The sequence below is a fragment of the Streptomyces sp. MZ04 genome, from assembly GCF_004684775.1.
In the GTDB taxonomy this organism is placed as follows: domain Bacteria; phylum Actinomycetota; class Actinomycetes; order Streptomycetales; family Streptomycetaceae; genus Streptomyces.
Map to the genome: position 1 here is coordinate 1 of NZ_SRIC01000033.1, position 49,074 is coordinate 49,074.

Sequence of the window (49,074 nt, forward strand, 5' to 3'; positions counted from 1 at the left end):
GGGCGGGGGGTGGAGCCGGGGACGGCCGGGCGTGGCCCATATCTTCGCCTTCTGGGAGAGCCGGGCCTTCTACGACTCCTTCATGGCGCGCTCCCATGACCGGCTCGCGACCGCACAGGCAGGCACCTTCAAGGACATCCAGGTCAAGCTCTTCGACCACCGCTTCGACGTGAAGACGGGGTTCGAGCCGCGCTTCACGGACGCGGACGTGGTGCGGGTGGCGCACTGCAGGGTCCGTGAGGCGCGCGTGGAGCACTTCGCGCTGATGCAGGAGAAGGTCTGGAACCCGGCGATGGCGGGCTCGCCCGGGATGCTGCGCGGGCTCTTCGGAGAGGCGCCCGGACATGAGTTCCTCATTCTTTCCATGTGGCAGTCGGCCGCCGAGCACGGCAAGTACCGCAGGGAACGGGTGGAGCGCCTCTCCCTGCGCGCGCAGACGGACGCAGATGTCGCGGCGCTCGCGGGTGACATCGTGGAGCTGGAGCCGTCGTGGACGGTCTGACACCGCAGCAGCGCCGTGGAGGCTCCCCGCGGGCCGCATACGCCCGGATGGAGCCCGCCCGGCCGACCGGTTGAGCCGGCCGGGAAGGGCCGATCTAGGGTTTCCGTATGGCACGCCCGCGGCGCATCTTCCTCGTCCGGCACGGCGAGTCGGCAGGAAATGCCGACGACACCGTGTACGAGCGTGAGCCCGACCACGCCCTCGCGCTCACCGAGAAGGGGTGGCACCAGGCGGCGGAGACCGGCGAACAGCTGCGCGAAGCGGTCGGCCGCGAGCGGGTGAGCGTGTACGTCTCGCCCTACCGCCGCACCCATGAGACCTTCCGGGCGCTGCGCCTGGACCCCGATCTCGTGCGCGTGCGCGAGGAGCCGAGGCTGCGGGAGCAGGACTGGGGGAACTGGCAGGACCGGGACGACGTCCGGCTCCAGAAGGCGTACCGCGACGCGTACGGCCACTTCTTCTACCGCTTCGCGCAGGGCGAGTCGGGGGCCGATGTGTACGACCGGGTGGGCGCGTTCCTGGAGAGCCTCTACCGGAGCTTCGAGGCCCCGGACCACCCGCCGAACGTCCTGCTTGTCACGCACGGCCTGACCATGCGGCTGTTCTGCATGCGCTGGTTCCACTGGTCGGTGGCGGAATTCGAGTCACTGTCCAACCCCGGGAACGGCGAGATGCGGACGCTGCTGCTCGGAGAGGACGGCAAGTACACCCTGAACCAGCCATTCGAACGCTGGCGCGAGCCTGAGCCGTACGGCGTCACCGGTTAGAGTGGCAGGGCGATGACCGCTGACTCCTCTCCCGACCGGCGCCTGGCCCGCGCTCTGGCCAGCCTGCGTGGACTGGCGGTGGGGGACGCGCTGGGCTCTCAGTTCTTCGTGCCCGCGAACTATCCGCTGCTCAAGCGCCGGGAAGCACCCGCCAGCCCCTGGCAGTGGACCGACGACACCGAGATGGCCTGTTCCGTTCTCGCCATCCTCCTGGAGCACGACCGCATCGATCAGGACGCGCTCGCCCTTTCCTTCGCCGAGCACCACGATTTCGACCGTGGCTACGGCCCGGCCGTGAACCGGCTGCTCAGGCAGGTCCGTGAGGGCGGGGACTGGCGTGAGCTGGCCTCCGCGCTGTTCAAGGGGCAGGGCTCCTGGGGGAACGGCGCGGCCATGCGGATCGCGCCGCTCGGTGCCTGGTACGCCGACGACCCGGAGCAGGCGACGCATCAGGCGGAGATCTCCGCGTACCCCACGCATCAGCACCGCGAGGCCGTCGTGGGAGCCATGGCGGTGGCCGCCGCCGCGGCACTGATGGCCCATCCCGCGGGGCCGCCCGCGCCGAAGGCGCTGCTCGACGGCGTCATCGACCTGGTGCCGCGCAGCGCCGTGGGTGCGGGGCTGCGCCGGGCGAGGGACATGCTCGACTACGGGGACGCGGCCACGGTCGCCGCGGTCCTCGGCTGTGGCCGCCGTACGACCGCCCACGACACGGTGCCGTTCGCCCTGTGGTCGGCGGCTCGCGGCCTGGGCCGCTATGAGCAGGCCTTCTGGGCCACCGCCCAGGTGGGCGGCGACATGGATACGACGTGCGCCATCGTGGGCGGGGTCATCGCCTCCGGAGAGGGCGGGGCGCCGCCCGACGAGTGGCTGGAGCGGACCGAGGCGCTGCCCGGCTGGATGCCGGTCGGGGCGGGCTGACTTCAGGGCTTTCGAGGGCTTTGCCGTACGTAGATGGGCTCTACGTAGAGGTGGCTTTCTGGGCCAGTGTCACGGTCAGGCCACAGCGTGACCGGCCTGGGAGCGGTGATCGGCCGCGCCGCTACGCTGAAGGCAGGCCGCAAGTTGATCTTGGCTTGTGCGTCCTCAACGAGATGCCGGTCGCCGGCAGCCCCGCCACGTAGGTGTGCCGTCTGCTGCGCGTGCGGACCGGCCGGGAGGGGGTCCCGTGTCCGATGCACCGTCACCGTCCATGCCTGAATCCTCAGGTACGGAGGATCAAGAGGGAGAGCCCCAGGAAGATCCGTCCGCCAGCAGCGACAGCGGAGCGAGAGGCGACGTCCGTGAACGGGACGACGTCCCCGAAGACGCCGTGCCCGCACCGAGGACCGCGGACGCCGGCGGCACCGGGCATGCGCAGAGCCCCCAAGCCCCGCAGCCGCACCCCGACTGGGCCTATCCGGCGGCCCGGCACGAGCCGCTGCTCGCCGATCTGCGGTCCGACCCGCCCGCTCCGGTCCGCACGGCCACGCTCTGCGCGGCGCTGGCCACCGGCCTCCTGAGCATGCTGCTGCTGGGCGACGGCCTCGCGCTCAATCTGCTGATCATCGCCGTCCCGGCCGCGCTCGGCGCCTACTTCGCGGCGCAGCGAGCGGGCCGCAGCCCGCGCCCCTGGACGCTGACCTGGGCGATCGGCGGACTCGCGCTGCTGATCGTGCCCGCGCTGCGGGACGCGGGCTGGCCCTCGTTCCTCGCGATCGTCTCCGCCGTGGCGCTCGGCTCGCTCGCCCTGCACGGCAGCCGCACCTGGCCCGGCGTACTGCTCGCCCCGCTCGGCATCTTCGACGGCGTCCTCACCGGCGTGCGCTGGGGCTGGCGGGGGCTACGGGAGCGCTCGGGCGGTTCCCGGAGCGGACCCGTACTGCGTGCGGTCGCGGCGACCGCCGTACTGCTGCTGGTCTTCGGCGCCCTGTTCGCCGGGGCTGACGCGGCCTTCGCGGGGCTCCTTGGCGACCTGATCCCCGACGCGTCCCTCTCCGGAGGGCCGTGGCGTGTGCTGCTGCTCGCCATCGGTGTGGTCGGTGCGCTCGCGGTGGCGCACACCGCCGCCGCGCCGGTGCGCTGGGACCGGCTCGTCGTGGGCCCCGGCCGGGCGCGAAGCCGCGTCGAGTGGGCGCTGCCGCTGATCGTGCTCAACCTGCTGTTCGCGGTGTTCAACGTGGTGCAGCTGGCCGTGCTCTTCGGTGGGTACGACGCCGTACTGGAGAAGACCGATCTCTCCTACTCGCAGTACGCGCGCCAGGGCTTCTGGCAGCTGCTGATCGCCACGCTGCTCACCCTGGCCGTCATCGTCGTCGCCCTGCGCTGGGCGCCGCGTGACGGGGACGGTGACCGCACGCTCGTACGGGCCGTCCTCGGCACGCTCTGTGGCCTCACGCTCGTCGTGGTGGCGTCGGCGGTGCGGCGGATGGACATGTACGTGGACGCCTACGGTCTGACCAGGCTGCGGGTCTCGGTCGTGGGCATGGAGCTCTGGCTCGGTCTGGTGATCGTGCTGATCATGGCGGCCGGAGTATGGGGCACCTCTTGGCTGCCGCGGGCGGTCGCCGCCAGTGCCGCGGCCGGTGTGCTGGCGTTCGGACTGCTTTCGCCCGATGGGCTCATCGCCGAGCGCAACGTCCAGCGCTACCAGGAGACAGGGAAGTTCGACCTGGAGTACGCGCGCGGGCTGTCCGCCGACGCCGCTCCCGCCGTCGACGCGCTTCCGGAGCCGATGCGCTCTTGTGCCCTGGAGGGCATCGCAGACGGACTGGGGGCCGAGCGCGACCCCTGGTACGCCACCAGCCTGGGGGAGTCGAGGGCCCGGCAGATCCTCGAGGACAGCCCTCCAAAGGCTGCTGGGCGGGCCTGCGAGCAGGTCGGGCAGGAAACCTCGTACCGCTGACGTACGGGACGTCTGCGCCGTCCGTGAGGGGCTCGGCAGCGGCCGTTCACGAGCGGATGCCGGGCCGCCCCCTCGCGGCCCGGCACCCGTCGCGGTCAGCCGCCGGCCGGCCCAGCGGCCGAGGCCGTACCGGCCAGGGCCTCCAGGTCGCTCTTCCGTACCCGGATCACCAACACAGCCGTGACCAGGGCGAGTACGGCCATCGCGACCGCAGGAAGGAACGCCGTCGAGATCCCTTGAGACAGCACTTCGTGTCCCCAGGGCGCCGGCAGCTCACCGGACTTGGCGAAGGCGGCCTTCTCCTGGGGTGACGCGTTCGCCATGAAGTCCGCCATCTGCTCCTTGCCCTCGTCCCGGCTCGCCGTCCCGAAGACCGTCGTCAGGATGGAGAGGCCGAGCGAACCACCCACCTGCTGGGTCGCGTTGAGCAGCCCCGAAGCGGCGCCCGCCTCGTGCTGGGCCACTCCGGAGACAGCGGTCAGTGTCAGGGTCACGAAGTTCAGGCCCATGCCGAAGCCGAACACCAGCATCGGTCCGAGCACGCCGCCCAGATACGAACTGTCCGGGCTGATGAAGGTCTGCCAGCCGAGCCCCAGCGCTACGAGCGCCGAGCCGGTCACCATGAACGGCTTGGGGCCGAGGACCGGAAGCAGCCACTGGGAGATCCCCGCGCCCGCCACGATCGCGACCATGACCGGCAGGAACGCCAGGCCCGCTTCGATCGGCGTGTAGCCCAGGACGTTCTGGACGAAGAGCACGATGAAGAAGAACATCCCGAACATCGCCGCGGCCAGGCTCAGCATGATCACGTAAGTGCCCGAGCGGTTGCGGTCGGCGAACATCCTCAGCGGAGTGATCGGTTCCTTCGCCCTGCTCTCGACCAGCGCGAACGCTACAAGCAGCACTACGGCCGCGCCGAACGAACCCAGAGTGAGGCTGTCGCGCCAGCCCTCCTCGGACGCCCGGATGAATCCGTAGACCAAGGAGGCCATGCCGAGCGTCGACGTGAGCGCGCCGGCGATGTCGAAGCGGCCGGGATGGCGCTCGGACTCGCTGATGTACAGCGGGGTGAGGAAGGCGATCAGTATGCCGATGGGTACGTTCACGAACAGCACCCAGCGCCAGTCGAGCCACTCCGTGAGCATGCCGCCCGCGAGCAGACCGACGGCGCCGCCGCCCGCAGAGACGGCCGCGAAGACACCGAACGCCCGGTTCCGTTCGGGGCCCTCGGGGAACGTCGTGGTGATCAGGGCCAGCGAGGTGGGCGACGCGATCGCGCCACCCACGCCCTGCAAAGCGCGCGCGACCAGCAACTGCCATGGTTCCTGGGCGAATCCGCCGAGGAGCGAGGCGAGGGTGAAGACCAGGATGCCGGTCATGAAGACCCGGCGGCGACCGAGGATGTCACCCGCGCGGCCACCGAGAAGCAGTAGGCCACCGAAGGTGAGGGTGTAGGCGCTGACGACCCAAGTGAGGTCCGTGGTCGAGAATTTGAGCGCGTCCTGAATGTGCGGCAGCGCGATGTTCACAATCGTCGCGTCGAGTACCACCATGAGTTGGCAGGCCGCGATGACGGTGAGGGCGATGCCGGGCCGGCCTTCGCGACGGGCGGCACCAGGTTTCTGATCTTGGCTTAACTGAGAGGTTGTCACTATGGGTCCCCCACAAGTGCGTTAGTGAACGATCCCGTTCACTGTCGCGTCAAACGGTAGTGACTCCCCATCAGTGAACGCAACCGTTCACTGACACTGCCTTGAACGTTCAACGGAGAGAAATTGATGACTACTTCGCGCTGGAGGGCGGCTTCCGCTCAGACGCCCTCCCAGCGTCGTCGGGGTCCCGTGCTCGAACAGGCGATCCTCGATGCCGCGCTGGAGCAGCTCAGTACGGTCGGCTGGAACGGCCTGACGATGGAGGGCGTGGCCGCCGGTGCGCAGACCGGCAAGGCCGCGGTGTACCGCCGCTGGCCCTCCAAGGAAGACCTTGTCGTGGACGCGCTGCAGGCCGCGCTGCCGCATCTCGACTCGGCGCCGGACTGCGGGAGCGTCCGGGAGGATCTCCTGCAGCTGTGCAGGCTGATCCGGGACGCGATGTTCTCGCGTCCCGGATTCGCGCTGCGCGCGGTGCTTCACGAGTGCGACGCGGCGTCGGCCGAGCGTTTTCACGACGTGATCGTCGATGGCGTCATCGAGCCGAGTGCGGAGCTGATCAAGCAGGTCGTACGCCGAGGGGTCGAGCGCGACGAGGTGCGTGCCGAGGTCATGGACCCTTACGTGTGCGATGTCATTCCGGCGATGATGATGTATCGCTCCAAGGTGTGCGGCAGTGAATGGCACGACGACGAATTGGCCGAGCTGATCGACCGGGTCATGGTTCCGCTGTTGCGTCGGTAGGGCTGGGTGTCGCGGGCGGCGTCCGGCGGCGTAGGCTGAGGGCGCCATGCCGTACGAACCACCCACCCACACCGTCGAGCGCTCCCTTCGCGCCACGACCGGAGCGAAGATCGTTGCCGGAGTCGACGAAGTCGGGCGCGGCGCGTGGGCGGGCCCGGTGACCGTCTGTGCGGCGGTCACGGGACTGCGCAGGCCGCCCGAAGGACTCACCGATTCCAAGCTGATCAGCCCCAAGCGGCGCACCACGCTCGCCGACGAGCTGGAGGGCTGGGTCACGGCGTACGCCCTGGGGCACTCCTCGCCCGAGGAGATCGACGAACTGGGGATGACGGCCGCGCTGCGGCTCGCCGCCGTGCGCGCCCTGGAAGGGCTGCCGGTGCGGCCGGACGCGGTCATCCTCGACGGGAAGCACGACTACCTCGGGGCTCCCTGGCGGGTTCGTACGGTGATCAAGGGCGACCAGTCCTGTGTGGCCGTCGCCGCCGCGTCGGTGATCGCCAAGGTTCGGCGCGACAAAATGATGGCCGAACTGGGTATCGAACATGCAGACTTCGGTTTTGCGGCCAACGCCGGCTATCCGTCGCCGGTGCACAAGGCCGCGCTGGCGGAGCGGGGGCCCACCCCGTACCACCGGATGTCGTGGGCGTATCTTGATGCGCTGCCCCAGTGGCGGCACCTCAAGAAGGCCCGCAGCTGGGCGGATGGAAACGTTCCGGAAATCGAGGGCCAGCTCGGCTTCGAATTCTGACGTCTCCGGCAGCTTCACTCGCACTCATGTGCCACCCGCCGACGCGACTCGCATCGGCGTTTGATAGACAACATCGCATGCCTCTCATTCCCGAGGAGCCTCAGATTCACGAGAGTGCCCAGGGTCCCCGCGTGACCCCGGCCAGTGGCCGCACCACGCCGACCCCCCGCCCCGTACCCGGCCCGCGTCCCGCGGCTCCGCCGCGTCCAGGCCGACCGGGTCCCGCCCGGCCGACGCCGCCGGCGCAGCGCACGCCGCGCGAGCCGGCCGTCAAGCCCGGGCCGTCCGCCCCGGCTGCTTCCGGACCGTCCGCCGCTGCCTCCGCCCAGGCGGGTGCCGCTGCTTCGGTTCCGCAGATCCAGCTCATCCCCGCTTCGGCCGAGGGGGCGCTCGACGCCGCCGAGGAAGCCGTCGACCTGCTGCTCGACTCGGGGCGCGCTCCGGGTGAGGTCCTGGTGATCACCACCGGCGACCCGCACCCGTGGGCCACCCACGAGCTGTCGTTCGGCGAGGCCTCCTACTGGGCCCAGCACGACGCGGGCGACGACGTCTTCTACGCCGACGCCGCCGCCCTGGGGCGTGCCGCGTCCCGTCCCGTGGTCGTCGTCGCCATCAACGGCGGCAGCGAGGAGACCGCGGTCGGCGCGCTGCCGACGGCCCTCACCCGGGCCGGTGCCCTGCTGATCGTGTGCGGCGACCCGCAGCGGATCAACGCCATGCTGGGCGCGGGCGTCTGACGACCGACCCCTGTGGTCGGGCGTCCGCCGTCCGCGACGCGGCCGGATGAACCGGACGCCGTGTGCGTCGCGCCCCGCGCGATGCATACGGCGATGCGCGTCGGTCGGTCGTGCCGCGACCGGCCCGGTGACGGTGGTGCGGAGGGCGTCTCAGCGCGCCGCCGCACGGCGCAGTACGTCCGATGCCGCGCCGCCGGTGCGCGGCGGTGGCGGTTCGGTCTCTGCGGTCTCGAGGAAGGCCTCAGGGCGTGAACCGGAACTCGGCCGACGGCCGCCGCGGCCCTCGCCGAGCACCTGCCAGCCGTCACGGGTCAGGGTGATGTAGGCGCCGCACCGCAGCCCGTGCAGCGTGCAGGCGTCCCGCAGCCCCCACATCCACGCACCGTCCTCCTGCGTCCAACGCGCTTCACCGTCACGGCAGTAGAGCAGGACGGCGGTGCGCACGGGGGTACGGCGCCGCAGGTCGTGCGGGATGACCCGCCGCAACTGCGCGAGCAGCGAGTTACGGAACACCCAGCCGTCCGCCGCGCTCGCCCGCCGGGTGAACGAGGCGCTCGCCCGGAGCCGTTCCTCCGGATCGAGGACGGCGACGACGGCTGTCGTGGGCGTCGGACGGTGCCGGGCGTGCAGGCCGCTCACGACCTCACGCGGATTGCGCAGCAGGGGGATTCCCGCGGCTGACCACTCCGCGGGCTCGAGCATCCGTGCCAGTCGGTTGGCGGAATCGGCGGACATCTCAGCCGACGTCGAGGATTCCGACATCGATGCCGCAGCGGACGGAGCGAATCCGAAGGTCACGGTCCTCCCTTCGGCTACGCGCCCAGAGGGCGGGATCGGACTGGGAGAGCGCACCGCGGCACAGCCCTACCGGGGGCACGGGGAGCCGCGCGGGGAGCGGTGCCAATTCTTCCCGTCGTACTGGCTTGCGGCAACGAGCAATTGGGCCCGGCGGCCGGTATCTGACGATGCGCCGTGTATATCCCTGCCCAGGGTGCCCGCGTTGACGCGTACGTCAGCCCTGCACGGCTAGGACCAGCGGCAACATCCCCTTGGCTTCGGCTTGCCGGAGGATCCGGGCGGCTGCGGCCAGGGGCGTGTACTTGATGGAGCCGAGGGGCTTAAGGCGGCCGATCTCCGCGATCGTCTTCGGGCACGGGTCCGTCGGGGCCCGGTGCGCGCATCGGCCGCAGCCGGTTGCCTCAGCCGATGTCCGAAAGCCGCCGTGGGAACTCCATCCGGCGGCCGGGAGCCGTGGCGTACTGCTGCTCGGTCTGCCGCTGCCTGGCGACCCAGGCGTACCGCTCGGTGTCGTACGCCCACGGCATCCCGGTGGAGATCCAGCCGCCGTCGAGACATGACCGGCGCAGCTCGACCAGGGTTCCAGCGCGGGCCGGGTCGCCGGGGCGCGGGTCCCCGAGCGGCGAATGGCGTTCGGCGGGGGTGCCTCACGTCCCGCCAATGGGGCCCGCGCCTGTCCAGGAGGGTCAGCCTTGTACGGCGAGGACCAGCGGCAGCACTCCTTCGGCGCCGTCTCGGCGCAGCAGCCGGGCGGCGACCGCGAGCGTCCAGCCCGTCTCCGTCGCGTCGTCGACGAGCAGGACAGGGCCGCCTGCGGTGCGCAGCGCGTCGCTGAGGGCCGGGGGCACGACGAGCAGCCCGTCCAGGGCGTGCAGGCGCTGTGCGCTGTTGCTCCTGGGCATCCGCGCGGTGGTGGCCCCGGCGGCGTACTCGATGGATCCGAGGAGCGGCATGCGGCCGATCTCGGCGATGCGGGCCCCCAGGGACTGGACGAGCTGCGGTCGGGTGTGCGAGGCCATGGTGACGACCCCGGCCGGCCGCGCGGCCGCGTCCGGGCCGCCGGACGCCCAGCCACCGGGTCCCTTGGCCCAGTCGGCGAGCACGTCCACCACGGCCTTCACGATGTCGTCGGGCGCGGGCCCGTCGGGGGCTTGGGGGGCGAGCATGGGGCGGAGCCGATTGCCCCAGCCGATGTCGGAGAGCCGTCCCAGGGCCCGCCCAGGTGCTGCCTGTTCGCCTGCGGGAATGCGGCCCTTGAGGCTCATGCCGACCGCGGCGAGGCCGGTGGGCCACATACGACGTGGCTCCACTTCGACTCCTGCTCGGCCAAGCTCGCCGCGCGCCGCGACAAGGGCTGTCTCCGAGGCGGCGTCGGTGAAACGCGGGCCCGCGCAGTTGTCGCAGCGGCCGCAGGGCGCCGCTCCCTCGTCGTCGAGCTGCCGCTGCAGGAATTCCATCCGGCAGCCGGTCGTGCTGCCGTACTCGCGCATGGCCTGCTGCTCGGCCTCCCGCTGCCGGGCGACCCAGGCGTACCGGTCGGCGTCGTATGCCCAAGGCTGGCCGGTCGAGGTCCAACCGCCCTTGACTCGCCGGACGGCGCCATCCACATCGAGCACCTTGAGCATGGACTCCAGGCGAGAACGTCGCAGCTCGACAAGGGGTTCGAGTGCGGGAAGCGAGAGTGGTCTGTCCGCCTGAGCCAGTACGTCGAGGGTGCGCCGTACCAGCTCTTCCGAGGGGAAGGCGAGAGAGGCGAAGTACGCCCAGATCGCTTCGTCCTCCTTGCCCGGAAGCAGCAGCACCTCCGCGTGTTCGACGCCGCGGCCCGCTCGGCCCACCTGCTGGTAGTAGGCGATGGGGGAGGAGGGGGAGCCGAGGTGGACGACGAAGCCGAGGTCGGGCTTGTCGAAGCCCATGCCGAGGGCGGAGGTGGCGACGAGTGCCTTGACGCGATTGGCGAGCAGGTCTTCCTCGGCCTGCTGCCGGTCGGCGTTCTCGGTCTTGCCCGTGTACGAGGAGACGGTGTGCCCGCGCGTGCGCAGGAACGCGGTGACCTCCTCGGCGGCGGCCACGGTGAGGGTGTAGATGATTCCGGAGCCCGGCAGCTCACTCAGGTGGTCGGCGAGCCAGGCCAGTCGGTGGGCGGCGTTGGGCAGGTGCAGGACGCTGAGACTGAGGCTCTCTCGGTCCAAGGGCCCGCGGAGGACGAGCGCGTCCGTGCCGCTCCCGGTGCCGAGTTGGTCGGCGACATCGGCGGTGACCCGGGCGTTGGCGGTGGCGGTGGTGGCCAGGACGGGTACGTCCGGGGGCAGGTCGGCGAGCATGGTGCGCAGCCTGCGGTAGTCGGGGCGGAAGTCATGGCCCCAGTCGGAGATGCAGTGCGCCTCGTCGACTACGAGCAGGCCGGTGGCCGCGGCGAGTTTGGGCAAGACATTGTCACGGAAGTCGGGGTTGTTGAGCCGCTCCGGACTGACCAGGAGCACGTCGACCTCACCGGCGGCCACCTCTGCCTGGACGGTCTCCCACTCCTCGGTGTTGGAGGAGTTGATGGTGCGGGCGTGAATGCCGGCCCGGGCCGCCGCTTCCACCTGGTTGCGCATGAGGGCGAGCAGCGGAGAGACGATCACCGTGGGGCCGCTGCCCCGCTCCCGCAGCAGCGCGGTCGCGACGAAGTACACGGCGGACTTGCCCCAGCCCGTTCTCTGCACGACCAGGGCGCGCCGCTTGTCCGCGACCAGGGCCTCGATCGCCTTCCACTGGTCCTCACGCAGCCGGGCGGGGGCCGCCACGTCCCCGACGAGCCGGGCGAGGACCGTGTCAGCTGCTGTGCGGAGGTCTGCGTTGCTCGTGTGCTCCATGCCCCCATGCAACCCGATGGGTCTGACATTAGGCGAACGAGTCCGCCGAGCTGTGGATAACTCTTGGCGTGCCCCTGATCGCAGTTATCCACAGGTCAAACCGGAATCTTGCGATCCGCGGGAGAGTCGGGACATGACGAACCACAACGAATCACATGACGTGACCGACTCTGCCGACGAGACCCTCGTCACCCTGCGCACCCCGGCCGAACTCGCGGACGCCCTGCCGTACTTGCTCGGGTTCCGGCCCGAGGAGAGCGTCGTCCTCATCGCTCTGCACGGCGAGCGCGGGCGGTTCGGCGGGCGGGTGCGGCTCGGGATTCCCGAGCGCGCGGAGGACTGGCCGCCCATCGCGGAGCAGCTCGCGCAGTGCCTGATGGGTGGCTGCGAGCGGCGCGGCGCCCGGCCCGACGGCGTTGTCGCCTTCCTGTGCTCCGAGCCGGTCGGCGCCGAGTCCGGACCGCAGCTCATGGAGCGTCTGCGTCCGTTGGCGCAGGCGATCCGGACCGCGTGCGGCAGGCTCGACGTTCCCGTGTTCGAGGTGGTGTGTATCTCGACGGGCCGTTTTTGGACCTACTGCTGTCCGAATCAGGAGTGCTGCCCTCCCGAGGGCGTCCCGCTGCTCCGGCCCGGCACATCGGTCCTGGCCGCGGCCACGGCTTATGCCGGTGTCCAAGTGGGAGCCACACCACAGGAGATGCGGGCGCGGCTGACCCCGTGGGAGACCGCCGGTGCGGCGGACCAGGAAGCGGCGCTCGACGCGGCGGGCATGGCGATCGTCCACCGGATCCTCGAGGAGGGCGGGCACGCCGAGGTCGCTGCCGAGACGCTCGACCTGGCCCGCCGGATCATGGCACGTCTCGATGCCGCGCCACCGGTCACCGGCCCGCTGGAGGCGGATCTCCAGGACGACGAACTGCTCGCGCACGACGAGGCGGCGGCGCTGATCCTCGGCCTCCAGGACCGCACGGTGCGCGATCAGGCGGCGCAGTGGATGGAAGGCGACGACGGGGCCCCCGCGCTGCGTCTCTGGAGGGCGCTGGCCCGACGCTGCGTGGGCGCCTACGGAGAGCATGCCGCCGCACCGCTGTCCCTCGCGGGCTGGGTCGCCTGGTCCCTCGGCGACACCACGGAGGGACAGGAAGCCCTGGCCATGGCGCTGTGCGCGGACCCTGAGTACGCCTTCGCGCAACTCCTGCACCACGCCTGCACCGGAGACCTGGACCCGGAGCCGATCCGCCGCTGTCTGCGCCGCGAGCGGACCGACCGGGGCGCGCCGGAGCCGCAGGCCGAACCACCGGTTCTCGCCGACTCCGTGGGTCCCGCCGACTTCGTGGGCTCCGTTCGACTCCGCGGGGGAGCCGGCGCGTGTCGCTCCCCGGCGCCGCCACCCCGCACGTCCGCGGGGCGGCAGTGGGGCACGGGCCACCGACAGGCCGAACACGCGGCCGCAGAACCGCCGCCGCACTCTCCGGCGCGGAGCGAGGAACGACAGGTGAGCCGGCCTGCGCGGCACCGCCCGGCAGGGGCGCACGGGGCGCCGGAGCGGGCGACACGTGCGGGAGGCCGGGGCCGCACGAGTGGCTTCCCGCTCCGTGGGCGTGACTTGGGGCGGGGCCGTTCCGTTCACCTGTGTGGCGGTACCCGCACCAGGGTCGCGCCGCGGTACGACCCCCGACTCCCCGTAGCGCAGCCAGCGCAGAAGAAGCCGCCCCATGCCTCTGCCCGCCCCGTCCTCTGTCTCCGGCAGAGAGGGTCCTCAGCGGCCCGCGTCTGCTTCCTCTCGCTTGCCCGGCGGTCGGGCTCCGGTTCCCGTGCCGCGCAGCCTCGCACAGCTGCCGCCCGTCCATACGGCGCTGATCTGTGTCGCCATGCCCGCGCTCGCGATCTCCACCGACCAAGGGCAGTTGACCGGCCGCGGACTCGATGGGTTCTACCGTGCGGGGCGCCGACTGCTCTCCCGCTGCCAGGTGCGGGTGGCGGGGCGCGAGCCGGTCGCCGTGCAGGCCCGGATGGTCTCGGCCGACTGCGCGCGCTTCGTCGCGACCCTGCGCGGGTCCGCGGACGGCGGCCCGGACCCGGACGTCGTCGTCGAGCGGACCCGGCATGCCGACGGCACGGAACGGATCACCCTGCGCAGCGCGGCCACCCGCCCCCTGAGGCTGCCCGTCGAGGTGGCGCTCGGCACGGACCTGGCGGAGCTCGGTGCGATCGCGTCCGGCGGCTCCGGGCCCGAACTGCCCGCCAGCGTCCACGATTCCGGCATGCGGTGGTCCTCCCCGGCGGGGCACTGCGTGGTCACCGCGCATCCTGCTCCCACGGACGCACTGGCCTCCGCCGGCCTGCTGCGCTGGGAGCTGGAGCTGCCGCCGGGCGGCTCCCGGAGCGTGGAGCTGCGCGTACGGCCGGAGGGTGCGGGACCGGTCAGGGCGGTGGGGCACGGCGCGGGGCTCTCCCTCGCCGCGGCTCGAGCCGCGGGCGACGACCCCAGGGCCCGGCTCCTGCTGGAAAGATCCGTGCAGGACTTGCAGGCGCTGCTGCTTCGCGACCCGGAGCACCCGGCCGATGTCCACCTGGCAGCGGGTGCGCCATGGCGCTGCGGTCTCGCCCCGGCCGAGGCGCTCGCGGCCGCCCGGATGGCCTTGCCGCTGGGTACGCGGATCGCCATGGGGACGCTGCGTACGCTCGCCCGCCGTCAACTGACGGGACCGGGACAGCGGGCGGGCCTGATCCCAGGACCGCTGCGGGACGCGGGGCCGCACCTCCCGCCCTGGTGCACGGGGGTCGAGGCGACGCTGCTCTTCCCTGTGCTCCTGGCGGAGGCCTGGCGCTGGGGGCTGCCCGAGCAGGAGACGGAGGAGATGCTGCCGGCGGCCGAGCGCTGCCTGCGCTGGCTGCTCACCGCGTCCGGCGACGGCGGATGTCTGCCGGACCCGTATCCCGGCGGCCCCAGGCGCTGCGAGACCCAGGCCCACGCCCATCGGGCCGCGCTGCTCGGTGCCGACCTGCTCGAAGCGCACGGCCGCGCGGGAGCCACCGGTCTGCGGCAGTGGGCGGAGCGACTGCGGGGCACCTTCCGGGAGGAGTTCTGGGTGGCGGACCGCACGGGTGGCAGACCCGCCGCGGCCTGCCTGCCCGACGGCCGGCCCGTGCCCCTCCTCACCGGCAGCGCGGCTCATCTCCTCGACACGGGCCTGCTCGGTTCCGGCCGGCTCGCACCCGGCCTCCTCGACAAGGTGCAGACCGAACTGCTCGCCAGACTGCTCGGCGGGCCCGCCATGGACTCCGGCTGGGGGCTGCGGAGCCTGGGCGCGAAGGAAGTCGCGTACAACCCGTTCGGCCATCGGGGTGGGGCGGTTCGCGTCCATGAGTCGGCGGTCGCCGTCGGGGGACTGGCCGCCGCGGGATACGAGAAGGAAGCGAGTTCCCTGCTGCGAGGCGTGCTGACGGCCGCCGAGGCCTTCGATCACCGGCTTCCCGAGATGTACGCGGGGGAGCAGCGCACCGAGGGCGGCGCCCCACTGCCCCACCCCGCCGCCTGCCGTCCGGCAGCCGTCAGCGCGGCCGCCGGGGTGCAGCTCCTCACGGCACTGGCCGGCATCCGGCCCGACGCACCGGCAGGCACGGTGACACTGCGTCCGGTCCGCAGCGCACCACTGGGGGAGCTGGAGCTGACGGCGCTGCGTGTCGCGGGTGCTCCGTTCTCCGTACGGGTCAGCAGGCTGGGCCTCGCCATGGTCGAGGAGGCGGTCGACGGGCTGCAGTTGGGGGTGTAGCGGCGCCGAACCAGGACATGCGGTATGTCGCGGACCAGACAGAAGCCCTCGGTGAATCCGGCTGGGATCGAATGCCGGAAGAGGTGTTTATCGTCAGGCAGACGACTATGATCGCGGCATGTCGCCCTACGACCCGTCGGCCTTCCCGCCCTTCGCTGTCACCGTCGACCTGGTCGTGCTGACCGTGCGGCGTCACGCACTCTGCGCCCTGGCGGTACGCCGCGGCGAGCCGCCGTTCCAAGGCCGTTGGGCGCTTCCCGGCGGATTCGTACGTGCCGATGAGGACCTCTCGGCGGCCGCGGCGCGGGAGCTGGCCGAGGAGACCGGGCTGTCCGCACACGATCCGGACACTCCCGTCCAGGCCAACGGGGCGCATCTGGAGCAGCTCGCCACGTACGGCGACCCCAAGCGTGATCCTCGGATGCGGGTCGTCAGCGTCGCCCATCTCGCGCTCGCTCCCGATCTGCCGGCCCCACGGCCCGGCGGCGACGCGCACAGCGCACGCTGGGCGCCGGTCGAGGCACTGCTCAACCAGGGCGGATACGGCCGCGAGGACGAGCAGGCGGCACCGCTCGCCTTCGACCACGCGCAGATCCTGGCGGACGGCGTGGAGCGAGCCCGCTCGAAGATCGAGTACTCCTCGCTGGCGACGGCCTTCTGCCCTCCCGAGTTCACCGTCGGCGAGCTGCGTCGGGTGTACGAGGCGGTGTGGGGGGTCGTGCTCGACCCGCGCAACTTCCACCGCAAGGTGACCGGCACGCCAGGGTTCCTGGTCCCCACCGGCGGCACGACCACCCGGCAGGGCGGCCGCCCCGCGCAGCTCTTCCGGGCGGGCGGCGCGACGCTGCTCAACCCGCCGATGCTGCGTCCCGAGGTCTGAGGCCGCGTCGCAGGTCGCCCCGCTGGTCATGTGCCGGTCCGGGCCGAGCGGTTGACACCCTCGGCCCACACCCTGCCCGAAATGACGGAAATATCGCGTTATCTTGCTGTGGTACCCACGGGGTTCGTCCGTCCCCGAACCGGCGGACGAGCCCCGGCCGCCGAGCGGTCTCACGTCCCGCGAGAGAAGCGATGATCCAGGCCATCGGACTGACAAGCAACGCCCGCCAGGAGCTGCCGCCCGCCGTCGACGACGTGTCCTTCGAGGCGCGAACAGGCCGTGTCACGGCGCTGCTCGGCGCACGGGCCGCCGGTAAGACGACGGCGCTGAGGCTCATGCTCGAACTCCAACAGGGCCGTGGAGTCACCTACTTCAGAGGCCGCCCGCTGCACCGCATCACCCACCCCTCGCGCGAGGTCGGCGTCCTCCTGGGCGAAGTCCCGGGGCACCCGGCCCGCACGGTCCGCGGCCAGCTGCGCATGCTCTGCGCGGCCGCCGGAGTGCCCGTCCGGCGCGCGGACGACGTACTCGAAGTAGTCGGCCTCGTGAGCCTCCGCGACCAGCGGCTCGGCATGCTCTCGCGTGGCATGGACCGTCGTCTCGGGCTGGCCTGCGCGCTGCTCGCCGACCCGCACACGCTCGTCCTGGACGGACCCGCCGACGGCCTCTCGACCCGGGAGGGCGGGTGGCTGCACGGGATCCTGCGTGCGCACGCCGCCCAGGGCGGAACGGTTCTGTTCTCCACGGACGACCCGAAGGAGGCCGCACGGACCGCCGACCGGGTCGTCACGCTGGAGGCGGGCCGTCTGGTCGCCGACCAGGAAGTCGGGGATTTCGCCCGCACCCGGTTGCGCCCCAGGGTCGCGGTCCTCAGCCCGCACGCGGCGCGTCTCGGTGTGTTGCTCTCCAAGGAAGCCCGCGCCGGGCAGCGCTCCATCGAGGTGGTGAAGGAGGACGGCAACAGGCTTTCGGTGTACGGCAGCAACTGTGCCGAGGTGGGGGAGGCGGCGTTCCGGCACGGCATCCTCGTCCACCAACTCGCGGACGAGATCGGCGATGCGGGGCCTTCGGTGGCGTCCAAGGTCGAAGACGGGACTGAACCCGCGCGGGCGATCGAGTCCTCCGGTGCGGTGGATTCAGGCCATCCGGACGCGGATCTGGCGGCGATGCAGGGCCAGGACGGCGGTAAGAGCGGGCGCTCGGGAGAGAGCCCGACGGCGGAGGCTCGGGCCGCGGCGACCGAACCACAGCCTGAGACCACCGCGCCTCGGGACGCAGCGGCCGACCCACAGCCCGAGACCGCGCCCACGGCAAAGGTCATCGTCCCGCTCGCCACTGAAACCCCGCTCACCGCTGAAACCGCACTCACTGCTGAAAGCGCACTCGCCCCGGCCTCTCCGCGATCACAAGCCCCCATGTCTCCTTTGCCACCCCCCATCTCGGTCCGTCCGTCCCGTGGCCCGCTGCGCCCCCTTCGCTACGAGCTGCGTCGCGCCGCCGGTGTGGGCACCGGCTACCTCACCGCGGCCGCCGTGCTCGCCGTCTCGGTCGTCGTCTGCGTCTACCTCGCCAGGAGCGGGCAGACGCCGCAGCCGCGTCTGCTGGCGGCCTGGCCCCAGGAACTCCCCTTGCCGCCCGCGGCTCTTGGCGCCGGGCTGCTCGGCGCCCTCGCCTTCGGCGAGGAGTTCCGCCACCCCGCCCTCGCCGCGGACCGGGGCACCGTCCCGCGCCGCCTGGGGCTCCTCTGTGCCAAGTTGCTCGTCGCGGCGGGCACAGCGCTCCTGCTGGGCCTGCTGGTCGTCGTCGCCGACGCCGCGATGCTTCACCTGGTATACGGAGACGACCTCACGGAAGTTCCCGCCGACTGGCTTTCGCTTAGCTCGAGTTGGGTCGCCCTGGTGGTGGGCTGCGCCTGGGCGGGCGTCCTGGCCGGCGGTGTCTTCCGGTCGACCGCCGCCGGACTCGCCGCGGTTGTCGCGGTGCCGATCGTCGTCGTACCCCTCGTACAGAAGGCCTTGGAGGGACCGTCTGTGCGATCGGCGGCGGGTCTGCCGGGGAGGCTGCGTGATCTTGCCTTGGTGCAGTGGCCGTTCGGTGCCGAGCGGTATCTGGCCGGCGGTCTTCGGATGATCGCTCAACCTGTGGGCAGTGCACTCATGTTGTCGCTGACCGCTCTGCTCTGCGCGTTTCTGCTCACGACGATGCGTAGCCGAGTCCGATAACGACCGTCCGGCGCTTCCCTACCCGTGCTGCGCGCAACTCCCCGGAGAACGCCCATTTCTTTCCGATAAGGCGTCAATTGCGGCGGGGTAAGCGATCACCCTTTCGTGTGCTTTTCACCAAAGACCTCAAGGGACTTGGGGGCGACGCCGACAAAGGATCCGTGAGTACCCTTGCGCACACCATGATGACCGCCGCCCGCTCCGCAGACTCCGGCCTCGCCGGCCCGGGCGAACTCGACCGCTACCCCTACGCGGAGGCCTCCGGTGCCGACCGCGTAGTCACGCCCTCGTGGGACGCCGCCGACCAGGATCTCGGCCGGGTGGGCCGACGCGCCGCCGGCAGCCGCGGCCGCGGACTGCACGGCCAACTCGTCCAGCAGCTCGGGCAGATGATCGTCTCCGGGGATCTGGGCGCCGACCGCCCGCTGGTCCCCGAGGAGATCGGCCAGCGCTTCGAGGTCTCCCGCACCGTAGTCCGTGAGTCGCTGCGCGTGCTCGAGGCCAAGGGTCTGGTCAGCGCCCGTCCCAACGTCGGCACGCGCGTGCGCCCCGTCAGCGACTGGAACCTCCTCGACCCGGACATCATCGAGTGGCGGGCGTTCGGGCCGCAGCGCGACGACCAGCGGCGCGAGCTCGGCGAGCTGCGCTGGACGATCGAGCCCCTCGCCGCCCGGCTCGCCGCGGGGCACGGTCGCGAGGAGGTGCAGCAGCGGCTCGCCGACATGGTCGAGATCATGGGCCACTCGCTGAGCCAGGGTGACGCGATCACCTTCTCCCGCGCCGACGCCGAGTTCCACTCGCTGCTCATCCAGCTCGCCGGCAACCGCATGCTGGAGCACCTGTCCGGCATCGTCTCGGCCGCGCTCCAGGTGTCCGGCGGCCCGGTCACGGGCTGTGACCGTCCCACCGAGGCGTCCCTGGTCCACCACTCGCGCATCGTCGACGCCCTCGCGGCGGGCGACGGTCCGGGCGCCGAGGCCGCCATGCGGCAGCTGCTCACCGTCCACCCGGAGGTGGAGCGCGTCGTGCCCGCCCCCCGCGAGCACTGACTGCCCGGGTCTGCGGCAGTACGGCCGGCGCATGCGCCCCGCGGCCTCACCTCATCACTCCGTTGACGTGACACCGTCGCCGGACCTCTGCGGGTTCCTCGGGGAATCCGGTGGGGTCCGGCGACGGTGTTGTTGTCCCCGCGGAGACGCCAGTGCCCCTCGGTGGGCAGGCCGGGGCATAGATTCTGGTCACTTCTGACAGCATCTGGATGCTTTTGAGCGCTTACGGGGTGTGACTCGGGCCACGTAGATTGGGCGTAACGCTCCTCGGGGCAGCGCGATGACCTAAGAGGTGATAGCCGAGGAGGGAATACAGACGTCGTCCGCGACGCTGTGTAGCTCCCCGGCCCCGCCTGCGCCGTCGGCCCATCCCTAGCCGTCGGTCGTCGGTCCCGGTCCACAATGGACGGGGCCGGAAGCCGTTTTCCAACGTTCCGAGAGGTTGTTCGTGTCGGCCAGCACATCCCGTACGCTCCCGCCGGAGATCGCCGAATCCGTCTCTGTCATGGCGCTCATCGAGCGGGGAAAGGCTGATGGGCAGATCGCCGGCGATGACGTGCGTCGTGCCTTCGAAGCTGACCAGATTCCGGCCACTCAGTGGAAGAACGTTCTGCGCAGCCTCAACCAGATCCTCGAGGAAGAGGGTGTGACGCTGATGGTCAGTGCCGCGGAGCCAAAGCGCCCCCGCAAGAGCGTCGCAGCGAAGAGCCCGGCCAAGCGCACCGCGACCAAGACCGTCGCGGCCAAGACGGCCACGGCGAAGCAGGCCACCGCGTCCGCCGCTCCCGAAGCGTCGGCCGCAGATGTCGCAGCTGAGGACGCGCCCGCGAAGAAGGTCGCTGCCAAGAAGACGACGGCAAAGAAGGCCGTCGCCAAGAAGACCGTCGCCAAGAAGGCGACGGCAAAGAAGAGTGCGTCTAAGCAGGACGACGAGATCCTGGACGACGAGGCCACCGAGGAGACGCCCGCCAAGGGCAAGCCCGGTGAGGACGCTCCCGCGGAAGAGGGCGCCCAGGGCTTCGTGCTGTCCGACGAGGACGAGGACGACGCCCCGGCCCAGCAGGTCGCCGCGGCCGGTGCCACCGCCGACCCCGTCAAGGACTACCTGAAGCAGATCGGCAAGGTCCCGCTCCTCAACGCGGAGCAGGAGGTCGAGCTCGCCAAGCGCATCGAGGCCGGTCTGTTCGCCGAGGACAAGCTGGCCAACGCCGACAAGCTCGCTCCCAAGCTCAAGCGCGAGCTGGAGATCATCGCCGAGGACGGCCGCCGCGCCAAGAACCACCTCCTGGAGGCCAACCTCCGTCTGGTGGTCTCCCTGGCCAAGCGCTACACCGGCCGCGGCATGCTCTTCCTGGACCTCATCCAGGAGGGCAACCTCGGTCTGATCCGCGCGGTCGAGAAGTTCGACTACACCAAGGGCTACAAGTTCTCCACGTACGCCACCTGGTGGATCCGTCAGGCGATCACCCGCGCCATGGCCGACCAGGCCCGCACCATCCGTATCCCGGTGCACATGGTCGAGGTCATCAACAAGCTCGCGCGCGTGCAGCGCCAGATGCTCCAGGACCTGGGCCGTGAGCCCACCCCGGAGGAGCTGGCCAAGGAACTCGACATGACCCCGGAGAAGGTCATCGAGGTCCAGAAGTACGGCCGTGAGCCGATTTCCCTCCACACCCCCCTGGGCGAGGACGGCGACAGCGAGTTCGGTGACCTCATCGAGGACTCCGAAGCGGTCGTTCCGGCCGACGCGGTCAGCTTCACGCTCCTCCAGGAGCAGCTGCACTCCGTGCTCGACACCCTGTCCGAGCGTGAGGCGGGCGTGGTCTCCATGCGCTTCGGTCTCACCGATGGCCAGCCGAAGACCCTCGACGAGATCGGCAAGGTCTACGGAGTGACGCGTGAGCGCATCCGTCAGATCGAGTCGAAGACGATGTCGAAGCTGCGTCACCCGTCGCGTTCGCAGGTCCTGCGCGACTACCTCGACTAGTCACCAGAGCTCCACACAGAAGGCCCGAAGTCTCCACGAGAGGCTTCGGGCCTTCTGATTGCCCCGGTGCGGGCGCGCGTGGCGCGGGTGCGGGGCGTGTCGCGCTGGATCACTGTGGGTGTCCCATGACAACCCAGAGTGAGGAAATCGCATGCCTCGTCCTTTCGCCCCGACGCTGACGGCGGCACTGGCCCTTGCCGCCGCGGCAGCGGCGCTGCCGCTGGCCTCTCCGGCCCCGGCGGCGGCCGACAGCGTGGTCATCGGGGGCACGCCGGTCGAAGTGGCCGACAGCCCGTGGGTGGTGGCGCTGTCCAGTCGTGACCGGTTCGGGGGTACGCGTGCGGGGCAGTTCTGCGGAGGCGTGGTGGTCGGGCCCTCGACGGTCCTCACCGCGGCCCACTGCCTGAGCGAGGAAGTCCTCGGGGTGCCGCTGCGAGAGCTGAGCGACCTGAGGGTGATCGCCGGTCGCGGGGATCTGGGCACGTCCGAAGGGAGCGAGATCCCGGTGCGTGAGGCGTCGGTGAATCCGGACTACGACAGCTTCACGAACTCCGGTGACGTGGCGATGCTGACGCTGGCGCGACCGCTCCCGAAGGGCTCCGCGATCCGTATGGCGGGGCCGGGGGATCCGGCGTACGAGCCCGGCACGCGCGCGGCTGTCTACGGGTGGGGTGACACGACGGGCGCCGGCGACTACGCGCGTACGTTGCGCTCCGCGCAGGTGCGCGTACTCTCCGACTCCCGGTGTGAGCAGGCGTACCCGGGCAGTGCGGACGGAACGTACACGTCCGGATCCATGCTGTGTGCGGGTGAGCCCGGCGGCGGTCGGGACGCCTGCCAGGGGGACAGCGGAGGTCCACTGGTCGCACGGGGCAGGCTGATCGGCCTGGTGTCGTGGGGCAGTGGCTGCGGGCGGGCCGGGAGTCCCGGGGTCTATACGCGGGTCTCGGATGCCGCCCGAGTGATGGGTCTGCGTCGCTGAGGGTGCGGGGCGCCAACAGGGGCCGCCGAGGAGGCGCCTGAGCGTCCGCGTAACGAGAGCGGGCGGCCGTCCCTGGGGTTGGCAGGGTCGGCCGCCCGATCGCCGGCCTGGTGTGCGCCGGAGGGCTCGTCGTGGATGCGAGGTGTCAGCGTTCCTCGTCGGGTGTCTCCGGGACGGCCGTCAGCCGCTCCGTCTCGTCCTGTATCTCAGCGGCGATCTTCTTGAGTTCCGGCTCGAACTTGCGGCCGTGGTGGGCGCAGAAGAGCAGTTCACCGCCGCTCAACAGGACGACGCGCAGGTATGCCTGGGCGCCGCAGCGGTCGCAGCGATCAGCGGCCGTCAGGGGGCTCGCGGGGGTCAGAACAGTAGTCACGTCGCCTCTTCTCTAGCTCGACGAGCTGTCGTACCAGGGTCAACATCCAACCAGGCCGAAAACGTTCCCGCTCGTGGCTTTTCCTCGAAGTTTTTTCCGAGGCGGCTGTCTGCTGCCGGTTGGCGGCGAATGTGCCGTATTGCGTCTCTTACGTGTCTTACGGTTTCGCGCTGTCTGTCAGGTCGGTCGTCCGCCGGCTGGGTTGCCGGTTGTTCATGAGGACGTGCCCGGAGCCTAAATGGTTCATGCCTGGAAGGGAACGTGACGTGCGCTTCACTCAATCGAGGGATCGAACAAGCGTACGGCTCTGGACTAGTCTGAGTTGAGACGAGGGTGGCGTTACAACGGCTCTACCAGGCCTCGGTACCCTCTGACCGGCAACCGAAGCCGGGTCCTTACCCAAAAGGACCCCCCTTGAAATTCAGCGAGGAGCGAACCGCGTGACCGCCGAGACGTCCGTGCCGTCCACAGCGTTGCTGACCGGAGCAGACCGGGACGGTTCCAACTACACCGCGCGGCACCTGCTCGTCCTGGAGGGGCTCGAGGCCGTTCGCAAGCGTCCGGGCATGTACATCGGGTCGACGGACAGCCGCGGCCTGATGCACTGCCTCTGGGAGATCATCGACAACTCCGTCGATGAGGCCCTGGGCGGCTACTGCGACCACATCGAAGTCATTCTCCACGACGACGCCTCCGTGGAGGTCCGGGACAACGGCCGAGGCATCCCGGTGGATGTCGAGCCCAAGACCGGCCTCTCCGGAGTCGAGGTCGTCATGACGAAGCTCCACGCGGGCGGCAAGTTCGGCGGTGGCTCGTACGCCGCCTCCGGCGGTCTGCACGGCGTGGGCGCCTCCGTGGTGAACGCCCTCTCCGCACGCCTCGACGTGGAGGTGGACCGCGCGGGACACACCCACGCCATCAGCTTCCGGCGCGGTGTCCCCGGCGCCTTCGCCAAGCCCGGGCCCGACGCCGATTTCGACTCCTCGGCCAAGCTGCGCAAGGCGAAGAAGATCCCCAAGACCCGCACCGGCACCCGCGTGCGCTACTGGGCGGACCGCCAGATCTTCCTCAAGGACGCCAAGCTGTCCCTGGAGAACCTGCACCAGCGCGCCCGCCAGACCGCGTTCCTGGTGCCGGGCCTGACCATCGTCGTACGCGACGAGTACGGCCTCGGGGAAGGCGGCAGCAAGGGCGAGGAATCCTTCCGCTTCGACGGCGGCATCAGCGAGTTCTGCGAGTACCTCGCGCAGGACAAGGCCGTCTGCGACGTCCTCCGCTTCTCCGGCTCGGGCACCTTCAAGGAGACCGTGCCGGTCCTCGACGACCACGGCCAGATGACGCCCACCGAGGTCACCCGTGAGCTCGGTGTGGACGTGGCGATGCGCTGGGGCACCGGATACGACACCACGCTGCGGTCCTTCGTCAACATCATCGCCACCCCCAAGGGCGGCACCCATGTGACCGGCTTCGAGCGCTCCCTCACCAAGACGATGAACGAGGCGCTGCGCACCCAGAAGGTGCTGCGCGTGGCCGAGGACGACATCGTCAAGGACGACGCCCTCGAAGGCCTGACGGCCGTCGTCACGGTCCGCCTCGCGGAACCGCAGTTCGAGGGCCAGACCAAGGAGGTGCTCGGCACCTCGGCGGCCAACCGCATCGTCGCCAACGTCATCGCCAAGGAGCTCAAGGCGTTCCTGACGTCCACCAAGCGTGACGCGAAGGCCCAGGCGCGCTCCGTCATGGAGAAGGCGGTCGCAGCCGCCCGCACGCGCATCGCGGCCCGCCAGCACAAGGACGCCCAGCGCCGGAAGACGGCCCTGGAGTCCTCCTCGCTGCCCGCGAAGCTCGCCGACTGCCGCAGCGACGACGTGGAGCGCAGCGAGCTCTTCATCGTCGAGGGCGACTCGGCGCTCGGCACCGCCAAGCTCGCCCGGAACTCCGAGTTCCAGGCGCTACTGCCGATCCGCGGCAAGATCCTCAACGTTCAGAAGGCGTCCGTGACGGACATGCTGAAGAACGCCGAGTGCGGCGCGATCATCCAGGTCATAGGAGCCGGGTCCGGCAGGACCTTCGACATCGACGCGGCCCGCTACGGGAAGATCATTCTCCTCGTCGACGCCGATGTCGACGGCGCGCACATCCGCATCCTGCTGCTGACGCTCTTCCAGCGCTACATGCGGCCCATGGTCGAGGCGGGCCGGGTGTTCGCGGCGGTGCCGCCGCTGCACCGCATCGAGCTCAGCCAGCCCAAGAAGGGCCAGGACAAGTACGTCTACACGTACTCGGACCGTGAGCTGCGGGACACGCTGCTGGAGCTGCAGCGCAAGAACGTCCGGTACAAGGACTCCATCCAGCGGTACAAGGGTCTGGGCGAGATGGACGCCGACCAGCTGGCCGAGACCACGATGGACCCGCGCTACCGCACCCTGCGCAGGATCAACATCTCCGACCTGGAGTCCTCGGAGCAGGTCTTCGATCTGTTGATGGGCAACGACGTGGCGCCCCGCAAGGAATTCATCACGAGCTCGGCGGCGACGCTGGACCGCTCGCGCATCGACGCGTAGCGCTCGCGGCGGTCGCGCCGGGCCCGGAACGCGCGCGGGATCCGCTCGGCGGGACGCACTCCACCCGTGGGTGGAGCCTCAGGCTCCACCCACGTTCCACCCCTGCTCCGATCCCTTGACCAGGGCCCCTTCCGTAGCGTCGAAGGCGTCGATCCCACTCGGATCGGATCCGCTCTTCCTCGTCCCCACGGAGGCCGTCATGTCCGGGCTCACCGATGCTCTGGTGATCTGTGCCGTCGTCGTCCTGGTGATCGCGCGCCAGTTCAAGGCGCAGCCGGTGACCGCGGACCGGCGCTGGTGGGCCATACCGGTCGTGCTGGTCTTCCTTGCCGTGCGCGAGCCCGATCTGCTGGATCCGCGGCACCGCGCGGTGTCCGTCGCCCTGCTCGGCGCGGAGCTGCTCGTCGGTCTGGCCATGGGCTTCGGCTGGGCGCGCACCACGCACGTGTGGACAGCGCCGGACGGCGTCGTGTGGAGCAAGGGGACCAGGGCCACCGCCGTCGTCTGGGGCGTCGGGATCGGGCTGCGGCTCGGCCTGTTCGGCATCGGCACGCTGCTCGGGGTGCGTCAGGGGACCGCCGCACTGATGCTCGCCCTCGCGGCCACCCTCCTCGTCCGCAGCGGCGTCCTGGCGCAGCGGGCCGGCCTGCTCCGCCCGTCGTACGGTGTTGCGGACGCGGCGTACGAGCCGATGCGGAAGGACCACGTGTGAACTCGGACCGGTGGATGGAATGGCCGTCCCGGGAAGCGCTCGCCCGGGAAGGGCTGAGCTTGGCCCGGCTGTGGTTCGTCAGGGTCCTGCGGGTGGTGATCCTCGCCGTTCTGCTGTGGGAGGCGTTCCATCACGACAGAGGCTGGCGCCTGGTGGCCGGGGTCGCGCTGGTCGTGCTGTGCGGCGCGCTCGGCTGGGCGTTCTTCCGTACGTCCTTCGACCACAGGCTCTGGCCGTCGCTCGCCCTGCTGGTGCTCTTGATAGCGGCGGCGTACGCGGCGGCGCTGGGTGACTGGCGGGCGCTCGCGCTCGTCCTGTGGTGCGGGACGGCTGTTGCCGCCCTGGAGCGGCTGCCGCTGGCGGCGGGCGTGGCCTGCGTCATCGTCTCGCTGAGCGCCTTCTCCCTGTACAACACGGACAGTTGGCTGGTCACAGGCCTCATCGTCGTCGGGCTCGCGCTCGCCGGGTACACGCTGCGGCTCGACGCCGAGGTGCGCGGTAGCACGCAGCGGATGCTCGCCCAGGAGCGGGCCGCCCGCGCCGCGGAAGCCGAGACGGCCGCGCTCGACGAGCGGGCCCGCATCGCACGGGAGATCCATGACGTCCTCGCGCACAGCCTCTCCGCGCAACTCGTCCACCTCGAGGCGGCACGTCTGCTGATCGAGGGGGAGGCGACGCGCGAACAGATACTGGACCGCGTCGTCGCGGCACGGTCCATGGCTCGCGAAGGGCTCGCGGAGACCCGGCAGGCCCTCTCGGCGCTGCGGGGCGAGTTGACGCCGGTCGAGGACTTCCTGCGTGAAGTGGTCGCGTCGGACGGCGCCTCGGTGACCGTCACGGGGGCGCGGCGTGCCCTGCCCGCGGAGGCGTCGCAGGCGGTGCGCAGAGTCGCGCAGGAGGCCGTGACGAACGTGCGCAAGCACGCGCCGGGCGCCAAGGTCACCGTCCAGCTCGATTACGGCGAGGGCGAAGTGACCCTGGACATACGCGATTCGGGCGCGCCGCCGGGTGAACTGGCCGCCTCCGGGGCCGGGTACGGTCTGCTCGGGATGCGGGAGCGGGCCGAGTTGCTGGGCGGCTCCCTGATGGCAGGGCCGGTCGAGGAGGGCTTCGTCGTGACGCTGAAGGTGCCCACATGACCGCGGAGGGCGGCGCCAAGGCGCCGGCGCGCGTTGTGGTGGTCGACGACCAGACCGTGGTGCGCGAGGGGATCGTGATGCTGCTCGGGTTGCTGCCCGGTATCGAGGTGGTCGGCTCCGGGGGTGACGGCGAGGAGGCCGTGCGGCTGGTCGCCGAACTCGCCCCGGACGTAGTCCTGATGGACCTGCGCATGCCCCGGGTCGACGGTGCGGAGGCCACCCGCCGCATCCGTGCCGAGTACCCGGGAACGCAGGTGGTCGTGCTGACCACGTACGCCGACGACGAGTCGCTCTTCCCGGCGCTGCGGGCGGGCGCGCGCGGCTATCTCACCAAGGACGCGGGCGGGGACGAGATCGTGCGGGCCGTCGAGGACGTGGTCTCGGGGGACGCCGGGCTCTCGCCGCAGATCCAGCGGCGGCTCCTCGAGCGGCTGGCCGAGTCCGAGCAGCCCGCGCCCGAGCCGCCCGACGGCCTCACCACGCGCGAGACCGAAGTGCTCGTCCTGATCGCCGAGGGGATGACGAACCAGGAGATCGCCCGCGAGATGCACGTCTCGACGGCGACGGTGAAGACGCACATCAACAACCTCTTCGCCAAGACCGGCATCAAGGACCGTGCGCAGGCCGTGCGTTACGCCTATCGGCACGGTCTGGCGAAGCCACCGGGCGCCGCTCTCGCGTGAGCTGGGGCTTCAGCCCGTCGGCGAACGACACCCCGGAGCTGATGAGCCTTCACCTGATGGGGTGAAGAGGAGGGAGAGAAGAGTCAGGGATCTTCCCGATCTGTCCATCCTTGGGCACGCGGCCGAACAAGGCTGCGGACAAGGAGAGTTCGGTGGAGAAGCATGACGGGCGCGATGCCGGGCAGGCGCGGACCGGTGATCTCAAGGATCCCTGGTACGACGCGCTTGCCTCAGGCTGGGGCGAGTTGGACGGCACGGGCGCGCCGGCGCCCGTGGTGCCGCCCCAGTCCGCGCCGAACCGGAGCGCGAGCGCGGCCGACATCTATCTGGAGGTGCAGCGCAGCGCTGCCTTCCAGGAGGTGCGGGGCCGGTACCGGCGGTTCGTCGTCCCGGCCGTGGCGGTCTTCTTCACCTGGTACGTCGCGTACGTCGTGACGGCCACGACGGCGCCCGGCCTCATGGCGCGGCCCGTCACGGGATCCGTGAACGTCGCGATGCTCGCGGGCCTCGGGCAGTTCCTCACGACCTTCCTGCTGACCTGGGCGTATGCCCGGCATGCCCGGCTGCGCAGGGACCGTCCGGCGCTGGACCTGCGCTGGGCCGTGTTCGAGCAGAAGCGGGAGCAGGACCAGCGAAGAAAACAGGAGCAGGTCCGGGGGAGCGAGCGATGACCGGCGAACATCAGACACTCGCGCTGCTGCTTTTCGGCGTGTTCGTGGCCGTCACGCTCGCGATCACGACCTGGGTGAGCCGCAACCGGCACGGCTCGGCGGAGGAGTTCTACGCGGGCGGGCGGCTCTTCTCGCCCATGGAGAATGGTTTTGCCATCGCGGGCGACTACATGTCGGCCGCCTCCTTCCTCGGCATCTCCGGACTGATCGCGCTCTTCGGCTACGACGGGCTGCTGTACTCGGTGGGCTTCCTCGTCGCCTGGCTGGTCGTGCTCTTCCTCGTGGCCGAACTGGTGCGCAACTGCGGGCGGTTCACACTCGCCGACGTCGTGGCCGCCCGGATGAGGGAGCGGCCCGTACGTATCGCGGCGGGAACTTCCTCGGTGACCGTGTCCGTTCTCTATCTGGTGGCGCAGATGGTGGGGGCGGGCTCACTGGTGGCGCTGCTGCTCGGCGGGACGAGCGGGTCGGCGCAGGCCTGGACGGTGATCGGCGTCGGTGCGCTCATGGTCATCTATGTGTCGTTGGGAGGGATGAGGGCCACCACCTGGATCCAGATCGTCAAGGCGGTCCTGCTGATGTGCGGCGCGATCGCGCTGACCGTGCTCGTTCTGGTGCGCTTTCACGGTGACTTCAATCAGTTGCTGCGCAGCGCGGCCGATCGCAGCGGGCACGGCAGCCAGTTCCTGGCGCCCGGCCTGAAATACGGCGGCGACTGGACCGCGCGACTCGACTTCATCAGCCTCGGCCTCGCGCTCGTCCTCGGCACGGCCGGGCTGCCGCACATCCTGTCCCGCTTCTACACGGTGCCGACCGCGCGGGCCGCGCGCCGCTCGGTCGTCTGGTCCATCGGGCTCATCGGCGGCTTCTACCTGATGACGATCGTGCTCGGCTTCGGAGCCGCCGCGATCGTGGGACCCGATGCCGTCCGCGGGTCGAACGCCGCGGGGAACACGGCGGTTCCGCTGCTCGCGCTCGATCTGGGAGGCGGTGCGGATTCCACAGGCGGAACGGTTCTCTTCGCCATCGTCGCCGCGATCGCCTTCGCCACGATCCTCGCCGTGGTCGCCGGGATCACGCTCGCCTCGTCGGCTTCCGTGGCCCACGATCTGTACGCGTCGCTGCGGCGCAAGCACGCCAAGCCGCGCAGCGAGGTGGCGGTGGCGCGCGTCGCCGCGGCCGGGATCGGGGTGGTCGCGATCGGTTTGGGGCTGCTCGCCCGGGATCTCAATGTCGCGTTCCTGGTGGGCCTGGCCTTCGCGGTCGCCGCGTCCGCCAATCTGCCCGTGCTGCTCTATTCGCTGTTCTGGCGGCACTTCACCACGCGGGGCGCGGTCTGGTCCGTGTACGGGGGCCTGGTGCCCTCTCTGGCGCTCGTCCTGCTGTCACCCGTCGTCTCCGGGAGCCCGAGCTCGCTCTTCCCCGGCGTGGACTTCCAGTACTTCCCCCTGGAGAACCCGGGCCTCGTCTCCATCCCGCTGGGCTTCCTCGCCGGATGGCTGGGCACCGTCACGTCATCGGAGCCCGCGGACGAGGCCAAGCACGCGGAGACGGAAGTGCGGTCGCTCACCGGTGCGGGAGCGGTCTGACAGCCCTCCAGAAGAGACCGCTTCGGGAAAGCGCCGCCCCTAGGAGTGGCTGGACACCCATTCGTAGCGGTGTTCCGGGCGGCCCGTGTCGCCGTACTTGAGGCTCAGCCGGACGCGGCCCGAGCGCTCCAGGAGCTTCAGATAGCGCTGGGCCGTCTGCCGGCTCAGCCGGGTGCGGTCCGCCAACTCCTGGGCGGAGAGCGGCCCCTCAGCGCCCATCAGCGCCCTGCGGACGAGCTCGGCCGTCGTAGGGGAGTGCCCCTTGGGCAGCTCCGGAGCCGGAGTCGCCGACAGGGCGCCGAAGATCCGGTCGACCTCGGCCTGTTCGGCCTCGCCGCCGCCGTCCAGGGTGCGGCGCAGTGTCGCGTACGCCTCGAGTTTGGCGCGAAGCCCGGCGTAGGAGAACGGCTTGACCAGGTACTGCAGGGCGCCGTGACGCATCGCCGCCTGGACCGTGGCGACATCGCGTGCGGCCGTCACCATGATCACGTCCGTCTGATGGCCGCGCTCGCGCAACGTACGGACGACCGAGAGGCCCGTCTCGTCCGGCAGATAGTGGTCCAGGAGCACCAGGTCGATGGGGAGCTCCTCGACGATCCGCAGGGCCTCGGCGGCGCTGTGGGCCTTCGCGGCCACCCGGAAGCCGGGGACCTTCGCCACGTAGGCGGCGTTGACGTCCGCGACGCGGACGTCGTCGTCGACGACGAGCACCTCGATCATCGTGCCTCCTCCGTAGGGGCCAGCTCGGCCTGAGCGAGCGCTTCGGGCAGTACGACGGTGAACTCGGCGCCCCCGTCGGGCGAGGCGCCGACCCGCACGCTGCCGCCCTGGCGCTCGGCGAGCCTGCGCACCAGGGCGAGTCCGATGCCGCGCTTGCCGTGCGCCGGAGGCTCCTTGGTGGACCACCCCTCAGTGAAGATCGTCTCGCGTCGGTCGGCGGGCACACCAGGGCCCGTGTCGCGCACCTGTAGGACGACGCCACGTCCCTCGGAACGGACATCGACCTCCACGCGCGCGTGCGGGGTGCCCGCCGCGGCGTCGAGCGCGTTGTCCACGAGGTTGCCGACGATGGTGACGAGGCCGCCCGGGTCGATCAGCCGGTCGGGCAGCGCGGTGTCACGCGGGACGGCGAGCACGACGCCGCGCTCCGCGGCGACGGTGGCTTTGCCCACCAGGAGGGCGGCGAGCAGAGGATCGCCGATCTTCTCCGTGATCTGCTCGGCGGTCACCCGGTGTGCGCCCGCCACCTCGCCGACGAACTCCGCCGCCTCCTCATACATCTCCAGCTCCAGGAGGCCGAGCAGCGTGTGCATGCGGTTGGCGTGCTCGTGGTCCTGGGCGCGCAGCGCGTCGATGAGGCCGCGGGTCGAGTCCAGTTCGCGGCCCAGCTGCTCCAGTTCGGTGCGGTCACGCAGGGTGGCCACGGCGCCGCCGTCGTCCGTGGGCATGCGGTTGGCGACCAGGACACGCTGACCGCGGACGGTCAGAAGGTCGGTGCCGCTGACCCGTCCTGCGAGCACGTCGGTCGTGCGTCCCGGGCCGAGCGCCGTGTCGAGGGGCTGCCCGATGGCTTCGGGACCGAGGCCGAGGAGGCGCTGGGCCTCGTCGTTCAGGAGGCGGATCCGGCCGCCGCGGTCCAGGGCGACCACGCCCTCACGGATGCTGTGCAGCATGGCCTCGCGTTCCGCGAGGAGCGCCGAGATATCGGAGAAAGCCAGGTCACGGGTCTGTCGCTGCACTCTGCGTGAGATCAGGTAGGCGGCGAGCGCCCCCACGGCGAGCGCGCCGCCCGCGTACGCGAACAGGCCGGGGATCGCGTGGATGAGCCGGGCACGGACACTGTCGTACTCGATGCCTACGGAGACCGCGCCCACGATGTCCCCATCGAGGTCCCGCAGCGGCACCTTGCCGCGCGCCGAGCGGCCCAGGGTGCCGTTGTCGATCTCCATGACCTCGTTGCCGGCGAGCGCGTCGCTGGGGTCGGTCGAGACGACCCTGCCGATCTCGTCACGGTCGGTGTGGGACCAGCGCACCCCGTCCTTGTTCATGATCACGACGTACTCGGCGCCGCTGGCGCGCCGGATCCGTTCCGCTTCCGTCTGCACGGGCCCGTCGGCCGTGGGCTTGGAGGCGAGCAGGTCGTCGGCGATCTGCGGCTGGGCCGCCGTCGTCTGCGCGATGGCGAGCGCGCGGCGCATCGCCTGATCGTCCAGCTGATCGCTGAGCGGCGCGAGGAAGAGCCCGGTGGCGAGCACGGCGACCCCGGCGGCGATCGCCAGCTGCATCAGCAGGACCTGCGAGAAGACGCGCCGGGGCAGGCCGAGGCGGAGTCGTCGGGCAGGGGAGGTCGGGCTCATGTGTACGAACGGTACGGCGACGGGTGGGCTACTCCGAAGTCACTGTGGCGGGGATCTCGCGCCCGACCCCCTGCGTCTCGAGCTCGCGCACCGCCACCACGTCCATCCGCGCCGGTGCCCCCAGCGCCCCACCACAGCTCTCGGGGCGGGGCGGCAGCGAGGCGCCCTGGGCGACGGTCACACGCCAGCGCCGACCGTCGGTGTGGGCGACGGTCACCTGCCGGCGCGGGGCCGCACCGTCCGTCCGGACCACGCTCAGGGCGCCCACGGCGTTCTCGCCGGTCGAGGTGCGCACCGCGAGCTCGGCGGCCTGTCCGGGGCGGTCCCAGGCGGAACGGCCACGGCATCCCTCGGTGACGACGCGTCCCGTACGCACCGCCGCGAGGATCTCCTTGACGGAGTGCGCCTCCGACCGGCCGTACGCGTACCCGTGCGGCAGGACGAGCAGCGTGGGGGAGAAGCGGTGACCACCCAGATGAGTGACTTCCCAGACGCCTTGTTCACCGGAAGCGGCGAGCTCGGTGGCGAGGGGCCTGCCGAGGAGCGCGCAGCAGCGGTCGCGCTTGCCGTTCGTGCAGACCAGGGCCAGCGGGTCGCCGGTGTGCGGGGTGCCGAACCCGCCGTGGTCGCCCGCGCCGAGTGCGGTGAAGTCGAGGTCGAGCAGCCGTGCCGGGTCGTCGATGACGTGGCCGCGCAGCCAGGCGTTGCCGGGTGCCGTGTGGGCCACGTACACCTGGTGCCGGGCGGGCCCGTGGCAGTCGGCGTGGCGCCCGGGGCGTCGGATGAGGGCGACCCGTACGCCGGTCCCCTCGGCGGCCGTCTCGAGCGCGCGGCCGACCTCCGGGTCCAGATGGCTGGACGTCAGCGCCTTGGCGCCCCAGGGGCCCGGCTGTTCCAGGAGCAGCCATGTCCTCGCGGTGGCCGCGGTCCCCGCGAGAGGCTCGTCCAGATCCCGCGCAGCGGTGGCACACGTACTCACGGAGGGGAGCCTAACCTGCGCCGGGCGTGCGGCGATTCAGCCGCCCTGGGGCGTGGGCACCGGCTGGGGCGGCCGCAGCCCGACGTACTGCCCGCTGGGGCGCATGCGCAGCGGGCGTTCGCCGTACTCCTCCAGGGCGTGGGCGATCCAGCCGGCCGTACGCGCCACCGCGAAGAGCGTCTCGCCGGCCTCGGCGGGCATCCCGGACGACGCGGTCAGGACGGCGAGGGCGAGGTCGACGTTGGCGTGCAGGTCCGTGTGGCGGGCGGTGGTGGCCACCACGTCACGGGCCGCGGCCAGGGCGGGACCGGCCTTGGGGATCTCCTCCAGGAGGGCGAACAGGGCCACCGCGCGCGGGTCGTCGCCCGGGTAGAGGCGGTGGCCGAGCCCCGGGACACGGCGTCCTGCGCGGAGTTCGTCCGCGACTACAGGGGCCGCGCTGCCACGGTCGAGCACCTCCAGGAGCATGCGGTGGGCGAGGCCGCTGGCGGCGCCGTGCAGCGGGCCCTCCAGGACGCCGAGGCCGGCCGACACGGCCGCGTACGGGTGGGCGCGCGCGGAGGCGGCGACGCGGACGGCGAGCGTCGACGCGGCGAGGTCGTGGTCGACCAGGAGCGCGAGTGCGGCGTCCAGGGCGCGCAGGGAGGCTTCGTCGGGCTTCCGGCCGGTCAGGCGTGCCCAGAGCTGGTGGGCCAGTGGGCCATCGCCCCGGTGTGCGCGGCTGACCGGTGGGAGTGCGGTGACCAGGGTGGGGATGAGGGTGCGCGCGGTGCCGACGACGGCTTCTTCGGAGAGGTCGAAGCGGAGGGGGTCCGCGGCCGCGGCCGAGATGGCGGCGACCCGTAGACGGTCGGTCGGGCCGCTGTGCTCGGGCAGCGCGTCGACGGCTCGGCGCGCGGCGACAGCGGTCGCCTCGGGGGCGGTGAAGCGGATCCCGGGGCGCAGGATGCCGGTCCAGAGCCACTCGGCGACCTCTTCGTAGGAGTACGCCAGCGCGAGTTCCACGGCGTCGACCCCGCGGAGGTAGTAGCGGTCCTTGTCGATGAGCGTGATGCGCGTGCGTACGGAGAGTTCGCTGCTCGCGGAGGCCGCTGCGGGCTCCCTGCGGTTCTTGCGGGCGAGCGACTCGACCTCCTTGGCGTCGAAGGTGCTGCCCCGTGAGCCGGGGCCGCGACGGCTGCTGAGCTGGCCGCGGCTCACGTACGCGTACACCGTCTCGGGCTTCACGCCGAGCAGCTCCGCGGCTTCCCGGGTGTTCAGCCGGCGGCCCTCGCGGGCGCCTTCTTGATCCGTCATGGCGACACCGTATCCATATCCAGCTGACATTGATTCAATCAATATTGACAGGTATTGAGTCAAGCATGGACAGTCGAATCAAGTCCAGGGAGGAAGTCGAGGAAGAACATGCCGATCAATGGCTCCACCACCACCCCCACCGGTCCCGTGGAGGTCCCCCGCGGACTCGCGGGCGTTGTCGTGACCGAGACCCGGCTCGGCGACGTCAGGGGATACGAGGGCTTCTACCACTACCGCCAGTACTCGGCCGTGGAGCTCGCGCAGAACCGCGGCTTCGAGGACGTATGGCACCTGATGTTCCATGGCGAACTGCCGGACGCGGCGCAGCGGACGGCCTTCGCCGCGCGGACCGCTTCCTTGCGGCACCTCCCCGACGAGGTGCGCGCCGCGCTGCCGGCCATAGCCCGCGCCAGTGCCCTTTCGGGGCCGCTTTCCGGACTGCGCACCGCGCTTTCCCTGTTCGGGGCGGCGAAGGGCTTCCGCCCCGTGTACGACATCGACGGCGACCGGCGCCGCGCCGACGCGCTCGCGGCGTCCGCGGTGGTGCCGACCCTCCTGGCGGCGCTGTACCGGCTCGGCCGGGGCCTCGAGCCCGTCGAGCCGCGCGAGGACCTGTCGTACGCCGCCAACTACCTCTACATGCTGACGGGTTCGGAGCCGGAGCCGGACCGCGCGCGGGCGATCGAGCAGTACTTGATCTCAACCATTGACCACGGCTTCAACGCGTCAACGTTCACGGCTCGGGTCATCACGTCGACCGGCGCGGATGTGGCGGCTTGCCTGGTGGGAGCCGTGGGCGCGCTGTCGGGGCCCTTGCACGGCGGGGCGCCGAGCCGGGCCCTCGACACTCTCGATGCCATCGGCACCCCTGACCGCATCGACGGCTGGATCCGCGAACGGGTTCTGGCAGGGGATCGCATCATGGGCTTCGGCCACCCCGTCTACCGCACCGAGGACCCGCGCTCGCGCATGCTGCGGGGCATCGCGCAGCAATTCGGCGGGCCGATGGTGGAGTTCGCGGTCGAGGTGGAGCGGCAGGTGGAGGCGATCCTGGCGGAGCTGAAGCCGGGACGTGAGCTGCACACGAACGTGGAGTTCTACGCGGGCGTGGTCATGGAGCTGTGCGGCCTGCCGCGCGAGATGTTCACGCCGACGTTCGCGGCGGCGCGGGTGGTGGGCTGGGGGGCCAACGTCCTGGAGCAGGCGGAGGATTCGAAGATCATTCGGCCTGCGGCGCGGTATGTGGGGGCTGTTCCGCCGGTTCCGGTTCCGCCGGTGGCCTGACGTGAATATGAGGCCCGGCGGCGATCGCGCGCCGGACCTCAACCTTCGTGAATGGGGGGAAGGGTGAGGCCCCCGTCCTCGCAGATGGAGAGCTTTCCGGAGGCCGGTCTCAACGGGGTGACCGGAGTGCCGACCTCGACGGAGAGGCCGGGGCGAATGCCGATCTCGGCATCTCGCCCCAGCCTCATTCGCTGGGGATGTCCGCTTTTGCGCGGACGAGTGTCTCCCTGCTGACGATGACGATGCGTTCGTAGTCGGCACGTGCGGCGTCCGCGGGCAGCTCGCTCTCGAGCGCCGCGGTGGCCTCTGTCCCGATCACGGCGAAGTTGCCGTCGCTGAGCTCGAAGATGTCGGGGCAGGTGTCGCCGGTGAGACTTCCGCGGTCGCGTGGAGACGCACCGATGCGGCGCACGATCTTCAAGGGGGATCCCGGTCCTTAGGCTTGAATAGGGTAAGGGCGGGGTAAGGGTAGCCTCCCGTAACACAGGTCCCTCCCCGCCACCCCCGTTGTTGGCGCGTGTCATCCAACTGGCCCTATGGAGCGGGTGGTTGGCCCTCTGATGGTGGCTCCCCGATCACCCACCATTCGTCGGATTCTGATTCCTCCAGGTCATGGATGATGACGTCCGTCATGTGTCCCACCTTGGCCTCGTCGGACGAGTCCTTGAGGCTGGCCCGCTGGTGACGGGTGGCGTGCCAGTACTGCCGGAAGATGGGGTTGGCGCACATCACGCGAAGGTGACCGTGCAGCTCTTCCCAGTTGACGACACCGATGCGGTACGCCAGCAGGGCGTTCGTGTAGAGCGCGTTGGCGAACAGGAACTGCCGCTGCTGAGCGGGCGAGTCCGCCTCCGCGATGCTGAAGACGGCGGCCAGATCGGGATCGTCTATCGCCTTGCGCAGCAGGTAGAGCTGGAGTTCCTGCTGTTCCGCCATCATGGTGCGGCGCCAGTCGGCCCGCTCCGCGCGGTCGACCTGTATGCGGAGTTCTGCATAGCGTCGCTGCTGCGCGGCGAGCAGGGCGAAGGCCCCCGCCGCGAACGCGAGTCCCGCCCCGGTGGCGGAACCCAGTCCCCGTATGCCAAAAATCTGTGTGGCCATGTCAACCCCCGAATCAGGCGACCGTCCGCCGGTCGTCGGGTGCGGGTCGACAGGGAGCGGACCGGCGAGCGGTGGGCGGCGCGCTTGCCGTCTCCCAGGGTGCCGAGCGGCGCTGATCGGCAGGGAGGCGGAGAGGAGGCGCACAGGAGGACGCGGTGGCCGCGCGTCCCGACGCCGTGCCCAATGTGTGCCCCGCGAGCGCCGCTAACAATCGTTCACTTCGCGGCGCTTCTACGCGCACATATCCTGGGGCGGTCTTCATTCGTCGTACGGGATCCGGAGCGCTGATTCGGAGCGCGGGATTCGGGCGCTGGGCGCGGATGCCGGCACGCGCCGGCTACGGATACCGGGCGCCGGGTGCGGGCGCCGATGTGCGCTGGGCGCGGCAGCCGGCGCCGACCACGGCGGGTGCGGGACGCCGACATGAACGTATCGATGCGAGAGGTCGCACGTGAGCAAGCAGCAGATCCCGGTCGTCGTCCTCACCGGCTTCCTGGGCTCGGGCAAGACGACCCTGCTCAACCATCTGCTGCACCGCAGCGGAGGGAGCCGTATCGGGGCCATCGTCAACGACTTCGGGTCGATCGAGATCGATGCCATGGCGGTTGCCGGGCAGCTCGGTGACTCGACCGTGTCGCTCGGCAACGGGTGTCTCTGCTGTGCCGTGGATGCCAGTGAGCTCGACGTGTATCTGGACAAGCTCGCTCAGCCCTCCGCCCGGATCGACGTCATCGTCATCGAGGCCAGCGGGCTCGCCGAGCCGCAGGAGCTGGTGAAGATGGTGCTCGCCAGCGAGAATCCGAACATCGTCTACGGAGGACTCGTCGAGGTCGTCGACGCCGCCGAGTTCGACTCCACCAGGGAGCGGCATCCCGAAGTCGACCGGCATCTGGGGATCGCCGATCTTGTCGTCGTCAACAAGGCCGACCGGGTCCCCGACCAGGAGCGTGAGCGGATCCTCGGCGTCGTCCGGGGGTTCACCGATCGCGCGGCCGTCGTCCCCGCCTCGTACGGGCGCGTCGACGTGGAGCTGCTCCTCGACCGCAAGCCCGTGGGGGAGCGGGTCGGGCAGCTGTCCTTCGACGATCTGCATCGCCATGAGCCTGAGGATGGGCATGGGCATGGGCATGGGCATGGGCTTGGGCGTGGAGATGGACTCGAGCACGGACACGGACACGGACACGGACACGGACACAGTCACAGTCACGATGACCATCTGCACTCCCGCTACGAAAGTCTCTCCTTCTCCTCCGAAGTGCCCATGAACCCCCGCCCGTTCATGGCCCTCCTCGACACTCGGCCCGAAGGGCTCTACCGCATCAAGGGGTACGTCGATTTCGGCGTCGCCGATCCGCGCAACAAGTACGCCGTGCACGCCGTGGGGCGGTTTCTGCGTTTCTATCCCGAGCCGTGGGGCGCGGGTGAGGTACGGCTCACCCAGCTCGTGCTCATCGGGGCGGGCGTCGACGTGCCCGCTCTGGAGAAAGAGCTCGAGGCGTGTCGTGAGTACGCCCCACAGGCCGGTGCCGATGAGCACAGCATGTGGGGCGTACTGCGGTACGTGCAGGAGCCGCAGGGCGACTGGCCTGACCTGGCCTGACTACACCGGGCCGGCCACCGCCGCCACCGGCTTCGCCAGCGACACCCCGGAGCCGTCGCGGCGCGGGTCGATCTCGGGCAGCTCGGCCGGCAGGCCGCTGCGCTGGGCCGCGAGCGGCGGTGTCGGGCCCGCCCACGCGAAGCTCAGGCAGTCCTCGCCCTTCAGGAAGCGCTGGACGCGCACGCCTCCCGTGGCCCGGCCCTTGCGGGGGTACTGGTCGAACGGCGTCACCTTGGCCGTCGTCTGCACCGAGTCGTCGAGCGTGCCGCGTGAGCCCGCCACCGTGAAGACGACCGCGTCCACGGCGGGATCCACCGCCACGAAGGAGATGACCTTGACCCCCTCCGCGAGCTTGATGCCCGCCATGCCGCCGGCCGGGCGGCCCTGCGGACGGACCTGTGCGGCCTGGTAGCGAAGGAGCTGGGCGTCGTCCGTGATGAAGACGAGGTCCTCCTCGCCCGTGCGCAGTTCGGCCGCGCCGACGATCCGGTCACCGTCCTTGAGGGTGATGACCTCCAGCTCGTCCTTGTTGGACGGATAGTCCGGGACCACACGCTTGACCACGCCCTGTTCGGTGCCGAGGGCGAGGCCCGGCGAGGACTCGTCCAGGGTCATCAGGCAGATCAGCTTCTCGTCCGCCTCGAGGGAGAGCAACTCCGAAACCGGCGCGCCTCCGGAGAGGTTGGGTGCCGAAGCCGTCTCGGGAAGCTGCGGTAGGTCCACCACGGCGAGGCGCAGCAGCCGTCCCTCGGACGTCACCGCGCCCACCTCGCCGCGCGCGGTCGCCGGCACGGCCGAGACGATCACGTCGTGCTTGACGCGCTTGGTGTCCCCGTCCGTGAAGGGCTCGCCGTTGGCCGTGCGGGCGAGGAGGCCGGTCGAGGAGAGCAGTACGCGGCACGGGTCGTCCGCCACCTGCAGGGACACCGTGAGGGCGGGGGTGCCCGCGGACTCCAGGAGGACCGTGCGCCGGTCCGTGCCGAACTTCTTGGCCACGGCGGCCAGTTCGGAGGAGACCAGCTTGCGCAGCTCGGCGTCCGACTCGAGGATGCGGGTCAGTTCCTCGATCTCGGCCTTGAGCCTGTCGCGCTCGGACTCCAGCTCGATGCGGTCGTACTTCGTGAGGCGGCGCAGCGGCGTGTCGAGGATGTACTGCGTCTGGATCTCGCTCAGCGAGAAGTGCTCCATCAGGCGCTCCTTGGCCTGCGCGGAGTTCTCACTGGAGCGGATGAGGCGGATGACCTCGTCGATGTCCAGGAGGGCGACGAGCAGGCCCTCCACCAGGTGCAGCCGGGCCTGCTTCTTGCTGCGGCGGAACTCGCTGCGGCGGCGCACCACGTTGAAGCGGTGGTCGAGATAGACCTCCAGGAGCTCCTTGAGGCCGAGCGTGAGGGGCTGGCCGTCCACCAGCGCCACGTTGTTGATGCCGAAGGATTCCTCCATCGGCGTGAGCTTGTAGAGCTGCTCCAGGACGGCCTCGGGGACGAAGCCGTTCTTGATCTCGATGACCAGACGCAGGCCGTGCGAGCGGTCCGTGAGGTCCTTGACGTCGGCGATGCCCTGCAGCTTCTTCGAGCCGACCAGGTCCTTGATCTTGGAGATGACCTTCTCGGGGCCCACCGTGAAGGGCAGTTCGGTGACGACCAGGCCCTTGCGGCGCGCCGTCACGTTCTCCACGGCGACCGTCGCGCGGATCTTGAAGGTGCCGCGGCCCGCGGCGTACGCGTCCTTGATGCCGCCGAGGCCGACGATCCGGCCGCCTGTGGGCAGGTCGGGACCCGGCACGAACTTCATCAGCGTCTCGAGGTCGGCCCCCGGGTGCTTGATCAGGTGGCGGGCGGCCGCGATCACCTCGCCCAGGTTGTGCGGCGGCATGTTCGTCGCCATGCCGACCGCGATCCCCGACGAGCCGTTGACCAGGAGGTTCGGGTACGCCGCTGGGAGCGCGACGGGCTCCATCTCCTGGCCGTCGTAGTTCGGCTCGAAGTCGACCGTGTTCTCTTCGATCGACTCGGTCATCAAGGACGTCGCGTCGGCCATCCGGCACTCGGTGTACCGCATGGCGGCCGGCGGGTCGTCGTTGCCCAGCGAACCGAAGTTGCCGTGGCCGTCCACCAGCGGAAGCCGCATGGAGAAGGGCTGGGCCATGCGCACCAGGGCGTCGTAGATCGACGCGTCGCCGTGCGGGTGCAACTTACCCATGACCTCGCCGACGACACGGGCACACTTCACATAGCCGCGGTCGGGGCGCAGGCCCATCTCGTTCATCTGGTACACGATCCGGCGGTGCACCGGCTTCAGGCCGTCGCGGGCGTCCGGCAGGGCGCGCGAGTAGATGACCGAATACGCGTACTCGAGGAAGGAGCCCTGCATCTCGTCGACGACGTCGATGTCGAGGATCTTCTCCTCGAACGAGTCGTCGGGCGGCGGGGTCTTCGTGCTGCGGCGGGCCATCGCTGCTGCGGCTCCTTCACGGTGTCTGCCAGGGCATCAACGGGATCTGACGCCGACCATTGTGGACTGTCCCACTGACAACGCCGACCACGACCCGGACTTCGGGCCCGACTACGCCGAGCGCGGAGCGGGAACTTCACAGGTTGTCGGCACGCTTGCATACAGTGGCAGGACTGCCAGAACTTCCAGCTTTTTCGCGATCGAAGGGACGTACATGCCCATGGGTCACACGGCCACGGCCGAGGCCGGCTCAGGCGGCCTGACAGCGACCGAGCACCGGATGGCCAACGGCCTGCGCGTGGTGCTCTCCGAGGACCACCTGACCCCGGTCGCCGCGGTCTGCCTCTGGTACGACGTCGGCTCGCGCCACGAGGTCAAGGGCCGTACGGGCCTCGCGCACCTCTTCGAGCACCTCATGTTCCAGGGTTCGAAGCAGGTGCCCGGCAACGGTCACTTCGAGCTGGTGCAGGGAGCGGGCGGTTCGCTCAACGGCACCACCAGCTTCGAGCGCACCAACTATTTCGAGACGATGCCCACGCACCAGCTCGAGCTCGCCCTGTGGCTGGAAGCCGACCGGATGGGCTCGCTGCTCACCACGCTCGACGACGAGTCGATGGAGAACCAGCGGGACGTCGTGAAGAACGAGCGCCGCCAGCGCTACGACAACGTCCCGTACGGCACGGCCTTCGAGAAGCTGACCGCTCTCTCGTACCCCGAGGGCCACCCGTACCACCACACCCCGATCGGCTCCATGGCCGACCTGGACGCGGCGACGCTGGAGGACGCGCGGAACTTCTTCCGTACGTACTACGCGCCCAACAACGCCGTCCTCTCCGTGGTCGGCGACATCGACCCGGAGCAGACGCTCGCCTGGGTCGAGAAGTACTTCGGGTCCATCCCCTCGCACGACGGCAAGCAGCCGCCGCGCGACGGCTCGCTGCCCGACACGATCGGCAAGGAGCTGCGCGAGGTCGTCGAGGAAGAGGTCCCGGCCCGCGCCCTGATGGCCGCCTACCGCCTCCCGGAGGACGGCACGCGCGCGTGCGACGCGGCCGACCTGGCGCTCACGGTCCTCGGCAGCGGCGAGTCGTCCCGGCTCTACAACCGGCTCGTACGCCGCGACCGCACCGCCGTGGCGGCCGGGTTCGGCCTGCTGCGCCTCGCCGGTGCCCCCTCGCTGGGCTGGCTGGACGTGAAGACGTCCGGCGATGTCGAGGTCCCCGTCATCGAGGCCGCCGTCGACGAGGAGCTCGCCCGCTTCGCGGAGGAGGGCCCCACCGCCGAGGAGATGGAGCGCGCCCAGGCACAGCTCGAGCGCGAGTGGCTCGACCGGCTCGGCACGGTCTCGGGCCGCGCCGACGAACTGTGCCGGTACGCCGTCCTGTTCGGCGACCCACAGCTCGCCCTCACCGCCGTGCAGCGGGTCCTCGACGTGACCGCGGAAGAGGTCCAGGCGGCCGCCGCGGCCCGCCTGCGCCCGGACAACCGCGCGGTGCTCGTGTACGAGCCCATCGCGGCCCCCGAAGCCGCCGAGGCCACCGAAGAGGAAGAGGAGGCGGCGAAGTGACCGAGGCCGCAACGATGCAGTTCCACCCGCAGCCCCAGGCGGGCACCGCACGGCCGTGGGCCTTCCCCGCGCCCGAGCGCTCGGCCCTGGACAACGGCCTCACGGTGCTGCGCTGCCACCGCCCCGGCCAGCAGGTCGTCGCCGTGGAGGTCCACCTCGAGGCGCCGCTCGACGCCGAGCCCGCGGGCCTCGACGGCGTCGCCACGATCATGGCGAGGGCCTTCAACGAAGGCACCGACAAGCACTCGGCGGAGGAGTTCGCCGCCGAACTCGACCGCTGCGGCGCCACGTTGGACGCGCACGCAGACCACCCCGGTGTGCGGGTGTCCCTCGAAGTCCCGGTCTCCCGGCTCCCCAAGGCGCTCGGCCTGCTCGCCGACGCCCTGCGGGCCCCCGCCTTCGCGGACAGCGAGGTCGAGCGCCTCGTGAGCAACCGCCTGGACGAGATCCCGCACGAGAGCGCCAACCCGGCGCGCCGCGCCGCCAAGGAGCTCTCCAAGCAGCTCTTCCCGGCCACCTCGCGCATGTCGCGCCCCCGCCAGGGCACCGAGGAGACGGTCGCGGCCATCGACTCGGCGGCCGTACGCGCCTTCTACGAGAAGCACGTCCGTCCCGCCACGGCCACCGCCGTCGTCGTGGGCGACCTGACCGGCACCGACCTGGACGCCGTCCTCGCCGACACCCTCGGCGCCTGGACGGGCGGTACGGCCGAGCCGCGTCCGGTGCCCCCGGTGACCGCCGACGACACCGGCCGCGTCGTCATCGTGGACCGCCCCGGAGCCGTCCAGACGCAGCTCCTGATCGGCCGTATCGGCGCGGACCGGCACGACCGCGTCTGGCCCGCCCAGGTGCTCGGCACGTACTGCCTGGGCGGCACCCTCACCTCCCGCCTGGACCGCGTCCTGCGCGAGGAGAAGGGATACACCTACGGCGTACGGGCGTTCGCCCAGGTCCTGCGCTCCGCACCGGACGGCACGGGCGCCGCGATGCTCGCCATCAGCGGTTCCGTGGACACCGAGTCGACGGGCCCGGCCCTCGACGACCTGTGGAAGGTGCTGCGGACCCTGGCCGCCGAAGGCCTCACGGACGCCGAGCGCGATGTCGCCGTGCAGAACCTGGTGGGTGTGGCCCCGCTCAAGTTCGAGATGGCTGCGTCCGTCGCGGCGACCCTCGCCGACCAGGTCGAGCAGCATCTGCCGGACGACTTCCAGGCGCAGCTGTACCGGCAGTTGGCCGCGACCGGCACCGTGGAGGCCACCGCCGCCGTCGTGAACGCCTTCCCGGGCGACCGTCTGGTGACGATCCTCGTCGGTGACGCCGCGCAGATCGAGGAGCCCGTCAAGGCGCTCGGCATCGGTGAAGTGAGTGTGGTCACGGGCTGAATGACGGTCACGGGCTGAGTGACAGTCAGGACATATCGGGACCCCAGTGGCGTGAATTGGCTACTGGGGTCCCCATATGTCCGAATTGGTATGGAGGTTACGTGTCTGACCTGTGGCGTGCGCTACAAAACCTCTGATCCGTTTGGCGATGGAAAGACGCCCCGCTTAGCGTCTGGTCCGGCTGTTCGTCATGCAGTACGCCGCGTCCGCGGCACCGGACAGTCATCGCCGAGTCCCCGTACGGCGCGAGCCAGGGGAGCCGGGGACCCACATGTCCCCTGGGGTGAATCGGGCACCTTGTCGCGAGGCGAGGAACCCGTAGGAGACCTTCCTGCTCCGAACCCGTCAGCTAACCCGGTAGGCGAGAAGGAAGGAAAGGATCAGCCGCTTCATGGCGTTCACCCGTGCCACCGGGAAGCACCGTCGCCCGAGCCGCCTCACGCGTACCACCGCGAACGTGGCGGGCGTCGCCGCCCTCACCACCACCGGTGTCATCGGAGGCCTGGCCGCTCCGGCGCTCGCCGCCGACGAGGCCTCGGTCGAGAAGACGGGTCTTACCCAGGCGATCTCCGTCCGCGACTCGCTCGCCGCCAGCATCGACGCGCAGGCCGCCGCCCAGCAGCAGGCCGCCGACGACGCCGCTGCCGCCAAGAAGGCCGAAGAGGCCGCCAAGAAGAAGGCCGCCGAGGCCAAGCGCAAGGCCGAGGCCGAGGCGAAGGCGAAGGCCGAGAAGGAGCGCGAGGCCAAGGAGCGCGCCGCCCGCGAGGCCGAGCGCAAGCGCCTGAACACCTACGTCTCGCCGATCACCGGCTCGTACATCTCCACGGGCTACCAGACCGGCGGCGCCATGTGGTCCTCCGGCAGCCACTCCGGTGTCGACTTCCACGCCGCGTCCGGCACCACGGTCCACGCGGTCGGCTCCGGCACCGTCGTCGAGGCCGGCTGGGGCGGTGCCTACGGCAACAACGTGGTCATCCAGATGAACGACGGCACGTACACGCAGTACGGCCACATGTCGTCCCTCAGCGTCACCGTCGGCCAGGCGGTCACCCCGGGCCAGCAGATAGGCCTCTCCGGCTCCACCGGAAACTCGACCGGCCCGCACCTCCACTTCGAGGCCCGCACCGGTCCGGACTACGGCTCGGACATCGACCCGGTCGCCTACCTCCGGTCGCACGGCGTCAACGTCTGATCTGACGCACCAAGAGCTCACCGAGCTCATCGAAAGCTCACCGAAAGCCCCGGCTCCTCACGAGCCGGGGCTTTCGCCGTTCCGGGCCCGCCTTTGGCCAAAAAATATCCATGGATTCCCGCCCCCCGTCGGAAATTCAGACGCTCTGCAATAGAGTCACTGAACAAGCGTCAATCGACCGCGTTTCGCGGGGATTAAGGCGGAGGTCAGTCATGCGCATTCCCGCGCACTCGGTATGCACGGCCATCCGGGACGACATCGTCTCCGGTGTCTACGAACGGGGTGGCCGGCTCACCGAGGAACTGCTCGCGCGCCGCTACGGAGTCTCCCGCGTCCCGGTGCGCGAGGCGCTGCGCACCCTGGAGGCCGAGGGGTTCGTCGTCACGCGCAGGCACGCGGGCGCGTGCGTCGCGGAGCCGACCGAGCAGGAGGCGGCCGACCTCCTGGAGATCCGTATGCTCCTCGAACCGCTCGCCGCGGCCCGTGCGGCGCAGCGCCGCACCGAGGCCCATCTGAAGGTCCTGCGCGGCCTCGTCAGGCTCGGCCAGGAGCGTTCCAGGCGCGGTCAGAGCGAGGATCTGCGCTCGCTGGGCGGCTGGTTCCACGAGACGCTCGCCCAGGCCTCCGGCAGCCCGGGCCTCACCTCGCTGCTCACCCAGCTCCGGCACAAGATCGCCTGGATGTACGTCGTCGAGTCGCCGACCGCTCCCGCGGAGTCCTGGGGGGAACACGCGGCGATCGTCGACGCGGTGGCGCGCGGCGACGCGGAGCGGGCCCGAGCGCTCACCGCGCAGCACACGGAGCGGGCGACGGCCGCGCACCGGCTGCGGTTCGTGCCGCGGGGCGAGCGCGAGCGGGAGAAGGAGCGGGAGAAGGAGCGGGAGAAGGGGCGGGAACGCGATCGCGTGAGGGATTCGCAACATGTCGTAAACACGGTGAGCCTGCGGAATTAACAGGGGCGCCGTATACAAAGAAGTGCTATTCGGCGGGGGATCGCGAGGCGATTATTTCTGCTGCCCGCATTCGGCGATATCCCCTGCCTGATCCCCTGCCTGTATTCGGTGATATCCGGCGGTGCCCGGGAAGCGGACGCGCATACGCCGAAGGGCCCGCCCCCTGTTTGGGGCGGGCCCTTCGGCGTATGCGTTCGACAGTCGCTGTCAGACGGTCTCGGGGAGTTCATCGAGGCCGTCGGTGACCAGCTTCGCCAGACGGTCGAGGGCGGCGTCCGCACCCTCGGCGTCGGAGGCGAGCACGATCTCCTCGTTGCCCTGCGCGCCCAGGCCGAGCACCGCGAGCATGGAGGCGGCGTTGACGGGGTTGCCGTCCGCCTTGGCGATCGTCACGGGGACGCCGGCGGCCGTGGCCGCGCGGACGAAGATGGAGGCGGGTCGGGCGTGAAGGCCCTCGGCCCAGCCGACGTTGACGCGGCGCTCAGCCATGTGTTGCTGCCCTTCCAGGTGTCTCACAGTTGTCTAGACCAGTCTCTCATGCCGTCGTGAGTGCTCCGCCGGCCGATGGTCCGTGCTGCAACGACCGTACGTCGTACCCTGGCCCCATGCAGACCCCGTCGGACCGGCACGCATACCCCTCCCACTGGGAAGCCGACGTCGTGCTGCGAGACGGGGGAACCGCCCGGATCAGGCCCATCACGGCCGAGGACGCGGACCGCCTGGTCAGCTTCTACGAACAGGTCTCCGACGAGTCGAAGTACTACCGCTTCTTCGCGCCCTACCCGCGCCTGTCCGCCAAGGACGTGCACCGCTTCACCCACCACGACCAGGTGGACCGGGTGGGCCTCGCGGCCACCGTGGGCGGCGAGTTCATCGCCACCGTGCGCTTCGACCGCATCGACGAGCGCGGCATGTCAGCGAGCGCGCCCGCCGACGAGGCCGAGGTCGCCTTCCTCGTGCAGGACGCCCACCAGGGCCGGGGCGTCGCCTCCACGCTCCTCGAACACATCGCCGCCGTCGCCAGGGAGCGCGGCATCCGCCGCTTCGCCGCCGAGGTGCTGCCCGCCAACACCAAGATGATCAAGGTGTTCACGGACGCGGGATACCAGCAGAAGCGCAGCTTCGAGGACGGTGTCGTACGCCTCGAATTCGATCTGGAGCCGACCGACCGCTCGCTCGCCGTGCAGCGCGCCCGAGAGCAGCGCGCCGAGGCCCGGTCCGTGCAGCGGCTGCTCACACCGGGGTCGGTCGCCGTGATCGGCGTCGGCCGCACGCCGGGCGGTGTGGGGCGCAGCGTGCTGCGCAATCTGCGCGACGCGGGCTTCGCGGGGCGCCTGTACGCGGTGAACACCGCCTTCGACGAGGGCACCGAGGTCGACGGAGTGCCCGCGTACCGCTCCGTCCTGGACATCGACGAGCCCGTCGAGCTGGCCGTCGTCACCGTGCCCGCCGAGCGGGTGCCGCGTGCCGTCGCCGACTGTGGTGAGCGCGGAGTGCTCGGCCTCGTCGTGATCTCCGCCGGGTACGCGGAGAGCGGCGCGGACGGGCGCGAGCGGCAGCGGGAACTGGTGCGGCAGGCGCGGTCGTACGGCATGCGCATCCTCGGACCGAACGCCTTCGGAGTCATCAATACGTCCCCGGAGGTGCGGCTCAACGCCTCGCTGGCCCCGCATCCCCCCGAGCGCGGCAGGATCGGCCTGTTCACCCAGTCCGGCGCGATCGGCATCGCGCTGCTGTCCGGGCTGCACCGGCGGGGCGCGGGCCTGGCGACGTTCGTCGGTTCCGGCAACCGCGCGGACGTGTCCGGGAACGACGTACTCCAGTACTGGTACGAGGACCCGTACACCGATGTCGCCCTGATGTACCTCGAATCCATCGGCAACCCGCGGAAGTTCACCCGCCTCGCGCGGCGGGCGGCGAGCGCGAAGCCGCTGGTCGTGGTGCAGGGGGCGCGGCACAGCGGGATCGCGCCCACGGGGCACGCGGTGCAGGCGACGCGGCTTCCGCATGCGACGGTGTCGGCGCTGCTGCGGCAGGCCGGCGTCATCCGGGTCGACACCGTCACGGAGATGGTCGACGCGGGGCTGCTCCTTGCGGGACAGCCGCTGCCGGCCGGGCCGCGGGTGGCGATTCTCGGGAACTCCGAGTCCCTGGGGTTGCTTACGTACGATGCTTGCGTCGCCGATGGGCTGCGGCCGTTGCCGCCGGTGGATCTGACCACCGGGGCCACTCCGGCGGATTTCCGGGCCTCGCTGTCCGAGGCGCTCTCGGACGAGTCCTGCGATGCCGTGATCGTCACCGCGATTCCCTGGGTGGGGGAGGACGGGGCCACGGGGTCGCCCGAGGGCGAGGAGCTTGCCACTGCGCTGCGCGCCGCGACGGTCGGGTGCCCGGCGAAGCCGGTAGCCGTGGTCCACGTAGAGCTCGGCGGGCTCGCCGAGGCTCTGGCCGCCGCCACCCGGACTCGCCCCGCGGGACGACTGCCCACAGCAACGGCGCCCACAGCAACGGTGCCCGCAGCAACGGCGCCCGCAGCAACGGCGCCCGCAGCAACGGCGCCCACCGCAGGAGTCGCCCCGGCCCCCGACGTCGCCC

General features: G+C 70.8%; 38 protein-coding genes, 2 pseudogenes and 1 riboswitch. Of the genes and pseudogenes, 27 read left to right on the top strand and 13 right to left on the bottom strand.

Translation table 11 applies throughout. The features are described from left to right. The 4 genes from E2651_RS10315 to E2651_RS10330 all read left to right on the top strand — a co-directional run. The coding region (locus tag E2651_RS10315) for a DUF4937 domain-containing protein (RefSeq protein WP_245238722.1) at window positions 1-502 on the top strand (502 nt) is incomplete at its 5' end. Between the two features lie 107 nt (window positions 503-609). Then, window positions 610-1,269, top strand: coding sequence for a histidine phosphatase family protein (locus tag E2651_RS10320; protein WP_135330756.1), 660 nt, complete (start codon window positions 610-612; stop codon window positions 1,267-1,269). Window positions 1,270-1,281: 12 nt separating this feature from the next. Next, window positions 1,282-2,190: an ADP-ribosylglycohydrolase family protein gene (locus tag E2651_RS10325; protein ID WP_135330757.1), complete on the top strand. Its 909-nt coding sequence runs from the start codon at window positions 1,282-1,284 to the stop codon at window positions 2,188-2,190. Between the two features lie 271 nt (window positions 2,191-2,461). Further along, window positions 2,462-4,153, top strand: a complete 1,692-nt coding sequence (locus E2651_RS10330; RefSeq protein ID WP_135330758.1) for a DUF4173 domain-containing protein — start codon at window positions 2,462-2,464, stop codon at window positions 4,151-4,153. 95 nt (window positions 4,154-4,248) lie between these two features. On the opposite strand, the gene E2651_RS10335 is transcribed toward E2651_RS10330, so the two are convergent. Continuing rightward, complete coding sequence (locus tag E2651_RS10335) at window positions 4,249-5,805, bottom strand: MFS transporter (protein ID WP_135330759.1); 1,557 nt, start codon at window positions 5,803-5,805, stop codon at window positions 4,249-4,251. 126 nt (window positions 5,806-5,931) lie between these two features. Between E2651_RS10335 and E2651_RS10340 the strand changes: the two genes are divergently transcribed. From E2651_RS10340 to E2651_RS10350, 3 genes are all read left to right on the top strand, one after another. Further along, on the top strand, window positions 5,932-6,546 hold the full coding sequence (locus E2651_RS10340) for a TetR/AcrR family transcriptional regulator (RefSeq protein WP_135330760.1): 615 nt from the start codon (window positions 5,932-5,934) through the stop codon (window positions 6,544-6,546). Between the two features lie 46 nt (window positions 6,547-6,592). Further along, window positions 6,593-7,294 carry a ribonuclease HII gene (locus E2651_RS10345; RefSeq protein WP_135330761.1) on the top strand — a complete coding sequence of 234 codons (702 nt, stop codon included), beginning with the start codon at window positions 6,593-6,595 and terminating at the stop codon, window positions 7,292-7,294. Between the two features lie 77 nt (window positions 7,295-7,371). Continuing rightward, the gene (locus E2651_RS10350) at window positions 7,372-8,031 is read left to right on the top strand and encodes a hypothetical protein (RefSeq protein WP_135330762.1); all 660 of its coding nucleotides are present in this window, start codon (window positions 7,372-7,374) and stop codon (window positions 8,029-8,031) included. Between the two features lie 150 nt (window positions 8,032-8,181). Here the strand turns inward: E2651_RS10350 and E2651_RS10355 are convergent, their stop codons facing one another. The 3 genes and pseudogenes from E2651_RS10355 to E2651_RS10365 form a co-directional block, all read right to left on the bottom strand. Next, window positions 8,182-8,829, bottom strand: a complete 648-nt coding sequence (locus E2651_RS10355) for a hypothetical protein (protein ID WP_135330763.1) — start codon at window positions 8,827-8,829, stop codon at window positions 8,182-8,184. Window positions 8,830-9,208: 379 nt separating this feature from the next. Beyond that, window positions 9,209-9,433 (bottom strand): annotated as a pseudogene (locus E2651_RS45195) (recombinase RecQ); the annotation flags it as partial. Window positions 9,434-9,515: 82 nt separating this feature from the next. Continuing rightward, entirely contained in the window at window positions 9,516-11,687 is a 2,172-nt protein-coding gene (locus E2651_RS10365; RefSeq protein WP_135330764.1) for a RecQ family ATP-dependent DNA helicase, read from the bottom strand. Window positions 11,688-11,820: 133 nt separating this feature from the next. On the opposite strand from E2651_RS10365, the pseudogene E2651_RS10370 reads away from it, so the two are divergent. From E2651_RS10370 to E2651_RS10400, 7 genes and pseudogenes are all read left to right on the top strand, one after another. Further along, a pseudogene (locus E2651_RS10370) lies at window positions 11,821-12,957 on the top strand (DUF4192 domain-containing protein); the annotation flags it as partial. Window positions 12,958-13,558: 601 nt separating this feature from the next. Beyond that, complete coding sequence (locus E2651_RS10375) at window positions 13,559-15,463, top strand: glycogen debranching N-terminal domain-containing protein (RefSeq protein WP_245238724.1); 1,905 nt, start codon at window positions 13,559-13,561, stop codon at window positions 15,461-15,463. 118 nt (window positions 15,464-15,581) lie between these two features. After that, a complete protein-coding gene (locus tag E2651_RS10380) occupies window positions 15,582-16,343 on the top strand; it encodes an NUDIX domain-containing protein (RefSeq protein WP_135330766.1) in 762 nt (253 codons plus the stop codon). 191 nt (window positions 16,344-16,534) lie between these two features. Then, window positions 16,535-18,565, top strand: a complete 2,031-nt coding sequence (locus E2651_RS10385; protein WP_135330767.1) for an ATP-binding cassette domain-containing protein — start codon at window positions 16,535-16,537, stop codon at window positions 18,563-18,565. A 161-nt stretch (window positions 18,566-18,726) separates the two neighbouring features. Beyond that, window positions 18,727-19,614, top strand: coding sequence for a FadR/GntR family transcriptional regulator (locus E2651_RS10390; protein WP_209446112.1), 888 nt, complete (start codon window positions 18,727-18,729; stop codon window positions 19,612-19,614). 442 nt (window positions 19,615-20,056) lie between these two features. Further along, window positions 20,057-21,601 carry an RNA polymerase sigma factor gene (locus E2651_RS10395; RefSeq protein WP_135330768.1) on the top strand — a complete coding sequence of 515 codons (1,545 nt, stop codon included), beginning with the start codon at window positions 20,057-20,059 and terminating at the stop codon, window positions 21,599-21,601. 151 nt (window positions 21,602-21,752) lie between these two features. Next, entirely contained in the window at window positions 21,753-22,583 is an 831-nt protein-coding gene (locus E2651_RS10400; protein ID WP_135330769.1) for a serine protease, read from the top strand. 145 nt (window positions 22,584-22,728) lie between these two features. Here the strand turns inward: E2651_RS10400 and E2651_RS10405 are convergent, their stop codons facing one another. Then, a complete protein-coding gene (locus E2651_RS10405) occupies window positions 22,729-22,956 on the bottom strand; it encodes a hypothetical protein (RefSeq protein WP_135330770.1) in 228 nt (75 codons plus the stop codon). Between the two features lie 440 nt (window positions 22,957-23,396). Between E2651_RS10405 and E2651_RS10410 the strand changes: the two genes are divergently transcribed. The 6 genes from E2651_RS10410 (at window position 23,397) to E2651_RS10435 (ending at window position 30,314) form a co-directional block, all read left to right on the top strand. Beyond that, complete coding sequence (locus E2651_RS10410; protein ID WP_135330771.1) at window positions 23,397-25,520, top strand: DNA topoisomerase IV subunit B; 2,124 nt, start codon at window positions 23,397-23,399, stop codon at window positions 25,518-25,520. 199 nt (window positions 25,521-25,719) lie between these two features. After that, a complete protein-coding gene (locus E2651_RS10415) occupies window positions 25,720-26,232 on the top strand; it encodes a DUF1453 domain-containing protein (RefSeq protein WP_135330772.1) in 513 nt (170 codons plus the stop codon). A gap of 14 nt (window positions 26,233-26,246) precedes the next feature. Continuing rightward, entirely contained in the window at window positions 26,247-27,371 is a 1,125-nt protein-coding gene (locus E2651_RS10420; protein WP_135330792.1) for a histidine kinase, read from the top strand. Continuing rightward, window positions 27,368-28,054 carry a response regulator transcription factor gene (locus E2651_RS10425; RefSeq protein WP_135330773.1) on the top strand — a complete coding sequence of 229 codons (687 nt, stop codon included), beginning with the start codon at window positions 27,368-27,370 and terminating at the stop codon, window positions 28,052-28,054. The genes E2651_RS10420 and E2651_RS10425 overlap by 4 nt, the downstream gene beginning before the upstream one ends. A 152-nt stretch (window positions 28,055-28,206) precedes the next feature. After that, window positions 28,207-28,725, top strand: coding sequence for a DUF485 domain-containing protein (locus E2651_RS10430; RefSeq protein WP_209446113.1), 519 nt, complete (start codon window positions 28,207-28,209; stop codon window positions 28,723-28,725). Further along, window positions 28,722-30,314 carry a cation acetate symporter gene (locus E2651_RS10435; RefSeq protein ID WP_135330775.1) on the top strand — a complete coding sequence of 531 codons (1,593 nt, stop codon included), beginning with the start codon at window positions 28,722-28,724 and terminating at the stop codon, window positions 30,312-30,314. Before E2651_RS10430 ends, E2651_RS10435 begins: the two co-directional genes overlap by 4 nt. A 39-nt stretch (window positions 30,315-30,353) precedes the next feature. On the opposite strand, the gene E2651_RS10440 is transcribed toward E2651_RS10435, so the two are convergent. The 4 genes from E2651_RS10440 to E2651_RS10455 are packed head-to-tail and all read right to left on the bottom strand — an operon-like array spanning window position 30,354 to window position 34,946. Beyond that, complete coding sequence (locus E2651_RS10440; protein ID WP_135330776.1) at window positions 30,354-31,034, bottom strand: response regulator; 681 nt, start codon at window positions 31,032-31,034, stop codon at window positions 30,354-30,356. Further along, window positions 31,031-32,671: a sensor histidine kinase gene (locus E2651_RS10445; RefSeq protein WP_135330777.1), complete on the bottom strand. Its 1,641-nt coding sequence runs from the start codon at window positions 32,669-32,671 to the stop codon at window positions 31,031-31,033. The genes E2651_RS10440 and E2651_RS10445 overlap by 4 nt, the downstream gene beginning before the upstream one ends. A 28-nt stretch (window positions 32,672-32,699) precedes the next feature. Continuing rightward, entirely contained in the window at window positions 32,700-33,650 is a 951-nt protein-coding gene (locus E2651_RS10450) for a sucrase ferredoxin (protein ID WP_135330778.1), read from the bottom strand. A gap of 36 nt (window positions 33,651-33,686) precedes the next feature. After that, the gene (locus E2651_RS10455; protein ID WP_135330779.1) at window positions 33,687-34,946 is read right to left on the bottom strand and encodes a citrate synthase; all 1,260 of its coding nucleotides are present in this window, start codon (window positions 34,944-34,946) and stop codon (window positions 33,687-33,689) included. Window positions 34,947-35,054: 108 nt separating this feature from the next. On the opposite strand from E2651_RS10455, the gene E2651_RS10460 reads away from it, so the two are divergent. Continuing rightward, window positions 35,055-36,230: a citrate synthase/methylcitrate synthase gene (locus tag E2651_RS10460; RefSeq protein ID WP_135330780.1), complete on the top strand. Its 1,176-nt coding sequence runs from the start codon at window positions 35,055-35,057 to the stop codon at window positions 36,228-36,230. Window positions 36,231-36,414: 184 nt separating this feature from the next. Here E2651_RS10460 and E2651_RS10465 read toward each other — a convergent pair whose 3' ends face one another. Both E2651_RS10465 and E2651_RS10470 read right to left on the bottom strand, forming a co-directional pair. Further along, entirely contained in the window at window positions 36,415-36,651 is a 237-nt protein-coding gene (locus E2651_RS10465) for a hypothetical protein (protein ID WP_135330781.1), read from the bottom strand. Window positions 36,652-36,764: 113 nt separating this feature from the next. After that, window positions 36,765-37,331 carry a DUF6082 family protein gene (locus E2651_RS10470; protein WP_135330782.1) on the bottom strand — a complete coding sequence of 189 codons (567 nt, stop codon included), beginning with the start codon at window positions 37,329-37,331 and terminating at the stop codon, window positions 36,765-36,767. A 451-nt stretch (window positions 37,332-37,782) separates the two neighbouring features. On the opposite strand from E2651_RS10470, the gene E2651_RS10475 reads away from it, so the two are divergent. Continuing rightward, on the top strand, window positions 37,783-38,931 hold the full coding sequence (locus E2651_RS10475) for a CobW family GTP-binding protein (protein WP_135330783.1): 1,149 nt from the start codon (window positions 37,783-37,785) through the stop codon (window positions 38,929-38,931). Here the strand turns inward: E2651_RS10475 and E2651_RS10480 are convergent, their stop codons facing one another. Continuing rightward, window positions 38,932-41,385 carry a DNA topoisomerase IV subunit A gene (locus tag E2651_RS10480; RefSeq protein ID WP_135330784.1) on the bottom strand — a complete coding sequence of 818 codons (2,454 nt, stop codon included), beginning with the start codon at window positions 41,383-41,385 and terminating at the stop codon, window positions 38,932-38,934. Window positions 41,386-41,599: 214 nt separating this feature from the next. Between E2651_RS10480 and E2651_RS10485 the strand changes: the two genes are divergently transcribed. From E2651_RS10485 to E2651_RS10500, 4 genes are all read left to right on the top strand, one after another. Further along, window positions 41,600-42,952 (top strand): pitrilysin family protein, encoded by a 1,353-nt coding sequence (locus E2651_RS10485; RefSeq protein WP_135330785.1) that lies wholly within the window; start codon window positions 41,600-41,602, stop codon window positions 42,950-42,952. Further along, window positions 42,949-44,334 (top strand): pitrilysin family protein, encoded by a 1,386-nt coding sequence (locus tag E2651_RS10490; RefSeq protein WP_135330786.1) that lies wholly within the window; start codon window positions 42,949-42,951, stop codon window positions 44,332-44,334. Before E2651_RS10485 ends, E2651_RS10490 begins: the two co-directional genes overlap by 4 nt. Before the next feature lie 216 nt (window positions 44,335-44,550). Then, window positions 44,551-44,713: riboswitch (cyclic di-AMP (ydaO/yuaA leader) on the top strand. A gap of 12 nt (window positions 44,714-44,725) precedes the next feature. Continuing rightward, complete coding sequence (locus E2651_RS10495; RefSeq protein ID WP_135330787.1) at window positions 44,726-45,526, top strand: M23 family metallopeptidase; 801 nt, start codon at window positions 44,726-44,728, stop codon at window positions 45,524-45,526. Window positions 45,527-45,738: 212 nt separating this feature from the next. Continuing rightward, entirely contained in the window at window positions 45,739-46,479 is a 741-nt protein-coding gene (locus E2651_RS10500; protein WP_135330788.1) for a GntR family transcriptional regulator, read from the top strand. Window positions 46,480-46,686: 207 nt separating this feature from the next. On the opposite strand, the gene E2651_RS10505 is transcribed toward E2651_RS10500, so the two are convergent. Then, window positions 46,687-46,968 (bottom strand): HPr family phosphocarrier protein, encoded by a 282-nt coding sequence (locus E2651_RS10505; RefSeq protein WP_135330789.1) that lies wholly within the window; start codon window positions 46,966-46,968, stop codon window positions 46,687-46,689. 116 nt (window positions 46,969-47,084) lie between these two features. On the opposite strand from E2651_RS10505, the gene E2651_RS10515 reads away from it, so the two are divergent. Further along, on the top strand, window positions 47,085-49,074 hold a 1,990-nt coding region (locus E2651_RS10515; protein WP_135330790.1), incomplete at its 3' end, for a GNAT family N-acetyltransferase.

Coding starts and splice junctions, on each gene's coding strand:
- E2651_RS10420 (WP_135330792.1), top strand. CDS start 26,247: ATGGAATGGCCGTCCCGGGAAGCGCTCGCCCGGGAAGGGCTGAGCTTG.
- E2651_RS10375 (WP_245238724.1), top strand. CDS start 13,559: ATGCCCGCGCTCGCGATCTCCACCGACCAAGGGCAGTTGACCGGCCGC.
- E2651_RS10385 (WP_135330767.1), top strand. CDS start 16,535: ATGATCCAGGCCATCGGACTGACAAGCAACGCCCGCCAGGAGCTGCCG.
- E2651_RS10415 (WP_135330772.1), top strand. CDS start 25,720: ATGTCCGGGCTCACCGATGCTCTGGTGATCTGTGCCGTCGTCGTCCTG.
- E2651_RS10340 (WP_135330760.1), top strand. CDS start 5,932: ATGACTACTTCGCGCTGGAGGGCGGCTTCCGCTCAGACGCCCTCCCAG.
- E2651_RS10440 (WP_135330776.1), bottom strand. CDS start 31,034: ATGATCGAGGTGCTCGTCGTCGACGACGACGTCCGCGTCGCGGACGTC.
- E2651_RS10505 (WP_135330789.1), bottom strand. CDS start 46,968: ATGGCTGAGCGCCGCGTCAACGTCGGCTGGGCCGAGGGCCTTCACGCC.
- E2651_RS10400 (WP_135330769.1), top strand. CDS start 21,753: ATGCCTCGTCCTTTCGCCCCGACGCTGACGGCGGCACTGGCCCTTGCC.
- E2651_RS10425 (WP_135330773.1), top strand. CDS start 27,368: ATGACCGCGGAGGGCGGCGCCAAGGCGCCGGCGCGCGTTGTGGTGGTC.
- E2651_RS10485 (WP_135330785.1), top strand. CDS start 41,600: ATGCCCATGGGTCACACGGCCACGGCCGAGGCCGGCTCAGGCGGCCTG.
- E2651_RS10455 (WP_135330779.1), bottom strand. CDS start 34,946: ATGACGGATCAAGAAGGCGCCCGCGAGGGCCGCCGGCTGAACACCCGG.
- E2651_RS10330 (WP_135330758.1), top strand. CDS start 2,462: ATGCCTGAATCCTCAGGTACGGAGGATCAAGAGGGAGAGCCCCAGGAA.
- E2651_RS10445 (WP_135330777.1), bottom strand. CDS start 32,671: ATGAGCCCGACCTCCCCTGCCCGACGACTCCGCCTCGGCCTGCCCCGG.
- E2651_RS10320 (WP_135330756.1), top strand. CDS start 610: ATGGCACGCCCGCGGCGCATCTTCCTCGTCCGGCACGGCGAGTCGGCA.
- E2651_RS10345 (WP_135330761.1), top strand. CDS start 6,593: ATGCCGTACGAACCACCCACCCACACCGTCGAGCGCTCCCTTCGCGCC.
- E2651_RS10435 (WP_135330775.1), top strand. CDS start 28,722: ATGACCGGCGAACATCAGACACTCGCGCTGCTGCTTTTCGGCGTGTTC.
- E2651_RS10350 (WP_135330762.1), top strand. CDS start 7,372: ATGCCTCTCATTCCCGAGGAGCCTCAGATTCACGAGAGTGCCCAGGGT.
- E2651_RS10480 (WP_135330784.1), bottom strand. CDS start 41,385: ATGGCCCGCCGCAGCACGAAGACCCCGCCGCCCGACGACTCGTTCGAG.
- E2651_RS10470 (WP_135330782.1), bottom strand. CDS start 37,331: ATGGCCACACAGATTTTTGGCATACGGGGACTGGGTTCCGCCACCGGG.
- E2651_RS10460 (WP_135330780.1), top strand. CDS start 35,055: ATGCCGATCAATGGCTCCACCACCACCCCCACCGGTCCCGTGGAGGTC.
- E2651_RS10380 (WP_135330766.1), top strand. CDS start 15,582: ATGTCGCCCTACGACCCGTCGGCCTTCCCGCCCTTCGCTGTCACCGTC.
- E2651_RS10365 (WP_135330764.1), bottom strand. CDS start 11,687: ATGGAGCACACGAGCAACGCAGACCTCCGCACAGCAGCTGACACGGTC.
- E2651_RS10325 (WP_135330757.1), top strand. CDS start 1,282: ATGACCGCTGACTCCTCTCCCGACCGGCGCCTGGCCCGCGCTCTGGCC.
- E2651_RS10495 (WP_135330787.1), top strand. CDS start 44,726: ATGGCGTTCACCCGTGCCACCGGGAAGCACCGTCGCCCGAGCCGCCTC.
- E2651_RS10500 (WP_135330788.1), top strand. CDS start 45,739: ATGCGCATTCCCGCGCACTCGGTATGCACGGCCATCCGGGACGACATC.